The organism is Sphingopyxis sp. PET50, assembly GCF_025244705.1.
Classification (GTDB): Bacteria; Pseudomonadota; Alphaproteobacteria; order Sphingomonadales; family Sphingomonadaceae; genus Sphingopyxis.
Genome location: NZ_CP104207.1, coordinates 3,685,001 through 3,740,697, shown reverse-complemented (window position 1 = coordinate 3,740,697; position 55,697 = coordinate 3,685,001). Strand labels below are relative to the sequence as shown.

The window sequence follows — 55,697 nt, the reverse complement described above, 5'->3', positions numbered from 1 at the left end:
CCGCCTTTGCCGAGGAAACGCGCGCCTATGCCGCCGGACTTGCCGCGCGCGGAGTCAAGGCCGGCGAGTTCGTCCTGCTCCACACCGACAATTGCCCCGAATTCCTCTTCATCTGGTTTGCCTGCTCGCGGCTCGGCGCGGTGGTCGTCACCACCAACACCCATTCGACCGAAGACGAACTTGCCTATTTCGCTGCGCGCAGCGGCGCGGTCGCGGCGATCACCCAACCACAATATCTGCCGCTGTTCGCTGCGCTCGACCATCCCTTCCGCTGGATCGCCTGCTCGGCGACGGATTCGGGCCGCACCCCCGCGTCGGTGCCGGGCGACGGCGTCGTCCCGCTCGCCGACCTGCGCGGCGACCCGGCCGCGCTTCCCGCCCGCGCGGCCGCCGAACCGCTCGCGCCGAACAGCATCCAATTCACCTCGGGCACCACCTCGCGGCCGAAGGGGGTCGTCTGGACGCAAGCGAACGCGCTGTGGGCGGCGCGCACGATGGCCTCGGTCCTCGAACTCAGCAAAGACGATCGCACGATCGTCCATTTCCCGCTCTTTCACACCAACGCGCTCGCCTATTCGATGCTCTCGACGATGTGGGCGGGCGCGTCCGCGGTGCTGACGCCGCGCTTTTCGGCGCGCCGTTTCTGGGATCTGTCGGTGCGGCACGGCTGCACTTGGGCCAGCATGTCGCCCTTCCCGCTCCGCGCGCTGCTGCCGCTCGACGATCCGCCGCAGCATCGGTACCGCGTCTGGGCCTTCGCCGGAGACATCGGCATCGCGCAGACGCGCTGGGGCATCCGGACCACCGGCTGGTACGGGATGACCGAGACGGTATCGGCCTGCATCACCAGCGAACAGGGCTTTGCCTAGCCCCGAAGGCGCGATGGGCCGGCTGCGTCCCGAATATCAGGTTTCAATCCGCCGCGACGACGGCAGCGAGGCGGGGCCCGGCGAGATCGGGCGGCTGTTCGTCCGGGGCATTCCGGGCCTCTCGCTCTTTTACGAATATCTCCACGACCCCGATGCCACCGCCGAAGCCTTCGATGCCGACGGCTGGTTCGACACCGGCGACGAGATCAGCATGGCGCCCGGCGGCGAGCTGTTCTTCGCCGGCCGCGCCAAAGACATGCTGAAGGTCGGCGGCGAGAATGTCGCCGCGCTCGAGATCGAAACCGTGATCGCAGCAGTGCCGGGAGTGGTCGAATGCGCCGTCGTCGGCAAGCCCGACCCGATGCGCGACGAGGTTCCCGTCGCCTTCGTCGTCGCCGCCGCGCCGGAACGCGAACTCGAGGCCACCATCATCGAAATCTGCGAGTCCAAATTGTCGGCCTTCAAGCGCCCGCGTGAAGTACGCTTCATCGACGCGATGCCGACCGGCCTGCTCGGCAAGATATTGAAGCGCGATTTGCGCGACATGTTGACCAATGCCAAGTGAGGCGCGATCCTGCCGAGCGGCAATGAGCAACGGGAGCGGCGGGACAGGGCATGGCCGAAAGGCAGAAACGCAAGACGACACGACGCCGCAGGCTGAAGCCCGCCTCAGAGCTTCCGGAAGTGATGCAGGGGCCGCGTTCGGAAACCCGGCAGCGGATGCTCACCGCCACGCTCACCTATCTTCGCGCGAACGGGATCGCCGACCTCTCGCTGCGCCAGCTTGCCGAGCAACTTGGTACCAGCCACCGGCTGCTCAGCTATCATTTCGGAACCAAGGAAGGGCTGCTCGTCGCGGTGGTCGAGGAAATCGAGCGCGATAACCGGCGGTGGGCGCAGTCGCTCTCCGAACGCAAAATGTCGCCTATGGAGGTGTTCCGCCTGAGCTGGGAGCGAACATGCGATCCGGCGCTCGACGGTGCGTTGCGGCTGTTCGTCGAAGTGTACGGCCACGCACTCCAAGGCCGAGCCGCACACCGCCCCGCTCCTCGATACGCTGGTCGGCGACTGGATGACGACGATCTCCGCGCGCTTCGAACAAATGGGCATGACGCCCGATGGCGCGCGGGTGCATGGCCGACTGTACATCGCGACGCTGCGCGGGCTGATGCTCGATCTGCTGACGACGCGCGATCTGGCGACGACGACTGCCGCGTGGCAGCATTATATATCGCAATATGAAGACCTGCCCGGCGCGCACGACAGCGAACCCGCCACGACGCCGTCCTGAAAGCTCCGAAAGAAACGGTACGCGGACCGTGTCCGCGTACCCTACCCCCTTTTGTCAGAAGTCGACGCGCGCCTCGACGCCCCACATCCGCGGTGGCCCATAAGAATAGGTCGATGCGAAGCTGGGTCCGTTCAGCAGGTTCGCACTCGCGATCGGATAGGTCTTGTCCGTAAGGTTGGTCACGAACAGCCCCAGGCTGAAGTTCGACTGCATGATATGGTTCCAGTCGAGCCGGAAGTTGATCAGCGCACGCCCGGAAACGACCGATGTCGGCACAGCCAGGTCGTTCGCGGGGTTGCCGTTCAGCGTGTTGGTCACGCCAAAGGCGGTCTTGCTCTGATACGACAGGTTGGTGCGCGCCGAAATCTCGCCGATCCGGTCGGGAACCGGCGCGTGCAGCGTGAGGTCGACGTTGAACTGATGTTTCGGCGTCAGCGGAAACATGCTGTCCGACAAGTCGCCATAGAGCGGCTCGGTATAGGTGCCATATTCGGCGTCGATATAGCTGTACGCGAAACCCAGATCGACGATATCGGCAGGCGACACGCGGAACTGGAAATCGAAGCCTTTGACCTTCGCCGACGCGGCATTACGCGTTTCGGTGGAGACGACCGCTCCCGGCAGCACCACGTTGCGCTGGATATTGGTATAATCGTCATAGAAGGCGTCGAAATTGGCCATGACCCGGACGCCGCCGATCAGTCCGCTATATTTGATCCCCGCTTCATAATCGTCGACATATTCGGGCTTGAACAGCAAGCCGCCCGTCGAGGTCGTGTTGACCCCGCCCGCCTTGTAGCCGCGGCGATAGGTTGCATAGAAATTGAGATCGTCGGTCGCCTTGTACACCGCGCTGACGTTCCATGTCGTGGCGTTGAAGGTCGCTTCGCCTGACGCGACAGTAGTCGTGATGGGGGTACCCGTGACCTTGTCGACGATCGCGGTCGAATTGCCACCCGAACGATCATCATGCGTCCGGCGAATGCCCAGTGTCAGTTCCAACGCGTCGGCGATTGTGTAGGACGCCTCGGCATAGAAGGCACGACTCTTCGAGCGGGCGTACACATCATAGCTGATCGCATGATAGACACCCTGTTGCGGCAACGGGCCGAAGGCGCCCGTCGGATAAGGCCAGAAGGTCGTGAAGTCGAACTGCACATAGGGCGGCGTCTTGCGATCTTCGTAATAGAAGCCCGCTGTCGCCTCGAACGGCCCCTTCTGATATTGCAGTTGCGCTTCTTCGGTGATCTGGCGCGTGCCGAAAACCGGATTGAAGGTGTTCGCGATCGGTAGCGGCGATCCGTCGAAATCGAAGGTCTGACCATCGTCATATTTGCGGTAGCTGAAGATGTTTTTCAGCGTCAGGCTGTCGGTCGCGCCGATCGTCGTCGTGTTGATGACGCCCGTCGATTTCGAATAATGCAGCGCGCCGCCGTCAACATTGATCCGCCGCGGCCCCCGCGCGAGCTGATCGGCCACTGCCGCCGCCCCCTCCACCGAGAAATCGATAGTTCCCGGAGGCGCCAGCGCGGGGTTGAACGGGCTCGCGATCGCCGGATCGGTGTTGATATAGACGATCTGGTTATCGCTGCCGCGTTCCTTCACCCGCGAATATTGGAAGATCGTATAATTCTCGAAACCCTCGACGGGGTTTATCATCAGGCTGCCGCGGACCGAGAATTTATTCTCGTTCACCACGTCGCGCCCGTCAAAGATGTTGATCGCATAGCCATCGCGCGACAGATATTGGCCGCTGAGGCGGACCTGGACGCCTTTGGCGGCTCAAGCCCGGTCACCGCGAACTCGACGTCGCGCCGCTTATAGTCGCCGAGGCGGCCGACCAGATAGCCGCCCCATTCGTCCTCGGGCGCTGCGGGAGTCAGCAGCACCGCACCGCCGGTGGTGTTGCGGCCGAACAGCGTGCCCTGCGGTCCCTTGAGCACCGCGACGTTCGACAGGTCATAGATCGCCGTCCCGAAATCGGGAACGTCGGCGAAATAGGTCGCGACGCCCGGAGCGCTCCCACCGAAGGCCTGTCCTTGACCGCGCTGCGAGAAGATGAGTTCGCCGCGGCGCCCCGCCTGGTAGCTGGTGGTGAGGCCGGGCGCGACGGACGGCAGGTCAGCGATAGTTCGCACCCCGCGTTCGTTCAGATCCTTTTGTCCGACGACGGTGATCGACATTGGCACATCTTGTTCCGCCTCGTCGCGCCGGCGCGCCGTAACGATAATTTCCTGATCGGAGGCAGTATGCGCACTCGCCGCAGCATCGTCTGGATCGGTTTGCGCATAAGCCGGGGTGGCTATCAACAAGACAGGAGACAGCGCAATACTGGCGACCGCACCTCCCAGACGGCAGATATTGAAGCGTTTCAATTCTCCCACGCGACGCGTAGGGCGCGCCTGCACCTTTTGCATACATCCCTCCTCCAACACGTCCCGTTTTCCGGGTACGTTCAGCGCTCTTGCTTCTCCGGCGGACCAGAGGCCGAACACCAGCTTCACCATACAAGAGGAGAAGACAGCCCCCCCATTCGTTCAGCAGGCCCACTATTCTTAAAGATCATGTCTGAGCCGACCTATTCGCATTTCGCGAGGACCGGCGATAGGCGATTGTCGACATCAAATTTTACTATCCTTCTCGCCCGTAACGGCGGCTTTCAGACGCCATTTTATTTTTGGGGCCTATATACCTAGCTAGCCGCGCTCCCGGCGCCTCCCTTGCCACCTGACTCAAAAGGGTCCATATAGGGAACGGAGAAAGATATGCCCGCTGACTATGATCGCGCCAAAAGGGCCGCTCGCGACCTGTTGGCGAAATACAAAATCACGAAAGCCCCCATCGACCCTGAGGCCATCGCTCAGGCGGAGGGCATCGACGTTGTTTACGCCACGTTTAACGGCCAGATTGGCGATCAGGTCGCCGGATATTCCGAGCCGATGAACGGCCGTATCGTGATTAATCGCGATCTACATACCAACCGAAAGACATACACGATTGCCCATGAGCTTGGGCACCACATGCTGCATAAGGATTATCTGGACGACGAAGGCGCTTATCAGGTTTTCCCACGCATGCAGTCTTATGACGGGACACCCAAGCCGCCGGAAGAGCAGGAGGCAGACGCCTTCGCTGCTGCGCTGTTGGTGCCGCTTGATTTGCTGAGAAAATACGTCGATTTTGCCAGCCCATCTGAACTTTCCCGTATGTTCCTGGTGTCGAGGGAAGTCATTTTGAATCGGATGAAGTGGCTGTAAATTGAACGCGCCGACCCGAACTCAGGCACAGGGCGCAATTATCGACGGCGTCACCGAAGACGACGAGAAAAAGGACGTCGACTTCCTCGCCGCTGAGCGGGTTCGGGTCGAGATTGATGGGCGAAAGCAGTTTTTCACCCTGCAAAAGGGCTGGTCCACGTCGATTATCGTGTGGATCAGCGTTTTGATAGCTTTCAATGCGCTGCTAACGGTTCTCGTTGGCGCGGGCGTCCTTAGTTTCGAGACGGCACCTTGGTTCGTCACAGCGGTGACGGTGGAGACGTTTTTGCAGGTCGTCGGTTTGGGATATGTCGCTGCCCGCTATCTGTTCTCGAACGATCAAAATCCGAGCCGCTAGCCCTCAATCGCTTTTGGCTGATACAAACTGCCAATCTGCTTCGCCTGTTCCTGACCGCCCAACAGGTGCGCCTTCGTCAGGATGTACCGAGGGAAGCGGGTGGTCAGATATTCATGCCGGAACCAGCGCCGAAATTCGGCGAGCGCTTCGTTGGGGTATGCCTTGGCGGGTTGCGGATTACTGGCGGATTGCGGGTAGTAAGAAGGGTAGTTGTGCTGATATTCGATCCGCGCTCCGAAAGTCGCTTCAAGGCCGTGGGCCTTCCAATGATCGCTCCAGCAACGCCCTACGCTAATGTCCGGAATCGTCTTGTCGTTGACCGGCAAATCAGCGTTGATCAGGTCAACGATCATGCCGCTGACCTCATTGAAGATAATGAAATACCCATCTGGGGCCGCGCCATGAACAAGGGAGATGCGGTCATGGTGATATTTCCACCGGTCAGGCGGGGTATAGCCAAGCGCCTCATAGATGAAGCTTTGCAGGCCAAACCGCGCAAGGTTGCGAAAATTGGCTAGTGCCGTGGGGTTTGTCCGCTGAGCCTCAAATGCAAAATACTCGATGATGGCCATGCAAACCACGTCGGGGTACGCATAATGAGGCGAGCCGTCCTTGTGGATTTCGATAAACATCTGCGGCTCGTCGTACCCCTTGGACGCAAGGTATTCCCTGAACCACACGATGCGTTTTGAGGAAAAAACGCCAGATTTCTGCGAGTCTTGCCACTCTTGGGTCAACTCTTGGATAGTCGATCGGGCCGCTCCCGACATTTCCGCGAGACCTCTCTGCGTGAGATAGGGAATCCCGTTTTCGAGAACCCCCATCTCCACGCCAGCCACTACGCGCTCAATCTCAACGCCAAGGTCGAGAACGCCTTGTCGGGGGGTGGCCGGAGTTAGAGCCGTTCCTGCACTCATCCTATTGTTATCCTTAGAAAAAGGGGTGGCCGGAGTTATCATAGCCTTTGCGACTGCATCAAAGTCGGCGTCGATGGGCTCAATAATCTTCTTGTCGTCAGGCATGGATGAGACCTTTGTAGGTGAGGCGCTTGCCGATCATGCGGCCAATGGTCTGGTCGATGAAGCCCATGGTGCCAGCTTCGCGCGTATTTTGGCGGAAGGCAAACTCGTTGACGTAGCGGTGAAGGTGCTTCTGACTCATGAAGTGATAGATGCCATAATGGCCGCGCTTTAAGAGCGCCCAGAAGCTTTCGATGCCGTTGGTATGAATGCAGTAGTGACGGACATATTCGCCAGCCGAGTGATTGACGGTGTGGTGAATGTAGCCCTTGCCGGTGAGGCCACGGTAGGCCGAAAACTCGTCAGTTACGACGCTGGCGCCTTCCGGCACATTGGCTTGCACATAGCTGGTGAGGGTTTTGCCGGTGGTGTCGGCGACGGGGGTAGCGCGGACTTGGGCGTTCTCGTCGCGGATGCCGACAACGGCGGTCTTACCGACGCCGCCACGGCCAAGGTGAAGGCGCTTCGCAGCGTGCTTGTTCTTCTCCTTGCCGCCGATGAAGGTTTCATCGACCTGCACATGATCGCCCATGTCGTCGTCCGATTTGGCAAGCCAAGTTTCGCGGATGCGCTGCGCGAGAAACCATGCCGATTTCTGGGTAATGCCAAGCTCGCGCGCCATCTGGGTCGAAGGGATGCCCTTGCGCGCGGTGGTCATCATGTAGATCGCCATGAGCCACTTGTGTAGCGGCAGACGGCTTTCGGCGAGAACGGTGCCGGTGCGGACGCTGAAATGCTGACGGCAGTCGCGGCAGCGGTAGGGCATGGGCTTGTGGTTCTTGACCTCAGCGACCGACAGGCTGCCGCAATGGGGACACGACACCTCACCGGCCCAGCGGTTTTGCTCGAAATAGCGGCGAGCGGCGTTCTCATCAGGGAAGCGCTGAAAGAACTGGTAGAGGCTGACGGTTTCGGGCTTGTTGGTCATGAAACCTAACTAGCCATATTTGACGATCCCGTCAAGCGAATTTTGGCTAGCTAAGTATATAGGCCCCAAACTTTATTGCTCTGGCGTGGGAATTCACGGCGACTCCCACATGCTCATGATGGACCTTCATTCCGGTCAGGTCGCTGGAATGGCTCTGAATTGGCTGACGCGGAAAGCTCACGCATCCGACCAAGTCGGATAACCGCAGCAAATATGGGCACCGCTATCGGGCGTCACACGATATTAAAGCGTATAGCGGAGATGACGCGCGAAGCAGCCAGTTGGGACGCGCGCCGACTGTAGGTGATTTTGTGACGTTGCACGTTGTTGTTCATTGTCGTTCATCGTGATCTATTGAGCAGCTGATCATGCGCGGATGCAGCCAAGTACCGGAAAACTCTACCCAATAGACCGCGACAGAACGGCCTCTTGATCAGCGGGTCCTAGGTTCGAGCCCTAGAAAAGTGCGTCCACCATTTTCCCTTGTCTTTTCCATATCTGATGGATGGCGATGCGACCGATCGAGCCCGCGCGCCTTGCTCCCGAACGCGTCGCGGTGTCGATCGTTAGCGGGTGACGAGGGCCCGCAGTTCGGGCGGCGGGTTCTTGCCCGCGCGCGCCAGGCCATCGAGCGTCGCCAGCGCCATCGCGCGATAGGCGGGGAGCAGACCGGGGCAATCGCGCGCCAGCGCGGCAAGATGCCTGGCGATCATGTCCCCATCGCCGCGCAGCAACGGACCCGACAGCGCATCGAATCCGCGCGCCAGACTGTTTTCGAGCGCGGCGCGGACGAGCGGCGCGAGCAGGGCTCCGGGCTTATCGGCGCCCGCGGCGCGGAGCGCATCCGACGCGCCGCTGAGCAGCGTCACCAGGTGATTGGCGGCGTGCGACAGCGCGGCGTGATAGAGGGCGCGATGCCCTTCGGCGATTTCGACCGCCACGCCCCCGAGCAGCCCGACGAGCGTGCGCGCCTCCGCCAGCGCTTCGGCGTCGGGCGCGGTGATCGCGAAATAGGCGCTAGGCCATGCGCTCCACCTCCTGCGCGGCCTCGCCGGTGAAGGTCATCGCCGGATGGACCGCCGCCGTCGGCACGCCGCGCTCGTGCAAGGGCGCCAATATGGCCGCGCCGCTGCCGCCGCCGACATGACAGACAAAGGGCTCGGTCCCCGGCACGAGGGCATCGGCAAGACCGGCGACGACCGGCACCAGCGCGTCGTCGGCGACCGCGATGACGATCAGGTCGCAGCGGGCGGCCAGTTCGGCGCAGTTTCCGGCCACCGCGCCGCCGGCCATCGCAGCCGCCTCGCGCGCGTGATCGGGGGAGCGGCCCCACACCAGCACGGGTTTCGCCGAACGCGGCGCCAGCGCGAGCGCCATGGCGCGCGCGACGCGCCCCGTCCCGGCGATGCCGGCGCGGTGATAACGGACCGTCATCAGGTCGCGAGCTTGGGCAGCCCGTCCATGATCGCGGTCAGCGCCAGCGCATTTTCGCGCTCCATCGCGCTATGCCCGGCGTTGGTGATGACATAGGTCGCGGGTTCGGCCCCCGCGCCGCGCAACGCCGCGACCAGCCGCGACGCCTGCGTCAGCGGACAGACCTGATCGAAGCGGCCGTGGACGATATGCACCGGGATGGTCGCGAGGATATCGGCGTTGCCGAGCAGGTGCCCCGGTTCGATGAACAGGTTGTTCGCGAAATAATGCGCCTCGATCTGCGCGAAGCAGAGCGCGAAATCGGCGTCGCCGAACTTGCCGGTCTTTGCCGATTCGGGGATCATGTTCGAGATCACCCCTTCCCACAAGGACCAGGTCAGCGCGGCGTGGAGCTGCTTTTCGCGCTCGGCCTCGGTCGCCGGGACCATGTCGAAGATGCGCTTGTACGACGCCATGACGTCGCCGCGCTCCTCGGGCGTCAGCACCGCGAGCAGTTCGGCCCACTCGTCGGGATAGGCGATATAGGCGCCGGGCGCGGTCAGCGCATAGGGCGCCTCGTGGAAGGTCGCGGCATTGCCCTGATAGAGATAGTCGAGATCTTCGGCGGCGCCGAGGAAGATGCCGCGCAGGATCAGGCTCGCGCAATTTTCCGGATGCTCGATCGCATAGGCCATGGCGAGCGTGCTGCCCCAGCTTCCCCCGAAGACATGCATCGGCCCGGCAATGCTCAGCGCATCGCGCAATTTCTCGATGTCGCCGATCAGGTCGGCGGTGGTGTTGTTGCGCAGCGCGACGGCGGGGCCCGCCGAGGCGACCGTCGGCTCGCTCTGGCCGCAGCCGCGCTGGTCGAACAGGATCACGCGGTAGCGTGCGGGATCGAAAAAGCGCGCCATGTCGGGGGCGCAGGCGCCGCCGGGGCCGCCGTGGAGGAACATCACCGGCTCGCCGTCCCGATTGCCATATTCCTCCCAATGGATGCGGTGGCCCGCGTCGGGATCGACGTCGAGCAGGCCGGTGCCGAGCGGCGTGGCGGCGGGATAGACCCAGGCGTCGCCGATCTTGCTGCTCGTTTCGAGGCGCGAGAAATCCATCATCCTTCTCCCCCGATGCCGAGCAGTTCGACGGTGAAAAGCAGGGTCGCGCCCCCGGGGATCGGGCCCCTGCCGTCCGCGCCATAGGCCAGATAATAGGGAATGGCGAACTCGACCTTGTCGCCGACCGCCATATATTGGACGCCCTCGGTCCAGCCCTTGATGACGCGGTTCAGCGGAAAGGCCATGCGGCTCGCCGCGCGCAACCGAACTGTCGAATTCGGAGCCGTCGACGAAGGTGCCGACATAATGGACGGTGACGCGATCGGCCGGCCCCGGACGCGGCCCCGCGCCGGTGCCCGCGACGCGGCGCCAGCGCAGGCCGCTGGCCATCGCATTCCACCCCGTCTGCGCATTGCGTTCAGCCAGCGCGGACATCTGGCGGTTGAGCCAGGCGGTGCTCACCTGCTGCGCCGGGGGCTCGTCCTGCGCGGCCGCGGGGACTGCGAGATATGCTGCAGCGGCAAGGAACAGGGTGCGTGGCAGGCTCATCGCGATCTCCGGTTGTGAAAGACCGGGGCATAGCCGCGTGCGGGCGCGGCGCAATCCCTGTTGGGACCGATGCGAGGGGCAAAGGGCGGTTAGGGGTTGGATTGCAGTGATTCCCCTCCCTTTCAGGGAGGGGTTAGGGGTGGGTAGCGAGCGCAGCGAGCAAGAAGGAAGAGCGCCGCCTTCGGCGGCCACCCACCCCCAGCCCCTCCCTTGCAGGGAGGGGAGAGCGAAGGTCCGAAACCACCCGACACGCGCCCCAAACAAATCGGGGCGGCCCTGTGTCAGGTGCCGCCCCAGTCAGTGGATCCGTCGGGGAGAGGGAGAGGACGGATCGGAGATTGGTGTCGTCAGGCTATTGTCAGTTGGCGGCCGCCATCTGCGCGTCGCCCTGGACTTCGGCAACGCCGGCCAGCTTGAGCGCGGCGCGGAACTGCTTGGCGGCGGCGCGTTCGTTGCCGGCTTCGCACAGCTTCTTGCCGGTCGAGACGAAGCGCTTGGCATTCGCCTGCTTGCCGGCGTCGGCGCCGTTGGCGGCGGTCGAAGCCTGCTCGGCGAGGCCGGCGCAGCGATAGTCGCTGCCCGACTGGGCATAGGCAGGCGAGGTGGTGGCGACGAGGCCGGTGAAGGCGAGCGCCGACGCGGCGACGATCGCGAAAGCCGAGGGGAAGCGGCGGAAGTTGGAGAGCTGAGTGGCCATGGGAGAGGTTCCTTTCGTTTCGTTGTGCAACCTTTTTAGGCGCGGTTGCGCAAATAGATAATCCTCTATAATCTGCAAGTGCCTTGAAGCAGGATTTAACAATCCCCCATGGGGTCCTCGACGGGATCGAGGCTTTTCTCCGCGTCGCGGAGCGTCGTAGCTTTTCCGCCGCGGCATCCGACCTCGGCGTCTCGCCCTCGGCGATCAGCCAGACGATCAAGAGCCTCGAGGCCCGGGTCGGATCGCCGCTGTTCATGCGCACGACGCGCAGCGTCGGGCTCACCCAGGCGGGCGAGATGTTCCTCGAACGCGCGGCGCCCGCCTATGCCGGGCTCGCCGATGCCTATGAAGCCGCGCGCAATCTCGGCAACCGGCCTGCCGGGCGGCTGCGGATCAACCTGATGCGCGGCGCGGTGCAGCCGATGTTCGAACCGATCATCGCCGGCTTTTGCGACACCTATCCCGAAATCGAGCTGGAGATTTTCGCCGACGACGCGCTGTCGGACCTCAGCGCCGGGGGGTTCGACGCCGGGGTGCGGATGGGCGAGTCGCTCGACGCCGACGTGATCGCGGTCCGCCTGACCGGGCCGTTCCGCTTCGTCGTCGCGGGGACGCCGGCCTATTTCGCGAAATACGGCTAGGCCCGAAACGCCCGAGGACCTTCGGAACCATCGCTGCGTCCGCTTCCGGCTGGTCAGCGGCGCGCTGATGCCCTGGACCTTCGAGAAGGGAAACCGCGAATTCGACGTCGCGGTCACCGGGCCGGTGATCGTCAACGACTGGATCGCGGCGACGGTCGCGATGCGCAGCGGCATTGCGATGATCTTGACCGCCGAACCGGTCGCCAAGGCGATGGTCGAGACCGGCGAGGTCGAACTGGTGCTCACCGAATATGCGAGCTCCACCTCCGGGCTGTTCCTCTATTACCCCAGCCGCAAGCAGGTGATGCCGAAGCTGCGCGCCTTCATCGATTATGTCCGCGAATATCTTCCCGAAGACCTCACGGACTGACCCAGGCAAAGACGGGCTTCGATGCGGCGCAGAAACTATTCCCTTCACCGGCAAGAGAAAAATTGTTCTGGCGCATTTCCGGGAATCGCGGCAGCAGGTTGTCAACTAATGGGGTTGGGAAATTAGATGCACGAGATATTGGCGTTCGACCTGTCGGCGATCTGGCCGTTCATCCTGATCGGCTTCGCGGCGCAGCTGGTCGACGGCGCGCTCGGCATGGCGTTCGGCGTCATCTGCAACACCCTCCTCGTCGCGGTGATGGGGGTGCCGCCGGCGACCGCATCGGCGCGCATCCATGTCGTCGAGGTCTTCACCACCGCCGTGTCGGGGATCAGCCACCTGATCCACCGCAACATCGAATGGCCGCTGTTCTGGAAACTGCTGATTCCCGGCGTGACCGGCGGCGTGCTCGGTGCCTATGTGCTGACCTCGCTCCACGCCGATGTCGTGAAGCCGTTCGTGCTCGCCTATCTCGTCGCGATCGGCGTCTGGCTGCTCGTGCGCGGCCTTCTCTATCCGCCCAAGGTCCAGAAGCCGACGGTGGTCGCGCCGCTGGGCCTCGTCGGCGGCTTCCTCGATGCCGCGGGCGGCGGCGGCTGGGGGCCGGTGGTAACCTCGAACCTGCTCGTCCAGGGCGCGGAGCCGCGCAAGGTGGTGGGGACGGTGAACAGCGTCGAATTCTTCCTGACGCTGACGGTCTCGGCGACCTTCATCTACCAGTTGGGCTTCGCCGATATCGCTGGCGCGACGCTCGGCCTGCTGATCGGCGGCGTGCTCGCCGCGCCGCTGGGCGCGGTCATGGCGAAGCGTTTCTCGGTCAAGCTGATGCTGACGCTCGTCGGTGTGGTGCTGACCCTGACCAGCGCCTTTGGGCTGTACCGCGCGCTGCTGTAATCGAAGGGGTGGTTTCGGGCGTAGGCGAACGTTTATCTCCCCTCCCTCAGGCGGGAGGGGAGATCAGTGCGTGCCTGCAAAGTCCGCTGTCCCCCCAAACCAACGCCGCTCAATTTGCTTGGCTTGGTCTCGTCGATCTTCTCGACCCATTCGGGGTAGAAGCTCGGCTCGCGCGCCGACCAGCCGGGGGCGGTGGCGGCGGCTTCGCTGATCGACTGCAGCAGGATCTTGCGCTTGTCGGGGTGCAGGTGCGGCAGCGACGCCGCGGCGCAGAAGGCGCCTGGCAGCCACGGCCGCGCATGCGCGCCGAGCAGCCGTTCATAGAGAAAGCGGTACGAGGCGAAGCCGGGCAGCCGGTCCTGGCCCAGGTCGAAGGCCGACACCGCGACGAGCGGCGCCATGAAATGTTCGAGCGCGTCGAGTCCGCTGTCGTCGGGGATGTGCGCGCGGATTTCGGCGATGCGCTGATAGACCTTGGCCTGCACGCGGATCGCGGTTTCCTCGACCATGTCGCGCGACCAGCGCGCGATCGCGTCGTCGCGCTCCAGCCCGATGTCGAGCGAGCGGCGGATATACCGCTGCGTCGCCGCGGGGAAGCCCGCGAATTCCTTGATTTCCGCAATCGACAGATCGCCTGCTGCCGGTCCCGAACGCGTCGCCATGGTCATGCTCCCGCACGGCGCCCGGGGAGCCATCCCCCCGGAGGCCTGCATCTGACAGTCTGCCACCCAAATGGTTAGTGGCGGGTTAACCATGATGTCGGGAAGCATTCAGCCAATGCTGGGGCGTTGCGCCGCGCCGCGACCGGGCCTAATCAGCGTGCCTCGAAAACAAAAGACACGCAGGGACACCATGTCGCACGCACCACAGCCGGTCCTGTCGGCCACCGGCCTTTTCACCCCCGCCGAAAGCATCTCCAACGAAGAACTTGTCGCCAGTTTTAACCAGTATGTTGCACTGCACAATAGGGAAAATGCAGAAGCCATCGCAAAAGGCGACATTGCCGAACTCACTGAATCGAGTGTCGAATTCATCGAAAAGGCGAGCGGCATCGGATCGCGCTTCGTCGTCGACAAGGCGGGCATCCTCGACCCCCGCCATATGGCGCCGCGCATCGCGGCGCGCAGCAACGAAGAGATTTCGATCCTCGCCGAAATCGGCGTTGCCGCCGCGAAGGACGCGCTGACGCGCGCCGGACGCGACGCGGGCGAGGTCGACGCGGTGCTGTGCGCGGCCTCGAACATGCAGCGCCCCTACCCCGCGATGGCGGTCGAAATTCAGGACGCGCTGGGCATCGACGGCTTCGGTTTCGACATGAACGTCGCCTGTTCGTCGGCGACCTTCGGCATCCAGACCGCCGCCGACTATATCCGCGCCTAGCCATGCGAAAAGCGTGCTCGTCGTGAACCCCGAAATCTGTTCGGGCCATTTGAACTGGCGCGACCGCGACAGCCATTTCATCTTCGGCGACGTCGCCACCGCGATCCTCGTCGAGGACAAGGCCATCGCCCCCGCCGGGCATTGGGACATTCTCGGCACCAGGCTGAAGACGCAATTCTCGAACAATATCCGCAACAATTTCGGCTTCCTCAACCGCAGCCACGGCGGCATCGACCAGTCGGGGCCGAAGACCGACAAATTGTTCGTCCAGGAAGGCCGCAAGGTGTTCAAGGAAGTCGTGCCCTGGGTCGCGAAGCTGATCGTCGAACAGATGGAGTTGCTGGGCCTCGAGGGCGCCGACATGCGGCGCCTTTGGCTGCACCAGGCGAACACCAACATGAACCGGCTGATCGCCCAGCGCGTGCTGGGGCACGAGGCGAGCGAAGACGAAAGCCCGACCGTGCTCGACACCTATGGCAACACGTCGAGCGCGGGTTCGATCATCGCCTTCCACCTGAACCATGAGGATATGCAGGCGGGGGATACCGGACTGATCTGTTCCTTCGGCGCGGGCTATTCGGCGGGGACGGTGTTCGTCCGGAAAACCTGAGCGCCGCAAGAGCGTCATGCCATGGAGCGAGGGCGTGCTGATTTGTTGCACGCAAAGGCGCAAAGGCACAAAGAAGGTCAGAAGGACGAACTTGACTGGCGCGAAGCGCCCTTCATCCCTGGTGTCCTTTGATTGCGCCTTCGGCACGAGATCACGCAGCGGGGCTATCGACGCCTTTCTTCTTTGTGCCTTTGCGCCTTTGCGTGAAATATTTCCGGAATCGCGTCGGAGACCTCAGCCAGCGATCACGGCACGAAAGTCGTGAACAGATAGATCGCGAACAGCATCAGGTGGATCACCCCCTGCAGCACCGTGGTCCGTCCGTTCGCCAGCGTCTGCGATGCGACGATCAGCGACAGGAACAGTAGCACCGTCGACTTGGCGTCGAGGCCGAGGCTGATCGGCAGGTCGGTGACGATCGACAGGATCGCGACCGCCGGAATCGTCAGGCCGATCGTCGCCAGCGCCGAGCCGAGCGCGAGGTTCATGCTGGTCTGAAGCCGGTCGGCCTTGGCCGCGCGCACCGCCGCCAAACCTTCCGGCGCGAGGATCAGCGCCGCGATCAGCACACCGAGCACCGCGGGCGGCGCCCCCCAGTCGGCCAGCAACGCGCCCATCACCGGCGACAGCGCCTTGGCGAGCAGCACCACCGCGAACAGGCTGGCAAGCAGCAGCGCGCCCGAAATGGCCGTCCGCTTGGCGCTCGGCGGCGCGGCGTGCGCGTCGGGCTCGTCATGCTCCTCGCCATCGGGCAGGAAATAGTCGCGGTGGCGCACCGTCTGCACCAGCGCGAAGGTCGCATAGAGGATCAGCGACACCGCCGCGACGAAACCGAGTTGGGTCCCCGAATAAAAAGGCCCCGGCACGCTTGACGTGAAATTGGGCAGCACCAGCGTCACGATGGTGAGCACGGTCAGCGTCGCGAGCGCCGCGCCGATGCCGGTACGCTGGAACCGCTGTTCGTGGTGGCGCAGGCCGCCGACGAGCAGGCACAGGCCCATTAGCAGGTTGAGGATCACCATCACCGCCGCGAACACCGTGTCGCGCGCCAGCGTCTGCGCCTTTTCGGGTTCGGCCTGCATCAGGGTCAGGATCAGCCCGACCTCGATCACCGTCACCGCGAGCGCGAGGATCAGCGTGCCGAACGGCTCGCCGACGCGGTGCGCGATGACCTCGGCATGGTGGACCGCCGCGACCACCGCCCCGCCGAGGATGATCGCGACCAGCCAGGCATTGAGCGGCATCGCGAAGCTGGCGAGCGCGGCGGCGAAACCGAGGATCGGGAAGATGTCGTTGGTGCGGTCGGCGATGCGGAGCTTCGAGGTCATGAGAGGGCTATTGCAGCCCCGTCCCGCCATGGCCACCCCTGCGGCCGATTTAATGCGCCCGAACCGGCAATCCCGCCGCGGCGAGCCGCGCATGGGCGGCGGCGATCGTCGCCTCCCCGAAATGAAAGATGCTCGCCGCCAGCACCGCGCTGGCACCGCCCTCGATCACCCCGGCGACGAGATGGTCGAGATGGCCGACGCCGCCCGACGCGATCACCGGCACGCTCACCGCATCGGCGATTGCGCGGGTAAGGGCCAGGTCATAACCGTCCTTCGTCCCGTCACGGTCCATGCTGGTGACGAGCAATTCGCCCGCGCCAAGTCCCGCCAGCCGCACCGCATGTTCGAGCGCATCGACGCCGGTCGGCCGACGCCCGCCATGGGTGAAGATTTCCCACCGTCCGTCGGCAACCCGCCGCGCGTCGATGCTCCCGACCGCGCACTGGCTGCCGAAGCGGCCGGCGATGTCGGCGACGAGTTCGGGCCGCGCGACGGCGGCGCTGTTCACCGCGACCTTGTCCGCCCCCGCGAGCAGCAGCGCGCGCGCGTCCTCGGCGCTGCGCACCCCGCCGCCGACGGTCAGCGGCATGAAACAGACCGCGGCGGTGCGGCTGACCATGTCGAGCAAAGTGCCGCGCCCCTGGTGGCTCGCCGAAATGTCGAGGAAGCAGAGCTCGTCGGCGCCGGCGGCGTCATAGGCGCGCGCCGCCTCGACCGGGTCGCCCGCATCGCGCAGGTCGACGAAATTGACGCCCTTGACGACGCGCCCGTCGGCGACGTCGAGACAGGGGATGACGCGAACGCGAACGGTCATCTTCTCCCCTCCCGCTTGCGGGAAGGGTCGGGGGAGGGCCTGTTCCGGGAGCGCGCCATCGTTACATGCCCTCCCCTAACCCCTCCCGCAAGCGGGAGGGGAACTGCCCCGCCGCGATCGCCTCGGCCAGATCGAGGCGGCCGTCATAGAGCGCCCGCCCGGTGATCACCCCTTCGATCCCGTCGGCGACATGCGGGCGCAGCGCATGAATATCCTCGATCCCCGCAACCCCGCCGCTGGCGATCACCGGAATATCGACCGACCTGGCAAGCGCCACCGTCGCCTCGACATTACAGCCCTTGAGCAACCCGTCGCGCCCGACATCGGTGAACAGCAGCGCCGCGACGCCCGCATCCTCGAAACGCCGCGCCAGGTCCTCGACGCGGACGTCGGACACATCGGCCCAGCCCTCGGTCGCGACCATGCCGTCCCGCGCATCGACCCCGACGACGATCCGCCCCGGCAGGTCGCGCGCCGCCGATTTGACGAACGCGGGGTCCTTCAGCGCCGCCGTTCCGATGATGACCCGCTCGACGCCGAGCGCCAGCCAGCGATCGACACCGGCGCGGTCGCGAATGCCGCCGCCGACCTGCACCTTGCCCGGAAAGGCCGCGACGATGCTCTCGACCGCCGCGCCGTTGACGCTTTCCCCGGCAAAGGCACCGTCGAGATCGACAACATGCAGATGGCTCGCTCCCGCCTCGGCGAACAGCCGCGCCTGCGCCGCCGGATCGTCGCCATAGACGGTCGCGCGCGCCATATCGCCCTCGGCGAGCCGCACGACCTGCCCGCCTTTCAGGTCGATCGCCGGAAAGATGGTCAGGGTCATGGCGCGTTCCTGAAGCCCCTCCCCTTCAGGGGAGGGGTTGGGGTGGGGTCTGGCGAGGTAGAGCGAGGCCGCTGGACCCCACCCCCGGCCCCTCCCCCTGAAGGGGAGGGGGAGGAATCAAGGGCGCCACGACAAAAACCTTTCGAGCGTTGCGAGACCATAGGCCTGGCTCTTTTCGGGGTGGAACTGGACGCCGACGATATTGTCCCGCGCCACGACAGCGGTGAAGGTCCCGCCATGGCTGCTCGTCGCGGCGACATGCGCCGCGTCGGCGAAATGATAGCCGTGCAGATAATAGGCCTCGCCCGCCGCGATCACCGGATGCGCGAAAACGGGGACCACGTCGTTCCAGCCCATATGCGGAATGCGAAGCCCCGGCTGCGGATCGAAGGCGCGCACCGTGCCGCCGATCCAGCCGAGCCCCGCGTGCCGCCCATGCTCCTCGCCCGCGTCGGCGAGAAGCTGCATGCCGACGCAGATGCCGAGGAAGGGCGCGCCCTCGCCGCGCACGCGCCGCTCCATCGCCGCGACCAGCCCGTCGATCGCCGACAGCCCGTTCATGCACGCCGCGAACGCGCCAACGCCCGGCAGCACGATCCGGTCTGCCTTTGCGACGACATCGGGATCGGCGGTGACCGCGACATCCTCCGCACCCGCCGCAACGAGCGCATTATGCACCGAGCGAAGATTGCCCGCGCCATAGTCGATCAGGGCAATGGTCAAATCCCCCTCCCGCTTGCGGGAGGGGTTAGGGGAGGGCATGTCTGACGAATGGCAGTGGCCCGAAACAGCCCCTCCCCCGACCCCTCCCGCGAGCGGGAGGGGAGAATCATAGCACGCCCTTCGTGCTGGGAATCGCATCGCCCTTGCGCGGGTCGATCGCGACCGCCTGGCGCAATGCCCTGGCTAGCGCCTTATAGCTGCTCTCCGCAATATGATGGTTGTTCTCGCCGTACAGCGTCTCGAGGTGCAGCGTGATGCCCGCGGTCTGCGCGAAGCTCGCGAACCAGTGCGGGAACAGCTCGGTATCCATCTCGCCGAGCCGCGGCTGCGAAAAGCCCGATTTCCAGACGCAATAGGGACGCCCCGAAATGTCGATCACGCAGCGCGTCAGCGTCTCGTCCATCGGCGCATGCGCCTCGCCATAGCGCGCGATACCGCGCTTGTCGCCGAGCGCCTTCGCCACCGCCTCGCCCAGCGCGAGCGCCGAATCCTCGACCGTGTGATGCTGGTCGATATGCAGGTCGCCCTTCACCGCCATCGCAATGTCGATCAGCGAATGTCGCGACAATTGCTCGACCATATGGTCGAGGAAACCGATGCCGGTGGACACCGAATAATCGCCCGTCCCGTCGAGATTGACGGTGATCGCGATATCCGTTTCCTTGGTCGTGCGCTGGAAGGTGGCGGTTCGCATGGCGCACGCCATAGCACCCACTTTTCGCGTTGCAAGGCGACTCTCCCCCCTTGACCCGTCGCCGACTGCCGTTCATCCCCCTCGCCCATGACTGAAGACGTTCGCGACAGCCTGATTCCTTATGACGAGATCGTGCAGGACGCGCTGCGCGCCGTCGTCGGCCGCGTGCTGCGCCAGATCGAGGGGCACGACAGCCTGCCCGGCGAGCATCATTTCTACATCACCTTCAAGACGCAGGCGCCCGGGGTCGCGATTCCGGCGCATCTGATCGCCAAATTCCCCGACGAAATGACGATCGTGTTGCAGAACCGCTTCTGGGACCTGACGGTCGAGGAGGATCTGTTCAGCGTCGGCCTGTCGTTCAACCAGACGCCCTCGACGCTGGTGATCCCCTATGCGGCGATCACCGCCTTCGTCGATCCGTCGGTCGATTTCGGGCTGCAGTTCCAGGTCAGCGACGACGGTGCCGACCCCGAACCGCACGACGAAGCCGACAATGACCGCCCCGACGCGGGCAGCAGCGACGACGGATCGAACGTCGTCACCGTGGATTTCGGCAAGAAGAGATAAGGCCATGGCGCCGCCATGGCCTCCCAGCCGCTTCTGGCAATATTGGGCGCTCGCCGGCATGGTCGTGCTGACCGCCGCCTTCTGGTGGGGGGTCGAGGGCTATGCGATCGTCGAGAGCAGCGGTGTCCGGAACCAGATCACCGACGGGCTGCTGCGCTTCACCCTGCTGGTCCTGACCCCCGCGCTGGTCCTGCTGTGGCTCGCGGCGGCATGGTTGCGGCGGCGGATCGGCGAGACCGGCTATTGGCAGCTGCTCGGCCTCGCCGCGATGAGCTGGGCGAGCGCGGTGCTGGTGACGAGGATGATGATCGGATGACGGACACGCGCATCGAAAGCGACAGCATCGGCGAGATCGCGGTTCCGGCGGACGCCTATTGGGGCGCGCAGACCGAGCGCAGCCGCGCATAATTTCTCTTTCCCGGCGCACGAGCGGATGCCGATCCCGATCGTCCACGCGCTGGCGCGGGTCAAGCGCGCCGCCGCCGAGGTCAACCGCGCGCACGGGCTCGACGGCGGGCTCGCCGACGCGATCATCGCCGCCGCCGATCGCGTGATCGCGGGCGACTATGACGCGCAATTCCCGCTCGCCATCTGGCAGACGGGCAGCGGCACCCAGTCGAACATGAACGTCAACGAGGTGATCGCGGGAATCGCCAATGAGGCGCTCACCGGCCAGCGCGGCGGCAAGGCGCCGGTCCATCCCAACGACCATGTCAACCGGGGCCAGTCGTCGAACGACAGTTTCCCGACCGCGATCCATGTCGCGGTCGCGGTCGAGACGACGGCGCGGCTGCTCCCCGCGCTCGCGGCGCTGACCGGCGCGCTCGCTGCGAAGGCAGAAGCCTGGGGCGATATCGTCAAGATCGGCCGCACCCATTTGCAGGATGCGACCCCGCTGACGCTGGGGCAGGAATTTTCGGGCTATGTCGCGCAGCTGATCGCATGCCGCGCGCGGATCGAAGGCGCGCTGGCGCACAATATCAACAAGCTGGCGCAGGGCGGCACCGCGGTCGGCACCGGCCTCAACGCCCCCGCGGGCTTCGACGCCGCGATGGCCGCCGCGCTGTCGCGCGGCACCGGCATCGCCTTCGAACCCGCCCGCAACAAGTTCGAGGCGCTGGCCTCGAACGACGGGCTCGTCTTCTTCTCGGGCGCGCTGAACACGCTGGCGGTCGCGCTGACCAAGATCGCCAACGACATCCGCCTGCTCGGATCGGGCCCGCGCGCGGGGCTGGGCGAGCTCGACCTGCCCGCGAACGAGCCGGGAAGCTCGATCATGCCCGGCAAGGTCAACCCGACGCAGTGCGAGATGCTGACGATGGTCGCGGCGCAGGTCATCGGCAACCATCAGGCGGTGACCGTCGGCGGGCTGCAGGGCCACCTCGAACTCAATGTCTTCAAGCCGCTGATCGCCTCGAACGTGCTGCGCTCGATCGAATTGCTCGCCATCGGCATGGCGGGCTTCACCGACCATTGCGTCGCCGGGCTCGAACCCAATCGCGGGCGGATCGACGATTTGATGAACCGCTCGCTGATGCTCGTCACCGCGCTCGCGCCCGCGATCGGATACGACAAGGCGGCGAAGATCGCGAAACATGCGCATGAGACGGGATCGACCTTGCGCGAGGCGGCGCTCGATCTGGGTTATGTCGATGCCGCGACCTTCGACCGCGTCGTCGACCCGAGGACGATGCTCGGGCCGGAACCCGCGGGCCCTTCCGGGAATTGATGGGAGAGAAGGAGAGATGGGCATGATCGGCAGGATTGTTGGCGGCGTTCTCGGCAGCGCCATCGGAAAGCGGAAGGGCGGCCACCCCGTCGCCGGCGCGGTGATCGGTGCCGCGACCCTGTTCGCGGCGCGGCGCCTGTTCCCGCAGCGTTATGCCGCGATCGCGGCCTGGGGCGCGGCGGGTTACCTCACCAAGAAATGGGCCGACCGCGCCGCCGCGCGCCAGGCCGCCGAGGAAGCGCATGCGGCCGATCCGGCCCTCGCCAATGCCGGAGTGGTCGATCCCTATGCGGGCGTGTCGAACACGCCGCCGACCGACGGCGAGACGATGGGCGACGCGCTGCCGCCGCCGATCCCGGTTGACGATGCGGACCCGCGACCGGCGATTCACTGACACTCCTCGTCATTGCGAGGAGCCGAAGGCGACGCGGCAATCCCGAGTCCGCGTAAACCGTCCTGGATTGCTTCGCTCGGCTCGCAATGACGAGGCTTAGGAACTATCCTCCCGCCTGCCACTCCTTCACCGCCTCCACAGGCGAGACCAGCATCAGCACGTTGAGCGTCAGATTGTCGCGGATCGTCCACAGCGTGAACAGCTCGAAGACGATCGCCAGCGCCACCGTCGCCCACCATCGCATCCGGCTCGCGGCGAGGAAGCCCGCGATCATGAACAGGGTGTCGCTCACCGAATTGAGGATCGAATCGCCCGAATAGCCGAATGCCATCGTCACCTCGCGATAACGGTCGATGATCACGGGCGAATTTTCCAGGATTTCCCACGCCCCCTCGATCCCGATCGCGAGCGCCAGCGCGACCCACAGGGGCCAGTCCGGGATCAGCCAGCGCGACAGGCCGAAAAAGATAAAGCCATGGATGATATGGCTGAAACTGTACCAGTCCGAAATCTGCTGGCTGTTCTGGTTCGACTGCACGACACCGTGCCAGAGGCTGACGGTGCCGCACGGACAGATCGGCGGACGCCCCATCGCGAACAATATCGCGGCCAGCAGCGCGACGAGCGCCGCGGCGACCAGCCAGCCCTTGCGCGATAGTCCCGCCATATGCCTCCCCCTTGACCGCCGCGTGTCCCCGCGCAATTAGCGCCCATGGCTGATAGCGTCCACCTCAACCGCCGCGGCGTGTTGTTCGTCCTTTCCTCGCCCTCGGGCGCGGGCAAGACCACCATCTCGCGCATGATGCTCGAAGCCGACGGCGACATCGCGCTTTCGGTCTCGGCGACGACGCGCCCGCCGCGGCCCGGCGAAATCGACGGCGTCCATTATCATTTCGTCGATACCGAGACGTTCAAGCAGATGGCGGCCGACGGCGAATTCCTCGAATGGGCGCATGTCTTCGGCCACCGCTACGGCACTCCGCGCGCGCCGGTCGAGGCGTTGCTCGCGACGGGCAAGGACGTGCTCTTCGACATCGACTGGCAGGGCGCGCAGCAGCTCTATCAGGAGGCCGGACCCGACGTCGTGCGCGTCTTCGTGCTGCCGCCGACGATGGAGGAACTCGAACGCCGCCTGCGCAGCCGCAAGACCGACAGCGACGCGGTGATCGCCGCGCGCATGGAGCGCGCCGCGAACGAGATCAGCCACTGGGACGGCTATGACTATGTGCTGATCAACGACGCGGTCGAGGAATGCTATGGCGAGGTGATGGCGATCCTGCGCGCCGAGCGGCTGAAGCGCCGCCGCCAGATCGGCCTGATCGGCTTCGCGCGCGACCTGATCCGGTCGGTGCCGGATGCGGACAAGAAGCTTTAGAAAGTGGGTCGTCGCCCCCGCGAAGGCGGGGGCCGCCGTCGGCCTTGAACTTCGTCGCTGCGCAGACCTACAGCGGCCCCCGCCTTCGCGGGGGCGACGCTGTAAAGGCCGGTCGGTCACGCTGGTCTTGCCAGCTTCGCTTCGAGTTCCGCCACCATCTCCGCCCGCAGCGGTTTCGCCGCGCCGTCGGTGCGGCATACGACCACCGTGTCGCAGGTCGCGATGGCGCGGCCGTTCTGGAACATCGCCTGGACGATCGTCCAGCTCGACGTGCCGAGCCGGCCGATGCCCGTCGCGATTCGCACCGGGTCGGGGAAATTGCCCTCGGCGAGATAGTTGATCTCGACCGCCGCGACCATCGTGCGCTCGTTCGCCGGGCGTTCGGTCAGCGGGCGGACCTCGCGGTTCAGCAGCACGCGGCCGCTTTCGAACAGCGCGGCGAAGGCCACATTGTTGAGGTGGCCGTTGATGTCCATGTCCTGGAACCGCGTCTGCAAATCCAGCTGGACGGGGTAGCTGGCGGCATCGAGCCGCCAGCTCTCCGGTTTCGGCATGTCAGCGCGGCCCCATGCGGATGCCGCCGTCGAGGCGTACGTCCTCGCCGTTGAAATAGCCGTTCTCGATCATCGTCAGCGCGAGATGGGCATATTCGGCCGGGTTGCCGAGCCGCTTCGGGTTGAGCACCGAGGCGCCGAGCGCGTCGCGGACATTCTGCGGCGCGCCCGCGAGCAGCGGGGTGTCGAAGATGCCGGGCAGGATCGTGTTGACGCGGATATTCTCCGACGCGAGGTCGCGTGCCACGGGAAGCGTCATGCCGACGACGCCGCCCTTCGACGCCGAATAGGCCGCCTGCCCGATCTGGCCGTCCTCGGCGGCGACCGACGCGGTGTTGACGATCGCGCCGCGGTCGCCGTCTTCGGTCGGCTCGAGCGTCATCATGCCTGCCGCCGACTTGGCGATGCAGCGGAAGGTGCCGACGAGGTTGATCTGGATGATCCAGTTGAAGGCATCGAGCGGGAAATGCTTGATGCTGCCGTCTTCCTTGCTGCGGCTCGCGGTCTTGATCGCGTTGCCGGTGCCGGCGCAGTTTACGAGGATGCGTTCCTGCCCGATCGCGGCGCGCGCCTTGGCAAAGCCGGCGTCGACGCTCGCATCGTCGGTGACGTTCACTTCGCAGAAGACGCCGCCGATCTCTTCGGCAAGCGCCTTGCCCTTTTCTTCCTGCAAATCGAAGATCGCGACCTTGACGCCCTTCGATGCGAGCAGGCGCGCGGTCGCCGCGCCGAGGCCCGAGGCGCCGCCGGTGACGACGGCGGATACGGTGGAATCGAGTTTCATGTCATTCTCCTGGTCTAGAGCCCCTCCCCTTCAGGGGAGGGGTTGGGGTGGGGTCTGTCGGCGTGGCGCAAGGCCGCTGGACCCCACCCCGCTCGACTAAGGCCCGGCTACGCCAGCCCAAGTCTCACTGCCCCTCCCCTGAAGGGGAGGGGTTGTATTAAATCAAAGCCGCTCGACGATCGTGACGTTGGCCTGGCCGCCGCCTTCGCACATCGTCTGCAGGCCATATTTGCCGCCCGTCGCGTCGAGCACGCCGAGCAAGGTCGCCATCAGCTTCGCGCCGCTCGCGCCGAGCGGGTGGCCGAGCGCGATCGCGCCGCCATGGACGTTGAGCCGCGCATGGTCGGCGCCGAGATATTTGAGCCACGCGAGCGGTACCGGCGCGAACGCTTCGTTGACCTCATAGGCGTCGATGTCGCCGATGCTCAGCCCCGCCTTCTTCAGCGCCTTTTCGGTCGCGAACAGCGGCTCCTCGAGCATGATGACCGGGTCGCCGGCGGTCACCGACACATGGTGGATGCGCGCGCGCGGCGTCAGCCCATGGTCCTTCAGCGCCTGCTCCGACACGACGAGCACCGCGCTCGCCCCGTCGCAGATCTGGCTGGAAGTCGCGGCGGTGATCGTGCCGCCTTCCTGGAGCAGCTTGACGCCCGCGATGCTCTCCAGCGTCGCGTCGAAGCGGATGCCCTCGTCGACCTTGTGCCAGTCCTTGCCTTCGGGGGTCTCGATCTCGACCGGCACGATCTCGCGCCCGAACACGCCCGCCTCGGTCGCCGCCCTGGCGCGGCGGTGGCTTTCGAGCGCGAAGGCGTCGAGGTCGTCCTTGGTGAAGCCATGCTTCTTGACGATCATCTCGGCGCCCATGAACTGGCTGAACATGATGCCGGGATATTTCTCCTCGAGCCGGGGCGATTTATAGTTGCCGAGGCCCTCCTTCATGAACAAAGTCGCGACGCTGCCCATCGGCACGCGCGTCATGCTTTCGATGCCGCTCGCGAGGACGATATCCTGCGTGCCCGACATCACCGCCTGCGCGGCGAAGGTCACCGCCTGCTGCGACGAGCCGCACTGGCGGTCGATGGTGACGGCGGGGATCGAGTCGGGCAGCTTCGAGGCGAGCACCGCGTTGCGGCCGAGGTCCATCGTCTGCTGCCCGCCCTGGCTGACGCAGCCGGTGATGACGTCGTCGATCGCACTGGTGTCGAAATCGTTGCGGTCGGCGATCGCGTCGAAGACCGCGGCGCCGAGGTCGACGGGGTGGACGCCGGCGAAGCCGGCCGCCGCGGCGGCCCCCGGCGGTACGGACGGCATCGACGATATAAGCATGAGCCATGGGGAGGTTCCTTTCCTCTTCTTCCCTCTCCCCTTGCGGGAGAGGGATGTGGAGACTTGGCGGCTTCGCCGCCTAGTCGGAGCTGGGAGAGGGGGCGTTGGAGCGCCAGCCTTAGGCCCCCTCTCAAGACTTGCTAGGCGACAAGTCGCCAAGCCAAGTCTTTCTCTCCCGCAAAGGGAGAGAGAATTTCTCAGAGCTTCCGCCCGATCAGTTCCTTCATGATTTCGTTGGTGCCGCCGAAGATGCGCGTCACGCGCGCCGCGCGCCAGGCGCGGGCGATGGGATATTCGTTCATGTAACCCGAACCGCCGAACAGTTGCAGGCACTTGTCCATCACCTCCCATTGCAGGTCGGTGTGCCACAGCTTCGCCGCGGCGCCCTCCTCGGGGGTCAGTTCCTTCTTCATGTGGCGCGCCAGCGCCCAGTCGAGATGCGCCCAGCCGACCTGCAATTTGGCCTTGAGGTCGGCGAGGACGAAGCGGCTGTTCTGGAAATCGAGGATCGGCTTGCCGAACGCCTTGCGCTCGCGCGTATATTCGACGGTGTCGTCGAAGGCGCGCTGCGCCGAAGCCTGCGCGCTGACCGCGATCGACAGGCGTTCCTGCGGCAGCTCGCTCATCAGATAGATGAAGCCCTGCCCCTCTTCGCCGAGACAGTTGGTGATCGGCACGCGGACGTCGTTGAAGAAGAGTTCCGACGTGTCCGCCTCATCCTGTCCGATCTTGTCGAGGTTGCGGCCGCGCTGGAACCCTTCGCGGTCGGCCTCGACCAGCACGATCGACACGCCCTTCCACGCCGGCTGAATTTCGGTGTCGGTCTTGACGCAGACGAGGATCAGGTCGGCGTTCTGGCCGTTGGTGATGAAGGTCTTCGACCCGTTGATGACATAATGATTGCCATCCTTCTTCGCGGTCGTGCGCATCCCCTGAAGGTCGGAGCCGGTGCCCGGCTCGGTCATGGCGATCGCGGTGATCGTCTCGCCCGACACCATCCTGGGCAGCCAGTGCTTCTTCTGCTCCTCGCTGCCATATTTCACGATATAGGAGGTGACGATGTCCGACTGGAGCGAGAAGCCAGTGGTCGCGCGGCCGTAGTAGGCGCTTTCCTCGTCGACGATCGCATTATAGCCGAAGTCGAGCCCGAGCCCGCCATATTCCTCGGGCACCGTCGGGCACAGCATGCCGAGTTCGCCCGCCTTGGGCCAGATCGACTTGGGAACGATCTTGTCCTCGGCCCATTGCGCGGCGTTCGGTGCGACTTCCTTTTCGAGGAACTGACGCACCGTCGCGCGAAACGCCTCATGATCCTCGGTATAGGCCGAGCGCGACAGGTTATCGAGCGACATGATCTTCCTTTCCCTTGGCGCAGCCGAACGCAGGCGGGGAGTCGGCCGCTTCTTTCGCCCGCACCTGACCTTACGTTTACGTGCACGTCAAGTGGAAAGACGCTACGGCAGGAAAGTTCCTCCTCGTCGCCCCCGCATAGGCGGGGGCCGCAATCGGCCTTTTCCTTCGCCGCCGCGGAGACCACCAACGGCCCCCGCCTACGCGGGGGCGACGGCACGACGAATAGCTTTGCAGCCCTGTGCAGCGGCTGCGGCACGCGCTAAACCGCCCTCATGGTCGAACTCCTCCTCGATGCCGGCGCGTTGCTCGGCGAATCGCCGCGCTGGCACGCCGGCGAAGCTCGCCTCTATTGGGTCGATATCGACGCGCACCAGATCCACCGGCTCGACCCCGCCACGGGCGGCCATGAAGCGATGCAACTCGATCAGCCCGTCGGCTGCGTCGCCCCGCGCGCGGGCGGCGGACTCGTCGCGGCGCTCGGCGACGGCTGCGCGCTGATCGACGCATGGGGCGCCGCGCCGCGCCCCTTCGGCCCCGCCGCGCTCGCCGGCCTGCCGCACCAGCGCTTCAACGACGGCTGCGTCGATGCCGCCGGGCGGCTGTGGGTCGGCAGCCTGACCGCCGACAAGCCGAAGCGCGACGCCACCCTCTATCGGCTCGATCCCGACGGCAACCTGACCACCATATTCGGAGGACTGATGACCAGCAACGGCGCGGCGTTCAGCCCCGACGGCCGCATCTTCTATCATGCCGACACCCCGACGCACCGCATCCACGCCTATGCCGCCGATCCCGCGACGGGCACGCTCGGCGAGGGCCGGCTGTTCCACGAGTTCACCGAAGGCAACGGCCGCCCCGACGGCGCCGCGGTCGATGCCGAGGGCTGTTACTGGTCGGCGCTGTGGGACGGCTGGCGCGTCGTGCGGCTGTCGCCGGCAGGCGAATTGCTGCAGACCGTCGACCTGCCGGTGCAGCGCCCGACGATGATCGCCTTCGGCGGCGCCGACCTCCGCACCGCCTTCGTCACCAGCGCGGGCAAGAACCTCTCCGACGGCGAGCGCGAGGCGCAGCCGCACGCGGGCGGCGTCTTCACCTTCCGTGTGGATGTGCCCGGACTGGTCCAGCCGATGTTCGCGGGCTGAGCCATCCTCCCGAACTTGCACATCGCCGTCACATGGGGTTAAGACGCCCGCCGACATGGTTTCGTCCGAAACCTTTTCCACCGGGAGATTCGAAACATGCCGCGCAGCGCGCCTCACTTTGCCCGCCGTCTGTCGACTCTGCTGGCATCCACCGCCATGCTCGTGGGTATGAGCCAGATGACCGTTACCGCCGCCGAACCCGCCGCCCAGCCGGCCGCCACGGCGCCCGCCGACGGCAATCCGCTGCTCGCGCCCTGGACCGGGCCCTATGAAGGGGTGCCGCCGTGGGACAAGCTCGACCCCGAACTCTTCCCCGATGCCTTCCAGAAGGCGATGGACGAGACGAAGGCCGAGGTGCAGGCGGTGATCGACAATCCCGAACCCGCGACCTTCGAGAACACCCATGTCCCGATGATGCTCGCGGGCGACACCGCCGACCGGCTGTTCGCGCTGTGGGGCGTGCAGTCGTCGAACAAGTCGAACGACCGCGTCGAGGACATCGACGCCGAGTGGAGCCCCAAAATCTCCACCTTCTATACCGAGCTGTTCCTCGATCCCAGGCTCTTCGCCCGCTACAAGGCGGTGTACGACAAGCGCCACGACAGCGGCCTCGACGCCCAGCAGATCCGCATCGTCGAGCGCAGCTATGACGAGATGGTGCGCGACGGCGCCAACCTCTCGCCCGCCGACAAGGCGAAGCTGGTCGACCTCAACGCCAGGCTCGAAGGCCTGTTCTCGACCTTCTCGTCGAAGCTGCTCGGCGACGAGAAGCTCTACACTTTCGTCACCGACAAGGCCGAGCTCGCCGGGCTCGAACCCGGCTTCGTCGCCTCGCTCGCCTCGGCGGCCGAAGCGCAGGGCAAGCCCGGCCAGTGGGCGATCAAGAACACCCGCTCGTCGGCGCAGCCGGTGCTGCAGAACGCCACCAACCGCGCGCTGCGCGAAAAGGTCTGGCGGGCCTTCGTCAATCGCGGCGACAATGGCGACGCCAACGACACCAATGCGACGATCGCCGAGATTTTGAAACTGCGCCAGCAGCGCGCCGAATTGCTCGGTTTCCCCAATCACGCCGCCTATCGCATGGCCGACACCATGGCGAAGACTCCCGAAAATGCGGATGCGCTGATGATGAAGGTGTGGCCCGCCGCGGTCGCCCGCGTGCACGAGGAGGTCGCCGACATGCAGGCGATCGCCGACGCCGAGGCGAAGGCCGGCAAGGGTCCGAAGATCAGCATCGAGCCGTGGGACTATCGCTATTATGCCGAGAAGGTCCGCAAGGCGAAGTACGACCTCGACGAGAGCGAGGTGAAACCCTATCTCCAGCTCGACAAGCTGCGCGACGCGATGTTCTGGTCGGCGGGCCAGCTCTACGACCTCGGTTTCCGCGAGATCAGCGGCACGATCCCGGTCTTCGATCCCAAGGTCAAGACGTTCGAGGTCTACAACCTCAAGACGAACGCGAATGTCGGCGTCCTCTACCTCGACAATTTCGCGCGCGACGGCAAACGCTCGGGCGCGTGGATGACCACCTATCGCAGCCAGCAGACGCTCGGCGGCGACCGCAATGTCCTCGCGTCGAACAACAATAATTTCACCGAGGGCGCGAAGGGCGAACCGACGCTGGTCAGCCTCGACGACGCGACGACCCTGTTCCACGAATTCGGCCACGGCATCCATTATCTGCTGCAGCACATCCACTACCCCGCGCTCGCCGGGGTGCCGCGCGACTTCGTCGAATATCCGAGCCAGGTGAACGAGAATTGGCTGATGACGCCCGAGGTGCTGTCGAAATATGCGACGCACTACCAGACGGGCGAACCGATGCCGCAGGCGCTGGTCGACAAGATCCTCGCATCGAACAAGTTCAACCAGGGGTTCGAGACGGTCGAATATCTGGCGAGCGCGATCGTCGACATGAAGATCCACGACCGCCAGACCCCGCCGGCCGACATCGACAAGTTCGAGCGCGAGACGCTGGCCGAAATCGGCATGCCGAAGGAAATCGTCATGCGGCACCGCCTGCCGCAGTTCGGCCATCTGTTCAGCAGCGACGCCTATTCGGCGGGCTATTATTCCTACCTCTGGTCGGAAACGATGGACGCCGACACCTGGGCGGCCTTCACCGAAGCCGGCGGCCCCTGGGATCGCACGGTGGCCGACAGGTTCCGCACCATATTGCTGATGACCGGCAACGAAACCGACCGCGCCGAAGCGTACCGCGCCTTCCGCGGTCGCGATCCCGATGTGAAGGCGCTGCTCGCGAAACGCGGCTTTCCGGTCGAATAGGGCGATGCTAGCAGCAAACCCATCGAAAGGGGGGAATCGATGGTTTTGCGTATTTTCATGGCGATCGCCGCTGCGGCGGCGGTGACCGCGTCATCGGCCGCGGCCGAACCGGCGAAAGCCGAAGGCGACGCATTCGAAATATTGAACGTCGCGCTGGAACTCGGCTCGGCGTGCAAGAGCTACCGCGGTTTCGAATATCATTATCTGAACGAGGCCGCTGGAATCGCGCTCGAGAAATCGGCGACGATGGACGCCTACGGCGCGGCGCGCAAGGCCGCCGAGGAGCGCGGCGCCGATACGCTGAACATGGGCATGGCCGCGCAGCGCGCCCTGTACGATCATGGCGCCCGCCATCGCGAAAAGGCGGCGCAGCTCGGATGCGAAGGCGGACAGAATTACATCGACACCGGCCGCGTCGAGGCGTTCAAGCGGATGGGCGGTCTCATCGCGCTGATCGTCGCCTATCGCAGCGGCGGCGAAGGCGCGTTGCCGCTGCCGCCGCTCACCGCCGACGAAGGTGGCCTTCTCCAGGCTTTCCGCGCCGCCGCCGCCGAGCTGTTCGGCGACCAGATGCCGCAGTTCGAGGCCATGATCCCGGCGCTGGCGCAACAGCGCCTGTCGCGCTATCCCGGCAACGCCGATCTGGCGCTCGCGCGTTTCATCGAGGAGCAATCGACCGCTTTCGCGATCCTGCACCATGAAACGCTGGTCAACAATGCGGGCTGGACGCCGCGCGGCGCGGCGCTCGCCGACGGGTCGCCCTTCGGCTATTCGTCGATCCGCGTGTCGAAGGACGGCATGGCCGAGCTGTCGCTGATCGCCGCTCCCATCGAAGTGGCGGTGAACAGCGATGCCTGGGGCAAACCCGTCACCGGCTTCCTCGCGATTGGCCGCCGCGCCGACGGAAGCGTCGTCGCCGGCCTCGCGGGCGGCACCATCGCCGGGGCTCCGGCGAGCCTGGTCGTGAAGGCGCAGTCGCAGGGCGATGTGCTGCGGTCGGTGACCGGAACGCGCGTCATGGCGGATTGCCCCTATGCGCGCTGCTTCGCCTTCCCGCGCGACCGGCTGGCCGGCCTCGTTCCGGGCGCTTCGGGCGAACCCGTCCGCTTCTATGCCGCGGCGGACAGCCGCGCGGCGGCGAGCCCGACCAGGACCGACGGGCAGACCGTCCCGGCCGACCGGATGCGCGGCCTTCTCCAGCCCCGCTGACGCGACGCGAAAGGAAAGGGCGAAGGGTCTTTCGGACCTCGTTGTTTGCCGGAAACCGATGGCGGGTTGCGGGCGGTTACGGGCGTTCGTTCTCCCCTCCCTGCAAGGGAGGGGCTGGGGGTGGGTGGCCGCCGAAGGCGGCGCTCTTCCTTCTTGCTCGCTGCGCTCGCTACCCACCCCTAACCCCTCCCCAAAAGGGAGGGGGATGACTGCTATCCACCCCAAAGCCCCCCCACACACACCCGCGCAATTCCCATTGACGCTGCTCCGAAACGATATAAATATGATATCATCTTTATATCGAGTGATTCGGAGGGAAACATGGTCGAAACGGGAACGCCCGCACTGAACCGCAGCCGCGAGGGGCGCGCGAGCACGCAAAGCGGTTATCTGATGCTGCTCATCTGGTTGCTGCTGCTCGGCGTCGCGATCTGGGCGGGAGCGACGAATATCGGCGGCCCCGAGGTCGCGTGGAAATGGGCGGTCGTCGTCGTCTCGGCGGTCGCCGGCACGCTGATCCTCTGCGGCTTCTACCTCATCAACCCCAATGAGGCGGCGGCGATCCAGCTGTTCGGCGCCTATAAAGGCACCGACCGCGAGGAGGGGCTGCGCTGGGTGCTGCCCTGGTACACGCGCAAGAAGATCGCGGTGCGCGCCAACAACGTCATTTCGGACAAGATCAAGGTCAACGATCTGCGCGGCAACCCGATCGAGATGGCGGCGCAGGTCGTGTGGCGCGTCACCGACACCGCGCAGGCGCTGTTCGACGTCGACGATTACAAGGAATTCGTCATGGCGCAGATCGAGGCCGCGGTGCGCGCGATCGGCTCGCGCTACCCCTATGACGATATCGAGCATCAGGAAATCACGCTGCGCGGCAACCATGACGAGGTCGGGGTCGAACTCCGCAAGGCGCTGATCGAGCGGCTCGACGTCGCCGGGATCACCGTCGACGAATGCGGCCTCACCCACCTCGCCTATGCGCAGGAGATCGCCGGCGCGATGCTCCGCCGTCAGCAGGCCGAAGCCGTCATCGCGGCGCGCAAGAAGCTGGTCGAGGGCGCGGTGACGATGGTCGAGATGGCGCTGCAGCACCTGTCGGAGAAGAATGTCGTGGAACTCGACGACGAGCGCAAGGCGGCGATGGTGTCGAACCTGATGGTCGTCCTGTGCGGCGAACGCGACACCCAGCCCGTCGTCAACACGGGCTCGCTCTACTGAGCCCCGTCCGCCGAGACGAACGATGCCGACGCCCGCCAAGAAAGCCTTCGCCCTCCGCCTCGACCCCGCGCTCTATGCGGCGGTCGAGCGGATGGCGGCGGCCGAACTGCGCAGCGCCAACGCCGAGATCGAGGTGCTGCTGCGCGAGGCGCTGGCGCGGCGCGGCGTGACGGTCAAACCCCCGGTGCCCGCGAAGCGCGGACGCCCGCCGAAGGAAGAGGCAGAATGATGCGGAAAACCATGATCCCGCTGGCCGCCGCCGCGCTGGCGCTGTCCGGGCAGAGCGCGCTGGCCGCGCCGCGCCCGATCGAGATGGCGGTGCGCGGACCCGACGGACCGCTCGCCGGAACGCTGCTGCTCGCCGGGCCGGCCGACGCGCCGGTCGTGCTGATCCTGCCCGGATCGGGCCCGACCGACCGCGACGGCAACAGCCCCGCCGACCTCAACGCCGCTAGCTATCGCCTGCTCGCCGAGGCGCTGGCCGAGCGCGGCGTGTCGAGCGCGCGGATCGACAAGCGCGGCGTCGGCGGCAGCAAGGAGGCCGCCGCCAACCCGAACAAGGTCACCACCGACGATTATGCCGCCGACACCGCGCAATGGGTGAAGGCGCTCAGGGACAAGAGCGGACGCGACTGCGTCTGGCTCGCGGGGCACAGCGAGGGCGGACTGATCGCACTGACCGCGGCCGCCGATCCCGGCGTCTGCGGCCTCGTGCTGATCGCGACGCCGGGCCAGCCGCTCGACGTGCTGATGCGCGAACAGCTCGCCGCCAACCCCGCCAATGCGCCGCTGCTCGCCGACGCCGGTCGCGCGATCGACGCGCTGAAGGCGGGCCGGCATGTCGATGTCGCCGCCATGCATCCGGCGCTGGCGCAGGGGCTCTTCAACCCCGCGATCCAGGATTATCTGATCGACCTGTTCGCGCGCGACCCCGCCGCGCTGATCGCCGGGGTCGGCAAGCCGGTGCTGATCGTCGGCGGCCTCGCCGACCTCCAGGTCACCCGCGCCGATGCCGAGGCGCTCGCGGCGGCGCAGCCCCGGGCGAAGCTTCTGCTGATCGAGGGCATGGCGCACCCGCTGAAACAGGTCGCGGGCGACGACCGCGCGGCCAATTTGGCGACCTATGGCGACCCCGGCCTGCCGATCGACGCGACGCTGGCCGATGCCGTCGCCGCCTTCATCCTGTCCCCGCGCGACTGAAAGGATCCCGCATGCTGCATCTTTTCCTCGACGACCGCCCCTGGTTCCGGCCCAAGAGCCGCGGCTACGGCACCGGCCTGCCGATCGCGTGGCAGGGCTGGCTGATGCTGGCGCTGCACATCGCGCTGATCACCGGTATCGCGGTGCTGCTGCGCGAGCGGCCAATGCTGATGACGATCTTCGTGATCCTCGCCGGCCTCGCCCCGCTGCCCCTCTATCGGGCAAGGACCGAAGGCGGCTGGCGCTGGCGGTAGGCGCCGCGGCTCAGGGCAGCGCCGCGGGAGGAAGGCGCTCCACCATCACCCGAGATCCCGCGAGCGTGAAATGGGTCGTGTCGAAATGGAAAGGCTGGCCGTCGGGCGCCAACACCGGGCATTTCCCCCGCGGGCATTCGAGGTCGAGCATCGACACATAGACGGCACCCGTTCCGGCGACGGCGCGGGCCAGTGCCCGGTCCAACGGCTTTCGCGCCGGATCGCCGGTGCGTGCCACCATCGCGGGGTCGTTGTTGGCCATCGCCCGCGCGATCACGCGGGGTAAATCCTCCTCGTAGCGCATGACGGGACCGAGCACCGTCACCCCGATGCCCCTGGCGCGCAAGGCCTCGACCATCGCCCGGACCCCGGGCAGCTCGTCGGACCGCCAATGCGCCGCGAGGACGACATGGTCGACCCCGCCGGCCGCGACCGGCCCTTCGACCGCCAGCCGCATGATGCGCGTGCAGCGCGGCTCGCCCGCATAGGGCAGGATCGGGCGGCATCCCGAGGCGGTCGCCTGGAGCAGATGCCCGCGCGAACCGATGCGTTCGCGCAGCGCCTGCGATAGCTGCGCCGCATGGCTGTCGCCCAGCAACAGGACGTTCGGGCGCCCCGCAACCGGCGACAGGCAGCGTTCGGCGCGGAACACGGGCGATTCGACCGTGACATGGCACCGGCCGACCCCGAACTGTTCGCGCAGCATCGCCGACCGGGGATAGGCGGCCGTCTCGACGATCGGCGCCAGACGCGGATCGAGCGGCCGCAGCGCGGGCGCGAAATGCGCGGCTACGGCGGCGATAACGGCGACGCCGACAGCCGCGGCGGCGCCCGCCGCGACCACGCGCGGCGCCGGCCCGGCCCGGTATCGCCGCAGGAAGGGCTGCTCGACCCAGCGCCACGAGGCGATCGCCAGCGCGAACGACAGGCCGATCGTGGCCGCCATCTCCCACGGCGCCAGCACGACGCCGCGCTGGTAGCGCCAGAAGCTCATCACCGGCCAATGCCAGAGATAGAGCGAATAGCTGATGTCGCCGACGAAGCGCATCGGGGCGAAGGACAGGAGGCGCGCGGTCGGACCGCGATCGCCATAGGCGATCAGGAGCGCGGTGCCGAGCGCAGGCGGGTAGCGCCCAGGGTACCGGAAAGGCCATGTCGCTGGTGACGAACAGCAGCCCCGCCGCGACCAGTATCAGCCCGCTTGCCGCGAGTGCGGCGCGCGTCCGGAGGGCCTCGAACGCCGGAAAGGCGCCAACCGCGACGAGCCCGCCGAGCGCCAGTTCCCACGCGCGGCTGGGCAGCATGTAGAAGGCGAAGCTCTCCTTGCCCGGAACGAGCAGCCATCCGATCAGGAAGGAAACCGCGAGCACCAGCCACAACGCCGTCTTGAACCAGATCGCGGGCAGGCGGCGCAGCAGAAGCAGGAAGAGCGGATAGAGGATGTAGAATTGTTCCTCGACCCCGAGCGACCATGTATGCAGCAGCGGTTCGAGCTCGGCGCGGGTTCCGAAATAGGAAACATTGCGCCAGAACCAGATGTTCGACGCCGACAGCGACGTGGCGGCCGCACTCCACCCCCAGCGCCTCCAGATCGTCGGGAAACATCAGCCAGACACCGGCCGCGAGGGTCACGAGCAGCATGAGGAGCAGCGCGGGCAGGATGCGCGCCACGCGCTGAGCGATAGAAGCCCGTCAGCGAAAAGCGGCCATCATCCATCTCTCGTATGATGATCGAGGTGATCAGATAGCCCGAAATGACGAAAAAAATATCGACCCCGACGAAACCGCCGGGCAGCGCGGACAAGCCGAGCATGCAACAGGAGGATCGGCAATACGGCGACGGCCCGCAGCCCGGCGACATCCGTCCGATATTGCAAACGCCGTTCCTTCACGCCTTGCCCGATGCCGGTCCTGCTACCGGTGGCCCGGCGGCTTGGCAAGCGAAGCGCGCATCCCGTCCTTGCCCCAACATCCGTGTCTTTCCGCGACCTCCGCCTTGCCCCCGAATCGCTTGATGGTTAAGGGCGGTCCATGACTGACGCGCCTTCCCCCGTCCGCATCGCCCCTTCGATCCTCAGCGCCGATTTCGCGCGGCTGGGCGAGGAAGTGCGCGCGATCGAGGCGGCGGGCGCCGACTGGGTGCATATCGACGTGATGGACGGCCATTATGTGCCGAACCTGACGATCGGCCCCGCCGTCGTGAAGGCGCTGCGCCCGCATTCGGCGCTGCCCTTCGACGTCCATCTGATGATCTCGCCGGTCGATCCTTTCCTCGACGCCTTCGCGGCGGTCGGCGCCGACATCATCACCGTCCATCCCGAGGCCGGCCCGCACATCCACCGCACCGTCCAGCACATCAAGTCGCTCGGCAAGCAGGCGGGCGTATCGCTGAACCCCGGCACCCCGGCGAAGATGCTCGACTATCTGATCGACGACATCGACCTGGTGCTCATCATGAGCGTCAACCCGGGCTTCGGCGGCCAGAGCTTCATTTCGAGCCAGCTCCGCAAGATCGAGGCGGTCAGGAAGATGATCGAGAAATCGGGCCGCGACATAAGGCTCGAGGTCGACGGCGGCATCGACGCCGCCACCGCGCCGCTCGCCATCGCCGCCGGCGCCGACGTCCTCGTCGCCGGCACCGCGACCTTCAGGGGCGGGCCCGACGCCTATGCCGGCAATATCCAAAGCCTGCGCGGCGCCTGATCGTTGGAGGTGCGTGCCGTGACCGCAGCGCCCGACGCCCCCGACAGCGGCACCGACATCGACGACACGATCGAGCCCGGCAAGCGCCTGATCCGCCTGCCCGCCGAAAAGGGGCTGTCGCTGGGCGACCGCATCGCCAACCACATCACCCGCCTGACCTGGCGCACCCCGCTCCACGCCTTCCGCCTCAAGGGCCGCTTTCCGCTGAAGCTGCTCGGCGTGCCGACCGATCCGGTCCCCGGCGACACGCGCGCGGGCACGGCGATCCGCGCTCAGCCATTTCCTGCATCGCGGGCTCCGGCAGCCGATCGCCGAACTCGATTTCGCGAACCTCGCCGTCGCGCCCGCCTTTGCCGACTATCTCCACAGCTTCGCCTGGCTGCGCGATCTCGCCGCGACCGGCAGCCGCGCCGACGGCGCCCCGATCGCCGAGGCGATGGTCCGGAACTGGCTGGCCGCGCATGGCGAGACGGTCAGCGAGCCCGCGTGGCGCGCCGACAACAGCGGCTGGCGCATCCTCTATTGGGCCTTCCACGCGCCGCTGATCCTGTCGTCGAGCGACCTCGTCTATCGCTCGGCGGTGCTCAATCATCTCGCGCGCGCCGCGCGCCACCTCGACCGCGTCGCCGACAAGACGCGCCCCGGCATCGGCCAGCTCGTCGCCTGGACCGGCATCGTCGCCGCCTCGCTGCTGATGCCCGGCGGCGAGCCGCGGCAGGTGTTCGGCGAGGCCGGGCTGCGCAAGGTGCTCGAAACCAGCTTCTACGCCGACGGCGGCAATATCGCGCGCTCGCCGCAGGCGCAGCTCGACGCGATCATGGCGCTGGCGATGCTGGCGCGCACCTATGACATGCGCCGCATCGAGGTGCCGCCCTTCCTCCAGGAAATATTGGCGCGTTCGGTCCCCGCGCTGCTGGGACTCGTCCACGCCGACGGCGGCATGGGGAGCTGGCAGGGCAGCGCCGCGACCGCGCCCGAGGCGATCCAGGCGATCGTGGCGGCCAGCGGCGTGCGCACCCGCCCGCTCAAACAGGCGCGCGACTGGGGGTATCAGCGGCTGGTCGCGGGCAAGGTCGTGCTCCTCGCCGATGCCGCCCCGCCGCCGGTCGCGCGGGTGACCGAGGCCGGTTGCGCCTCGACCCTCGCCTTCGAGCTCAGCGACGGCGCCGACCGCATCATCGTCAATTGCGGCGGCGCGGCGCTGACCGGCGCGACGATCCCCGAGGATCTGGCGCGCGGGCTGCGCACCACCGCCGCCCATTCGACTTTGGTCCTCGCCGACAGCAATTCGACCGCGATCCTGGCGAGCGGCGCGCTCGGCAAGGGCGTGACCGAGGTCGAGCTCGACCGGCACGAGACGCCGCAGGGCAGCCGGCTGGAAATGAGCCACGACGGCTATGCCCGCCGCCACGGGCTGATCCACCGCCGCCTCTTGATCCTGTCGCCCAACGGCCGCGAACTGAGGGGCGAGGACCAATTGCTCCCCGCCCCGCGCAGTCGCCGCAAGGGCGACAAGAGTTTCGTGCTGCGCTTCCACCTCGGCCCGTCGCTGCAGGCCAGCCTGACCGCGGACAAATTGGGCGCCTTGCTGCGCATAAACGGCGGCCCCTTGTGGCAATTCCGCACGAGCGAAGGCGCGCTCGACGTGGAGGAAAGCCTGTGGGTCGACGGCGACGGCCGCCCGCATCCGACCGAGCAGCTCGTCGTCACCGCCACCGCCCCCGCGGGCGGCGCCAGCATCGGCTGGATCTTCAAGCATATCGGCTGAGCGCCGCCACGTGGCGGGCAAATTTTCCATCGCAGCGGCTTTATCGCGCAATCGCGGGCGCCTTGCCGGCACCGCTTTCCTTTTGTTTCACTGGTGTGACAGCCGCGTAACACGGCGGTCATAGAGCACTGTCACTGGCCCCCTCGAATCGTCCGCAGCCAACAGGCGCGGACGATCTCTTCCGCACTCTCCAGGGGGATCCCATGCACAAGCTTCGTACCGTTCGTTCGCGCATCCTGCTCGGCACCTTCCTTTCGCTCGCCGCCGCGATTCCGGGCACCGCCTTCGCGGGAGACCTGACCGGCATCGTCACCGACGCGAGCGACACGCGCGCGCTGCAGAGCGCGCAGCTGCGCCTCGTCGAGCTGAACCGCATCGCCGAATCGGACCGCGACGGCAGCTTCCGCTTCGCCGACGTCCCCCCGGGCACCTACACGCTCGAAGCCCGCTACGTCGGTGCCGAGCCGAGCGTCCAGACCGTCACCGTCCCCGACAGCGGCAACGCGACCGTCAGCGTCGTGCTGGGCACCGACGGCACCATCCTGGTCCTCGGCCAGTCGGCGAACATGACCAGCGCCTTGTCGCGCCAGAAGGCCGCCGACGGCGTCGAAAGCGTGCTGACCCGCGACTCGGTCGGCCAGTTCCCCGACCAGAATGTCGCCGAATCGCTGCGCCGCCTGCCCGGCGTCAACATCCTCAACGACCAGGGCGAGGGCCGCTTCGTCTCGGTCCGCGGCCTCGACCCCGAACTCAATGCGACCTCGGTCAACGGCGTGCGCCTGCCCGCCCCCGAAAGCGACGTGCGCTCGATCGCGCTCGACGTGATTTCGAGCGACAGCATCGAATCGATCGAGGTCAAGAAGTCGCTGACCCCCGACATGGATGGCGACACGATCGGCGCGTCGATCGAGATCAACACGACCAGCGCCTTCGAGCGCCGCAAGAATCTGCTCACCGCGAAGATCGAGGGCAGCTACAACAAATATTCGGACAAGCTGACGCCGAAGGGCAGCATCGATTTCGCGCAGCGCCTCGGCGACAATGTCGGCGTGTCGGGGGGCCTCTCCTATTATCAGCGCAAGTTCGAGACCGACAATGTCGAGGCCGACGGCTGGGACGAGGATGACGGCATCGTCTTCCCCGAAGAGGTCAATTACCGCGACTATGACGTCGAGCGGAAACGCCTCAGCGCCAACCTCAACTTCGACTTCCGCGTCGGCAGCTCGACCAAGCTCTATGCCCGCGGCATCTACAGCCAGTTCGACGACCAGGAATATCGCCGCGAGACGAGCTTCAAGCTCGAGGATGCGGGCGAGATTTCGGGCAGCGGCACCAATGTCGAATTCAGCGACGAGGACGGCGAACTGCAGGTCCAGCGCTCGCTGAAGGACCGCTTCGAACGCCAGCGCATCCGCAGCATCGTGCTCGGCGGCGAAACCAACAGCGACGGCTGGCGCATCCAATATTCGGGCAGCTACGCCAAATCGTCGGAACGCGAGAACGGCTCGATCGACCCCGCCAATTTCGAAAAGAGCTTCGAGGACGACGGGCTGACGATCGGCCTCGATACCTCCAATCCCCGCGTGCCGCTCTACACGGTCGGCGGCGCTGCCGGCGCGGTCGCCGATTTCTTCGATCCGGGCGAATATGAGCTCGACAGCATCCAGGTCACCGCGCTGTCGGATTCGCGCGACGAGGAATGGGGCGCCAAGCTCGACATCGGCCGCGAATTCGCGATGGACAATGGCAGCTTCACGATCCAGGCGGGCGCCAAGGGCCGCTGGCGCGAAAAGCAATATAATCTCAATACCGAATATTGGGAGATGGACGACCTGACGATGGCCGATTTCGTCGGCGACCAGACCTATCGCCTCACCGACATTTCGCCGGTGCTCGGCAAGACGCTGGTGCGCAAATATTTCGAGGCCAACCGCGGCGATTTCGAACTCAACGAATTCGACTCGCTGTTCGACTCGACGGTCGAGGATTATTCGGTGACCGAGGATGTCGTGGCGGGCTATCTGCTCGGCCGCTGGGACAGTTCGACGCTGCGCGTCATCGGCGGCGTTCGCTACGAGCATACCAAGAACGACATCCGCGCCAACACCGTCACGACGGTGGAGGAGGACGGTACGCTGCCCGACGGCTCCACTGCCGACGAGGACACGATCATCATCACCCCCAACCAGTTCAAGCGCAGCTACGACGACTGGCTGCCCAGCCTGACGCTGCGCTGGGAACCGCAGAACAGCCTGGTCCTGCGCGCCGCCGCCTACAAGAGCCTCGTGCGTCCGAAGCTGTCGAAGCTCGCGCCGCGCTTCGCCATCGAACAGAATGACGACGACGAGCGCGAAGGCGAATTCGGCAACCCCTATCTCAAGCCGTACAAGGCGTGGAATTTCGACGCGAGCGTCGAATATTATCTGCCCGGCAACGGCGCGGTGTCGGCGGGCTTCTTCTACAAGGATGTGAAGAACTTCATCGTCGATACCAATGTCGAGGATCCGGGCAGCTACAACGGCATCGCCTTCGACGAAGCGACGATCCCCATCAACGGCAAGAGCGCCGAAGTCTGGGGCCTTGAGCTCAGCTACCAGCAGGCGCTGCGCTTCCTGCCCTCGCCGTTCGACGGGCTGCTGGTGCAGGCGAACTATACCTATACCGACGCGACCGGCACGGTGCCGATCGACGGCGACGTCACCGACCTGCGCAAGATCGCGCTGCCGGCGGCCGCCAAGCACACCTTCAACGCCGCGCTCGGTTATGAAAAAGGCCCCGTCTCGCTCCGCCTCGCGGGCACCTATCGCTCGAAATATCTCGACGAGCTGGGCGACGATGCCGACGAAGACCGCATCATCGACAATCATTTCCAGCTCGACCTGTCGGCCAAATATGACGTGACCAAGCAGGTCCAGGTCTTCTACGAGTGGGTGAACATCAACAACGCCAAATATTATGCCTACAACAATGTCGGCGCGCGCCGGAACCTGCTGCAGTTCGAGCAGTATAAGTGGACGATGAAGTTCGGCGCGCGGGTGAAGTTCTGATGATACGCCGCCTGCTTGCCCTGCTGCCCCTGCTCCCGCTCGCCGCTTGCGCGGCGGGCGGGGAAAAGCCCGTCATCACCGGCCTGCCCCCCGTATCGGTGACCGCGACCGGCGAAACCGCGCCGGTCGGCACCGGCAAGGCCGACGCCGCCGACGATCCGGCGATCTGGGTCGATCCCGCCAACCCCAATCGCGCGCTCATCATCGCGACCGACAAGAAGGCGGGCATCCACGTCTATGACCTCGCGGGCAGGGACATCGCCTTCATCGAGGGCGGCCTCGTCAACAATGTCGACGTCGCGGGCAACATCGTCGCCGCGAGCGACCGCAACGACGGCGTCAACGCGCACATCGCGGTCTTCCGCCTCGACCCCGACAAGCCATCGCTCACCGCGCTCGGCCGCGCCGCGGCGGGGACGGGCGAGGCCTATGGCTTCTGCCTCAAAAAGACCGCGCCGGGCGCGCCGCTGACCGCCGCGCTGATCATCAAGGACGGCACGGTCCGCGTCGGCACGCTGACGATCGACGGCGCCGCTCCCGGCTTCGCGGTGCAGTGGGAGCACAAGATTCCCACCCAGTCCGAAGGCTGCGTCTTCGACGGCGACACGCTGTACGTCGGCGAGGAGGATGCGGGCATCTGGCGGCTGACCCGGAACGGCGCCGGCGCCGATGCGGCGCTGGTCGCCCCGGTCGACAACCAGCGCCTCGTCGCCGACGTCGAGGGCCTCGCGACGATCGACCACAAGGGCCAGCGCTACCTGCTCGCATCGAGCCAGGGCGACAATGCCTATGCGGTGTTCCGCCTGCCGGGGATCGACTATGTCGGCCGCTTCGCCGTGACCGCGGGCAGGTTCGGCGCGACGAGCGAGACCGACGGGATCGAGGCGGTCGCCGGCAATTTCGGCCCCGATTACCCCGACGGCCTCTTCCTGGCGCAGGACGGCGACAACGCGCCACGCGCGCAGAATTTCAAGCTCGTCCGCTGGGACCGGATCGCGGCGGCGCTGGGCTTGTAAGAGATTCGCGCAGAGGCGCAGAGATCGCATAGAAACGGTTCACGCGGAGACGCGGAGAGGGTTGAAAATCTCCGTTCGTGCTGAGCTTGTCGAAGGCTCTCCTGAGCGCCTGCAAGGCAGTCGAAGGGGGCCGCTCTTCTTCATCGTCGAAAGAAAGAACGGCCCTTCGACAAGCTCAGGGCGAACGGTTCAAAAGTTTTCTCTTCTTCTCGGCGTCCTCTGCGATCTCTGCGCGAATATTCTTCTTCTCCGCGTGAACCTTTCAAACGGTTGCTCAAACGCCCTCACGCGCCTAGGGCGTCCGCGTCTTTCCCATCCTGCAAAGGCCGCCCTTCCCATGACCGATCTCGTCCCCGTCCGCCGCGCCCTGCTGTCCGTCAGCGACAAGGCGGGGCTCGCCGAGCTTGCCGCCGCGCTCGTCCGCCACGGGGTCGAGCTGGTCTCGACCGGCGGCACCGCCAGGGCGCTGCGCGAGGCGGGGCATGACGTGCTCGACGTCGCCGACCTCACCGGCTTTCCCGAGATGATGGACGGCCGCGTCAAGACGCTCCACCCCACCGTCCACGGCGGCATCCTCGCGGTGCGCGACGACGCCGCGCATGTCGCGGCGATGGACGCGCACGGCATCGGCGCGATCGACCTCGTCGTCGTCAACCTCTACCCCTTCCTCCAGACCGTGATGTCGGGCGCCAGCCGCGACACGATCATCGAGAATATCGACATCGGGGGACCCGCGATGGTGCGCTCGTCGGCCAAGAACCACGCCTTCGTCGGCATCGTCACCGAGCCGGAAGACTATGCCGCGGTGATCGAGGAGATGGACGCCAACGGCGGCGCGACCACCCTCGCCTTGCGCAAGCGCCTCGCCGCGACCGCCTTTGCGCACACCGCGACCTATGACGGCATGATCGCGCAATGGTTCGCCTTCGCCGATCAGGGCCAATTCTTCCCCGACACGCTGCCGCTGACCGCCAGGCTCTCGGCCGAACTGCGCTATGGCGAGAATCCGCACCAGAAAGCCGCGCTCTACCTGCCCGTCGGCCCCGCAGGCCGCGGCATCGCGCAAGCCGAACAGGTGCAGGGCAAGGAGCTCAGCTACAATAATATCAATGACGCCGACGCCGCGCTCGAGCTGGTCGCCGAGTTCCGCGAGGCCGATCCGACCTGCGTCATCGTCAAGCACGCCAACCCGTGCGGCGTCGCGACCGCCGCGACGCTGACCGAGGCCTATGACGCGGCCTTGAAATGCGACGATGTGTCAGCCTTCGGCGGCATCATCGCGGTCAACCGTCCGCTCGACGGCGCGACCGCCGAGGCGATCAGCGGCATTTTCACCGAGGTCGTCTGCGCCCCCGACGCCGACGCCGACGCCCGCGCGGTGTTCGCGAAGAAGAAGAATCTCCGCCTGCTGCTGACCGGCGAACTGCCCGATCCCGCGCGCGGCGGCATCATGATGAAGACGATCATCGGCGGCTGGCTCGCGCAGAGCCGCGACAATGGCCGCATCACCCGCGCCGACCTGAAAATCGTCACCGATCGCGCCCCGACCGAGGACGAACTGACCGACGCGCTCTTCGCCTGGACGATCGCCAAGCATGTGAAGTCGAACGCAATCGTCTATGCCAAGGGCGGCTCGACCGCGGGCATCGGCGCGGGGCAGATGAACCGCCGCGACAGCGCGCGCATCGCCGCGGTCAAGGCCCGCGAAGCCGCCGACAGCCACGGCTGGGCGCAGCCGCGCACCGTCGGCAGCGCGGTCGCCAGCGACGCCTTCTTCCCCTTCGCCGACGGCCTGCTCGCCGCGGTCGAGGCGGGCGCGACCTGCGTCATCCAGCCCGGCGGCTCGATCCGCGACGACGAGGTGATCGCGGCGGCGAACGAAGCGGGGCTGGCGATGGTGTTTACGAGCATGCGGCATTTCCGGCACTGATCGAAACACACCCTCCCCTTCAGGGGAGGGCAGCGAGACTTGGGAGCTTTGCTCCCTAGTCGCAGCGGGTGGGGGCCATCGGCCTTGCGCAAGGCCGATGGCCCCCACCCCAACCCAGTGTCAGGTAAACCGTCCCCCGGACGGTTTAGGTCATGCCGGGGGCATGACCGACCTGACACTCCTGAAGGGGAGGGACTTTATTTCGCCCGACACCACCGCCATAGGAAGGTCGAGGTCATCCTGACCCAATCACAAGGACCAGCATGACCGCCATCCCCCGCAACAAGTCCATGATCCAGCGCATGTACAACTGGACCATGGAGAAATCGGCGCACCCGCACGCCGAATATTGGCTGGCGCTGGTCTCCTTCGTCGAGGCGAGCTTCTTCCCGATCCCGCCGCACCCGCTGCTTGGGCTGATGTGCCTCGCCGATCCGAAGAAAGCCGTCCGCTACGCCCTGATCTGCACCGCCGCCTCGGTCGCGGGCGGAATGCTCGGCTACGGCATCGGCTATTTTCTCTATGAAAGCGTCGGGCTGTGGCTGCTCGGCGTGCTCGGCCTCACCGACGCCTTTCCGCCCGCCGCCTGCTATCTCCGCCAGTTCGGGACCGAGATCATCCTGATCAAGGGCGCGACGCCGATCCCGTTCAAGCTGCTGACGATCACCGCGGGCTTCATCCAGATGAATTTCGGCGAGTTCCTGCTCGCCAGCCTCGCCAGCCGCGCCTTTTCCTTCATGCTCGTCGGCATCCTGTTCCGGCTGTTCGGCGCGCCGATCAAGGCGTTCATCGACAAATATCTGGTGTGGGTCGCGGGGGGCTTCCTGGTCGCGGTGGTCGCCGGGTTCCTGGCGGTCGGCGCGCTGTCGGGCGACGGCGAGGCGAAGGCCGCCGACACATGCAGCGGCGCGACGCTGGAGAGCATCGGGCTGGACCGGAAGTAGCTATTCCACCCTCACCCTTCCCACCGGCTTTGCCGGCGGGCCCCTTCCCTCTCCCATCGGGAGAGGGAGGGAGGCGCGAAGCGCCGGAAGGGTGAGGGCGACAGGCTCACCTACTCGTTCGCCGCGGTGTGCAGCCAGTCCGCATGCCGCGGCGCCTTCTTCGTTCGGCTCCACTCGTCGAGCATCAGCGGCGCGACGCGGCGCAGCTCGGCATATTGTTCGTCGGTGCCGATATCGCAGGCCAATTCCACCCGATGCCCGTTGGGGTCGAAGAAATAGATCGACTTGAAGATGCCGTGATGCGTCGGCCCCAGCACGTCGACGCCGTTCGCCTCCAGATGCGCCTTCGCCGCGACCAGCTCGTCATAGCTGCCGACCCTGAACGCCAGGTGCTGGACCCACGTCGGCGTATTCTCGTCACGCCCCATGCCGGGCTGGTTGGGCAGCTCGAAAAAGGCGAGGATATTGCCGTTCCCCGCGTCGAGGAAGACGTGCATGTACGGGTCGTACTCGCCGGTCGAGGGCACATGATCCTCGGCAAAGGCGGTGGTATAGGTCATGCCGAGCATCTTCTCATACCACTCGACCGTCTCCTTCGCATCCTTGCAGCGATAGGCAGCGTGGTGGACGCCGCCGAGTTTGATCGGGCTCGTCATTCGGCCGGTTCCGTTTCGACATTGAGCGCGCCGCGGCGGATCTGGTCCATCTCCATCGACTTGAACAGCGCGGTGAAATTGCCTTCGCCGAAGCCCTCGTCCTTCTTGCGCTGGATGAATTCGAAGAAGACCGGGCCGATCACCGTCTGCCCGAAGATCTGGAGCAGCAGCCGCGGGTCGCCGTCCTCGGTCGATCCGTCGAGCAGGATGCCGCGCGACCGCAGCGCCTCGACCGGCTCGCCATGGCCGGGCAGCCGCTCGTCGAGCATCTCGTAATAGGTGTCGGGCGGCGACGGGGCGAAGGGATTGCCGAGCGCCTTGAGCTTGTCCCACGCCGCGTAGAGATCGTCGCAGGCAAAGGCGATATGCTGGATGCCCTCGCCATTATAGGCGCGCAGATATTCCTCTATCTGCCCCTTGCCGCCCGCGCCTTCCTCGTTGAGCGGGATGCGGATCTTGCCGTCGGGGGCGGTCATCGCCTTCGAGGTCAGGCCGGTATATTCGCCCTTGATGTCGAAATAGCGGATCTCGCGAAAACCCGCGATGCGCTCGTAGAAGGCCGCCCAATGCGCCATGCGCCCGCCATAGACATTGTGCGTGAGGTGATCGATCAGCTGCATGCCCGCGCCGACCGGATGGCGATCGACGCCCTCCTCATAGACGAAGTCGATGTCGTAGATGCTGAGGTCGTCGCCATAGCGGTCGATCAGATAGATGATCGACCCCCCGATGCCGCGGATCGCGGGCAGGCGCAGCTCCATCGGCCCCGGCGTGACCTCGACCGGCTCGGCGCCACGCGCGACCGCCTCCGCATAGGCTTTCGCGGCGTCGCGCACGCGCCAGCCCATGCCGCAGGCCGAGGGGCCGTGCTCGGCGGCGAAATAGGCCGCGGGCGAGCGCGGCTCGTAATTGGCGATCAGGTTGATCCCGCCCTGGCGCCACAATTGCACGTCCTTCGAGCGGTGGCGCGCGATCAGGGTGAAGCCCATGCGTTCGAACACGGGTTCGAGAATGCCCTTTTCCGGCGCCGAAAATTCGACGAACTCGAAGCCGTCGAGGCCCAGCGGATTGTCGAACAGGTCGGCCATGATCTTCTTCCCGATTTGGTTTCAATTGAAACTATTATCGCGATGCGCGGCGCCCGAGTCAAGCGCCCGGACTCGGCGGCGGGCGCCAGGCTATCACGGCTTGGCCCTGTGGCTCAAATCACTGCGGCGACAGGCCGCGCGTCCATGATAGGATGATCGAAGCAAAAGGGGGCGAACGATGCCGCAAAACTCATCGCTGCGTTTCTGGCTCGCGCTCGGCTGGATGGCGCTCGTCATCGGCTGGGCCTGGTGGGAATACAGCCATTACAGCGGTCTCTACCGCTGGCTGGCCGAATGGCAGATCGAAAAATGGGGCGGTTACGAAAAGATGTGGACCGCCGCGATTCCCGCCTTCATCCTGATGATTCCGGCCTTCCGGGTGCTGCGCGAGCGCGAATTGCTGAACCAGGCCTCGCTGATCGCGGGCGACGATCCGGTGCCGATCCTGCGCCGCGTGCGCACCGGCATGCTGATCTGCGGCGTCGTCCTGACGCTCGTCGCGGGCGGCGCCTGGCTTTATTCGCAGCAATTGCCCGACCGGTCGGACCCGCCGGTCACCGTCGATCTCGCCGCGCTCGGCGACGCCGCGCCGCCGGCCGGATCGGCGATCTTCGCGCACGCCGTCCCCGACACCGGCCGCGCGCTGCAGATGGAGGAGGCCTTCCGCTCGCGCTCGGCCGATATCGACCATCAGACCATCTATGTGCCGGTGCTGGCCGAGGGCGCGGCCCAGGACGCCCCGGTGCGCTTCTTCATCGACCGCGCCAGCTATGCCTTCACCGACAGCCAGGAAGCGCCGCGCGTCAACGCCTTCCTCGCCGACCATATGCAGGGGGTGCTGGTCGAGAACGGCCTGCCCGCCGACGTCGTCGCGGCGTTCGAAAAACAGGGGCTGCCGATCGCCTCGCCCCATTATCTGATGACCACCAACTCGGTCGGCGGGCGGCAGAATTATTACATCACCGCCGCGCTCGCGGGCTTCGGCGCCTTCATCCTGTTCCTGCTGTCGGCGGTGCAGAGCGTGTCGATCGCGCGGGCGCGAAAGCGGCAACAGGGTTAGGCGGCCGCGCTCTCGATCGCCTCCAGCGCCTCGAGCCACACCGTCTCGGCCTGCTCGAGCTCGGCGGCCAGCTTGCCGCGGCGGCGGCTGAGTTCGCCCATCGCGAGTTTCGCCAGCGCCGGATCGGCCCCGGCGGGGTCGAACATCGCGCGGTCGATCGCCGAAATCTGCGCCGTCAGCTTCGCGGTCTGCGCCTCCAGCTGCTGCGCCGATTTGCGCAGCGCCGCCTGCGCCTCGCGCGCCTTGGCCGCCTCCTGCCGTGCGAGCTTGGCGTCCCTGGGCCTGCCGGGCGCCGCCTTCGCCTCGTCGTTCGCCGCCTTGCCCAGGATGAAGGCGACATAATCGTCCATGCTGCCGTCGAAATCGCGCGCGGTGCCATTGTCGACGAGCACCAGCCGGTCGGCGGTGAGTTCGAGCATGTGGCGGTCGTGACTGACGAGGATCACCGCGCCGTCGAAGCCGTTCAAGGCCTGCACCAGCGCCTCGCGCGCATCGACGTCGAGGTGGTTGGTCGGTTCGTCGAGGATCAGCAGGTGCGGCGCCTCGCGCGTGATCAGCGCCAGCGCCAGCCGCGCGCGCTCGCCGCCCGACAATTTGCCGACCTCGGTGGTCGCCTTGTTGCCCGAAAAGCCGAAACGCCCCAATTGCGCGCGCACCGCGCCGGGCGTCTTGCCCGCCATCACGCGCGTCATATGCCCTAGCGGCGTGTCGGCGCCGTCGAGTTCCTCGACCTGATATTGGGTGAAATAGCCGACGCGCATCTTGCCCGTCGCCGCCATCGCGCCGTCCATCGGCGTCAGCTGCGCCGCGAGCAGCCGCGCGAGCGTCGTCTTGCCGTTGCCGTTGCGGCCGAGCAGCGCGATGCGGTCGTCGGGGTCGATACGCAGGTTGAGCCGCGACAGGACCGGCTGGCCCGGCGCGTAACCGACGCTGGCGAGGTCGAGCGTGATCAGCGGCGGCCGCAGTTCGTCGGGGCTCGGGAAATCGAACGCCAGGCTCGGATCCTCGGCGAGCGCCGCGATCGGCTGCATCTTCGCGAGCTGCTTGGCGCGCGACTGCGCCTGCTTCGCGGTCGAGGCGCGCGCGCTGTTGCGCGCGACATAGTCCTGCAGCTTGGCGCGCTGCGCGTCCTGCGCCGCCTTCGCCGCCGCCAGCTGCGCCGCGCGCTCGGCGCGCTGGCGCTCGAAATCGTCGTAACCGCCCGGATAGAGCGTCACCTTGCCGCCCTCGAGATGCAATATATGGTCGACGACATTGTTGAGCAGGTCGCGCTCGTGGCTGATCACGACGAGCTGGCCGGGATAGGATTTGAGGAAGCTTTCGAGCCACATCGTCGCCTCGAGGTCGAGGTGGTTCGACGGTTCGTCGAGCAGCAGCAGGTCGGGGTTCGAGAACAGCAGCGCCGCGAGCGCGACGCGCATCTTCCACCCGCCCGAGAAGCTGTCGAGCGGCTGGCCCTGCATGGCCTCGTCGAAGCCGAGCCCGATCAGGATGCGCGCCGCGCGCGCCGGTGCGGTATAGGCGTCGATCGCGATCAGCCGCTCGTGGATATCGCCCAGCCGGTCGGGATCGGTCACCGTCTCCGACGCCGCGAGCAGCTCGGCGCGCTCGGTGTCCGCGGTGAGCACCGTCTCGAACGGCGTCGCGCTGCCGCTCGGCGCGTCCTGCGCGATATAGCCGATGCGCGTCCGGCGCGGCATCTCGATGCCGCCCTCGTCGGCCTCGAGGCTGCCGATCATCACCTTCATCAGCGTCGACTTGCCCGCGCCGTTGCGCCCGATCAGCCCCGTCCGGCTCCTGCCGGGCAGGCTCGCGGTCGCGCGGTCGAGGATGGTGCGCCCGCCCAGGCGCACGGTAAGGCCATTGATCGTCAACATGGCGGCGCGCCTAGCATGTTCGGTGCGCAGGCCCAAGCGGCGGGTTGGCGGCGGATACGCCCGCGGTTAGAGGCGAGGCATGAACGCAAGGGATCCGCTGCATGTGATCGTGGTCGGCGCCGGGGTGGTCGGCATGGCGACCGCGCTGGTGCTGTCGGATCGCGGCCACCGGGTGACGGTGATCGACGCCGCCGGCGAGCCGGGATGCGGCTGCAGCTTCGCCAATGGCGCGCAGCTCAGCTATGCCTATACCGATGCGCTGGCGAGTCCCGCGACGCTCGCGGCCTTCCCGCGCCTGTGGCTCGCGCGCGACCCCGCTTTCCGCTTTCATCCCGGCCTCGACCGCGATTTCCTGCGCTGGAGCCTCGCCTTCCTGCGCAGCGGCAGCGCTCGGCCGTTTCCGCCGCAACACGCTCGCGGGGCTGGCGCTGGCGCTCGAATCGCGGCGGGCGCTTCACGCGCTGGTCGCACGGCATCGCCTCGACTTCGGGCACCGGGCGCCGGGCAAGATCATTCTCTACCGCTCGGCGAAGAGTTTCGCCGCGGCACGCGCCATCGCCGCCGACAAGATCGCGGGCGGAGCGGATTTGCGCTTCGTCGACGCTGACGGCGCGGTCGCCGTCGAGCCGGCGCTGGCCGCGATCGCGCCGCATATCGCCGGCGCGGTCCACGCGCCGGGAGAGGAGGTCGGCGACCCCTTTCGCTTCTGCCAAGGCGCGGCGGCGGCGCTGGCCGCGGCGGGCGGCGACATCTGCTGCCGCACCGCGATCACGCGGATCGAGGCCGATGGGACGCGCCCCGCCGTCGTCTCCGGCGACGGCGCGCGCCTCGCCGCCGACCGCATCATCTTGTGCGCCGGCGTCGCTTCGGCCGGCCTCGCCCGCACCATCGGGGTCCGCCTGCCGATCCTGCCGATGAAGGGCTATTCGATCACCGCGCCGCCGGGCCCCGCCGCGCCGACGGTCAGTGTCACCGACGCCGCGAACCGCGTCGTCTTCGCCCGTCTCGCGGGGCGGATGCGCATCGCGGGGCTTGCCGACCTCGGCCAGCGCGACCCCGCCGTCGATCCCGCCCGGCTCGCGGCGCTGATCGCCGGCGCGCGCGCCGCGCTGCCGGACGCGGCCGACTATGGGGCCGCCGGTCCGGGCTGGGCCGGCCTGCGCCCGATGACCCCCGATTCGCTCCCGATCACGTGCCCGATCGCGCCGGGGGTGATCGCCAACACCGGCCATGGCGCGCTCGGCTGGACCTATGCGGCGGGGTCGGCGGAGCGTGTCGCGGCGCTCGTCGCAGCATGCTAGAAGAGGGTCATGACCGGCATCGCGCCCTTCCACATCGCCTTTCCCGTCGACGATCTCGACGCTGCGCGCCATTTCTACGGCACTATTCTCGGTTGCCCCGAGGGGCGCAGCGATACCGGCTGGATCGACTTCAACCTCTATGGCCACCAGATCGTCGCGCACCGCGTCGATCGCGGGCGCGAAACCGTCGCGGGGCATAATCCGGTCGACGGCCATGACGTGCCGGTGCCGCATTTCGGCGTCGTGCTGCCGCCCGCCGAATGGCGCGCGCTCGCCGTACGGCTGCGGGAGCACTGCGTCGCCTTCGTCATCGAACCGCACACGCGCTTCGCGGGCCAGCCCGGCGAGCAATCGACGATGTTCTTCCACGATCCGGCGGGAAACGCCCTTGAATTCAAGGCGTTCGCCGACCTCGGCCAGCTCTTCGCCCGATAGCGCGGCTCAGCGATAGGGCGGACGGTGCAGCCCCTTCGGGCTCCGCGTGAAGATTTCCGCGCCCGTTTCGGTGATCCCGATCGAATGTTCGAACTGCGCCGACAGCGACCGGTCGCGCGTCACCGCGGTCCAGTCGTCGTCGAGGATCTTCACCCCCGGCTTGCCGATGTTGATCATCGGCTCGATCGTGAAGATCATGCCGGGGCGCAGCTCGGGTCCGGTGCCGGGGCGCCCATAATGATGCACATCGGGCTCGTCGTGATAGACGAGGCCGACGCCGTGCCCGACGAAATCGCGCACCACCGAATAGCGGTGCTTTTCGGCATGGCGCTGGATCGCATGGCCGATATCGCCGAGCCGGCCTCCCGGCACCGCCGCCTCGATGCCGAGCATCAGGCATTCATAGGTCACGTCGACGAGCCGCTTCGCCTTCAGCGGCACCTCGCCGACAAGGAACATCCGGCTGGTGTCGCCGTGCCAGCCATCGACCACCGCGGTCAGGTCGATGTTCAGAATATCGCCTTCGCTCAGTATCTTCGTGCCGGGTATGCCGTGGCACACGACATGGTTCACCGAGATGCAACTCGCGTGCCGATAGCCGTTGTAGCCGATGTTGATCGGCACCGCGCCCGCCGCGACGATCGCCTCGCGCGCGAAATCGTCCAGCTCGCCGGTACTGACCCCGGCCTTGACCAGCGGCACCAGCGCATCGAGCGTCTCGGCCGCGACCCGCCCGGCGCGGCGCATTCCGTCGAACGCATCGGGTCCGTGCAGCTTGATCGCGCCGGTGCGCGTGCGCGGCGTGGCGGGGGTGACATCGACATAGAGGTTCATGGGAGAGAGATAGGTCCTTTGCGCCGGGTTTTCCAGCGATGCGGCACACGACCGCCTGCGCCGAACGCAAAAAGCCCGCCAAAAGGCGGGCACTGGGATTTGTATTGGTTGCGGGAGTAGGATTTGAACCTACGACCTTCAGGTTATGAGCCTGACGAGCTACCGGGCTGCTCCATCCCGCGCCACCAATGTACGATGCGCGCCGCGCACCGCTAAACAGCAAAAGGCCGAGCATCGCTGCCGGCCTCTGACTTTGTGAATGGGTTTCCGTTTCGACCTTACGCCGGCTGCAATGCCTGGCGACGTCCTACTCTTCCAACGCTTAAGCGGTAGTACCATCGGCGCTGTCAGGTTTCACGGCCGAGTTCGAGATGGGATCGGGTGGGTCACTGACGCCATGGTCACCAAGCAATGAAGCCGGCGTAGGGTCAAAAGGGTTTCAATCGATGTCCGTGCAATACTGTCTGATCAATCATCCGCATCCACGGACAATCCTGACAGGACTGTCGTTGATGGCGGGACTCTTAAGTGCGAATAGAGCAATTAGTATCGGTTAGCTCCACGCGTTACCGCGCTTCTACATCCGATCTATCAACGTGGTGGTCTTCCACGGCTCTGTGAAATCTTATCTTGAGGGAGGCTTCCCGCTTAGATGCTTTCAGCGGTTATCCCGTCCATACATAGCTACCCTGCTGCGCGGCTGGCGCCACGACAGGTACACCAGAGGTATGTTCAACCCGGTCCTCTCGTACTAGGGTCAACTCCTCTCAAATTTCGACGCCCACGGCAGATAGGGACCAAACTGTCTCACGACGTTCTGAACCCAGCTCACGTACCACTTTAATTGGCGAACAGCCAAACCCTTGGGACCTGCTCCAGCCCCAGGATGTGATGAGCCGACATCGAGGTGCCAAACGATTCCGTCGATATGAGCTCTTGGGAATCATCAGCCTGTTATCCCCGGCGTACCTTTTATCCGTTGAGCGATGGCCCTTCCACTCGGGACCACCGGATCACTATGACCGACTTTCGTCTCTGCTCGACTCGTCAGTCTCGCAGTCAGGCAGGCTTATGCCATTGCACTCTAACAGACGGTTTCCAACCGTCCTGAGCCTACCATCGCGCGCCTCCGTTACTCTTTAGGAGGCGACCGCCCCAGTCAAACTACCCGCCACAGAGGGTCCCTGATCCAGTTTCATGGATCGAGGTTAGACATCAGAAAACAACAGGGTGGTATTTCACCTATGGCTCCACGACAGCTGGCGCCGTCGCTTCAAAGCCTCCCACCTATGCTACACAGTTCTTTCCTAATGCCACTCTGAAGCTGCAGTAAAGGTGCACGGGGTCTTTCCGTCTAACCGCGGGTACTCCGCATCTTCACGGAGAATTCAATTTCGCTGAGCATCTCCTGGAGACAGTGGGGAAGTCGTTACGCCATTCGTGCAGGTCGGAACTTACCCGACAAGGAATTTCGCTACCTTAGGACCGTTATAGTTACGGCCGCCGTTTACCTGGGCTTCATTTCGGAGCTTGCACCCCTCCACTTAACCTTCAGGCACCGGGCAGGCGTCAGGCCCTATACGTCGTCTTGAAGCCGACTTAGCAGAGCCCTGTGTTTTTGCTAAACAGTCGCTACCCCCTGGCCTGTGCCCCCTCAAACCGGTTGCCCGGAATGAGGGCCTCCTTCTTCCGAAGGTACGGAGGCAATTTGCCGAGTTCCTTCAGGAGACTTCTCTCAAGCGCCTTGGTATACTCTACCATCCCACCTGTGTCGGTTTAGGGTACGGTCTATAATGGAGGGGCTATTTCCTGGAACCTCTTCAAAGCCTGACCAATCCAATAAGGTCAGACAATATACGAGATCCGTCACACACCTCCAGGCCCACGAATATTAACGTGGTTCCCATCGACTACCCCCTTCG

52 protein-coding genes, 1 tRNA gene, 2 rRNA genes and 6 pseudogenes (2 of these 61 running past the window's edge) are annotated in these 55,697 nt (G+C 65.9%); 32 read left to right on the top strand and 29 right to left on the bottom strand.

The genetic code is table 11. The annotated features are described in order from the left end of the window. The 4 genes and pseudogenes from N0A20_RS19620 to N0A20_RS19605 all read left to right on the top strand — a co-directional run. Positions 1-869: the 3' portion of an AMP-binding protein gene (locus tag N0A20_RS19620; RefSeq protein WP_260581925.1), read on the top strand. The gene continues 154 nt to the left of window position 1, outside the view; the window shows 869 of its 1,023 coding nt (coding positions 155-1,023); the start codon falls outside the window, past its left edge; it ends in the stop codon at positions 867-869. Beyond that, positions 862-1,434, top strand: coding sequence for an AMP-binding enzyme (locus N0A20_RS19615; RefSeq protein ID WP_260581924.1), 573 nt, complete (start codon positions 862-864; stop codon positions 1,432-1,434). The genes N0A20_RS19620 and N0A20_RS19615 overlap by 8 nt, the downstream gene beginning before the upstream one ends. 50 nt (positions 1,435-1,484) lie before the next feature. Then, positions 1,485-1,670, top strand: a pseudogene (locus N0A20_RS20905) (hypothetical protein); the annotation flags it as partial. A gap of 271 nt (positions 1,671-1,941) precedes the next feature. Then, on the top strand, positions 1,942-2,160 hold the full coding sequence (locus N0A20_RS19605; RefSeq protein WP_260581922.1) for a hypothetical protein: 219 nt from the start codon (positions 1,942-1,944) through the stop codon (positions 2,158-2,160). 54 nt (positions 2,161-2,214) lie between these two features. Here N0A20_RS19605 and N0A20_RS19600 read toward each other — a convergent pair whose 3' ends face one another. Both N0A20_RS19600 and N0A20_RS19595 read right to left on the bottom strand, forming a co-directional pair. Beyond that, positions 2,215-3,855 carry a TonB-dependent receptor gene (locus N0A20_RS19600; RefSeq protein ID WP_260581921.1) on the bottom strand — a complete coding sequence of 547 codons (1,641 nt, stop codon included), beginning with the start codon at positions 3,853-3,855 and terminating at the stop codon, positions 2,215-2,217. Continuing rightward, positions 3,852-4,577 carry a TonB-dependent receptor plug domain-containing protein gene (locus N0A20_RS19595; protein WP_260581920.1) on the bottom strand — a complete coding sequence of 242 codons (726 nt, stop codon included), beginning with the start codon at positions 4,575-4,577 and terminating at the stop codon, positions 3,852-3,854. Before N0A20_RS19595 ends, N0A20_RS19600 begins: the two co-directional genes overlap by 4 nt. A 348-nt stretch (positions 4,578-4,925) precedes the next feature. On the opposite strand from N0A20_RS19595, the gene N0A20_RS19590 reads away from it, so the two are divergent. Together N0A20_RS19590 and N0A20_RS19585 are read left to right on the top strand one after the other, a co-directional pair. Beyond that, positions 4,926-5,417: an ImmA/IrrE family metallo-endopeptidase gene (locus tag N0A20_RS19590; RefSeq protein ID WP_260581218.1), complete on the top strand. Its 492-nt coding sequence runs from the start codon at positions 4,926-4,928 to the stop codon at positions 5,415-5,417. A gap of 1 nt (position 5,418) precedes the next feature. Then, entirely contained in the window at positions 5,419-5,775 is a 357-nt protein-coding gene (locus N0A20_RS19585) for a hypothetical protein (RefSeq protein WP_260581919.1), read from the top strand. Here N0A20_RS19585 and N0A20_RS19580 read toward each other — a convergent pair. From N0A20_RS19580 to N0A20_RS19555, 8 genes and pseudogenes are all read right to left on the bottom strand, one after another. After that, positions 5,772-6,797 carry a hypothetical protein gene (locus N0A20_RS19580; protein WP_260581917.1) on the bottom strand — a complete coding sequence of 342 codons (1,026 nt, stop codon included), beginning with the start codon at positions 6,795-6,797 and terminating at the stop codon, positions 5,772-5,774. The genes N0A20_RS19585 and N0A20_RS19580 overlap by 4 nt on opposite strands. Next, complete coding sequence (locus tag N0A20_RS19575) at positions 6,790-7,722, bottom strand: IS1595 family transposase (RefSeq protein WP_260581916.1); 933 nt, start codon at positions 7,720-7,722, stop codon at positions 6,790-6,792. The genes N0A20_RS19580 and N0A20_RS19575 overlap by 8 nt, the downstream gene beginning before the upstream one ends. Before the next feature lie 566 nt (positions 7,723-8,288). Then, entirely contained in the window at positions 8,289-8,675 is a 387-nt protein-coding gene (locus N0A20_RS20355; protein ID WP_312846659.1) for a DUF2520 domain-containing protein, read from the bottom strand. 64 nt (positions 8,676-8,739) lie between these two features. Then, the gene (locus N0A20_RS20350; RefSeq protein ID WP_312846578.1) at positions 8,740-9,156 is read right to left on the bottom strand and encodes an NAD(P)-binding domain-containing protein; all 417 of its coding nucleotides are present in this window, start codon (positions 9,154-9,156) and stop codon (positions 8,740-8,742) included. Next, on the bottom strand, positions 9,156-10,247 hold the full coding sequence (pip, locus tag N0A20_RS19565) for a prolyl aminopeptidase (protein ID WP_260581915.1): 1,092 nt from the start codon (positions 10,245-10,247) through the stop codon (positions 9,156-9,158). The genes N0A20_RS20350 and pip overlap by 1 nt, the downstream gene beginning before the upstream one ends. Then, positions 10,247-10,435, bottom strand: a complete 189-nt coding sequence (locus N0A20_RS19560; RefSeq protein ID WP_260581913.1) for an FKBP-type peptidyl-prolyl cis-trans isomerase — start codon at positions 10,433-10,435, stop codon at positions 10,247-10,249. Before N0A20_RS19560 ends, pip begins: the two co-directional genes overlap by 1 nt. Positions 10,436-10,484: 49 nt before the next feature. Beyond that, a pseudogene (locus tag N0A20_RS20900) lies at positions 10,485-10,580 on the bottom strand (FKBP-type peptidyl-prolyl cis-trans isomerase); the annotation flags it as partial. Between the two features lie 517 nt (positions 10,581-11,097). Then, a complete protein-coding gene (locus tag N0A20_RS19555; RefSeq protein WP_260581912.1) occupies positions 11,098-11,436 on the bottom strand; it encodes a hypothetical protein in 339 nt (112 codons plus the stop codon). 83 nt (positions 11,437-11,519) lie between these two features. On the opposite strand from N0A20_RS19555, the gene N0A20_RS19550 reads away from it, so the two are divergent. The 3 genes from N0A20_RS19550 to N0A20_RS19540 all read left to right on the top strand — a co-directional run bounded on the left by N0A20_RS19550 (position 11,520) and on the right by N0A20_RS19540 (position 13,341). Continuing rightward, complete coding sequence (locus N0A20_RS19550) at positions 11,520-12,077, top strand: LysR family transcriptional regulator (RefSeq protein WP_260581911.1); 558 nt, start codon at positions 11,520-11,522, stop codon at positions 12,075-12,077. Next, positions 12,058-12,447, top strand: coding sequence for a LysR substrate-binding domain-containing protein (locus tag N0A20_RS19545; RefSeq protein WP_312846658.1), 390 nt, complete (start codon positions 12,058-12,060; stop codon positions 12,445-12,447). The genes N0A20_RS19550 and N0A20_RS19545 overlap by 20 nt, the downstream gene beginning before the upstream one ends. Before the next feature lie 126 nt (positions 12,448-12,573). After that, positions 12,574-13,341, top strand: coding sequence for a sulfite exporter TauE/SafE family protein (locus N0A20_RS19540; RefSeq protein ID WP_260581910.1), 768 nt, complete (start codon positions 12,574-12,576; stop codon positions 13,339-13,341). A 32-nt stretch (positions 13,342-13,373) separates the two neighbouring features. On the opposite strand, the gene N0A20_RS19535 is transcribed toward N0A20_RS19540, so the two are convergent. Continuing rightward, a complete protein-coding gene (locus tag N0A20_RS19535) occupies positions 13,374-14,003 on the bottom strand; it encodes a hypothetical protein (RefSeq protein ID WP_260581909.1) in 630 nt (209 codons plus the stop codon). A gap of 190 nt (positions 14,004-14,193) precedes the next feature. On the opposite strand from N0A20_RS19535, the pseudogene N0A20_RS19530 reads away from it, so the two are divergent. Further along, positions 14,194-15,331, top strand: a pseudogene (locus N0A20_RS19530) (beta-ketoacyl-ACP synthase III). Positions 15,332-15,576: 245 nt separating this feature from the next. On the opposite strand, the gene N0A20_RS19525 reads toward N0A20_RS19530, so the two are convergent. The 5 genes from N0A20_RS19525 to hisB all read right to left on the bottom strand — a co-directional run bounded on the left by N0A20_RS19525 (position 15,577) and on the right by hisB (position 19,719). Continuing rightward, positions 15,577-16,659 carry a calcium:proton antiporter gene (locus tag N0A20_RS19525; RefSeq protein ID WP_260581908.1) on the bottom strand — a complete coding sequence of 361 codons (1,083 nt, stop codon included), beginning with the start codon at positions 16,657-16,659 and terminating at the stop codon, positions 15,577-15,579. A 49-nt stretch (positions 16,660-16,708) separates the two neighbouring features. Continuing rightward, a complete protein-coding gene (hisF, locus tag N0A20_RS19520) occupies positions 16,709-17,473 on the bottom strand; it encodes an imidazole glycerol phosphate synthase subunit HisF (protein ID WP_260581907.1) in 765 nt (254 codons plus the stop codon). Positions 17,474-17,534: 61 nt separating this feature from the next. Then, the gene (gene hisA, locus N0A20_RS19515; protein ID WP_260581906.1) at positions 17,535-18,302 is read right to left on the bottom strand and encodes a 1-(5-phosphoribosyl)-5-[(5-phosphoribosylamino)methylideneamino]imidazole-4-carboxamide isomerase; all 768 of its coding nucleotides are present in this window, start codon (positions 18,300-18,302) and stop codon (positions 17,535-17,537) included. A gap of 117 nt (positions 18,303-18,419) precedes the next feature. After that, on the bottom strand, positions 18,420-19,025 hold the full coding sequence (gene hisH / locus N0A20_RS19510; protein ID WP_260581905.1) for an imidazole glycerol phosphate synthase subunit HisH: 606 nt from the start codon (positions 19,023-19,025) through the stop codon (positions 18,420-18,422). Between the two features lie 106 nt (positions 19,026-19,131). Beyond that, positions 19,132-19,719, bottom strand: coding sequence for an imidazoleglycerol-phosphate dehydratase HisB (gene hisB / locus N0A20_RS19505; RefSeq protein ID WP_260581904.1), 588 nt, complete (start codon positions 19,717-19,719; stop codon positions 19,132-19,134). An 87-nt stretch (positions 19,720-19,806) separates the two neighbouring features. Here hisB and N0A20_RS19500 point away from each other — a divergent pair, with 87 nt between their 5' ends. From N0A20_RS19500 to N0A20_RS19485, 4 genes and pseudogenes are all read left to right on the top strand, one after another. Continuing rightward, positions 19,807-20,289 carry an SspB family protein gene (locus N0A20_RS19500; RefSeq protein ID WP_260581903.1) on the top strand — a complete coding sequence of 161 codons (483 nt, stop codon included), beginning with the start codon at positions 19,807-19,809 and terminating at the stop codon, positions 20,287-20,289. Positions 20,290-20,293: 4 nt separating this feature from the next. Next, on the top strand, positions 20,294-20,605 hold the full coding sequence (locus tag N0A20_RS19495; protein ID WP_260581902.1) for a hypothetical protein: 312 nt from the start codon (positions 20,294-20,296) through the stop codon (positions 20,603-20,605). Further along, positions 20,602-22,018 (top strand): annotated as a pseudogene (gene fumC / locus N0A20_RS19490) (class II fumarate hydratase). The gene N0A20_RS19495 and the pseudogene fumC overlap by 4 nt, the downstream one beginning before the upstream one ends. Positions 22,019-22,040: 22 nt before the next feature. Then, positions 22,041-22,412 (top strand): hypothetical protein, encoded by a 372-nt coding sequence (locus N0A20_RS19485; protein WP_260581901.1) that lies wholly within the window; start codon positions 22,041-22,043, stop codon positions 22,410-22,412. A 103-nt stretch (positions 22,413-22,515) separates the two neighbouring features. Here the strand turns inward: N0A20_RS19485 and N0A20_RS19480 are convergent, their stop codons facing one another. Continuing rightward, a complete protein-coding gene (locus N0A20_RS19480) occupies positions 22,516-23,079 on the bottom strand; it encodes a DUF2585 domain-containing protein (RefSeq protein WP_260581900.1) in 564 nt (187 codons plus the stop codon). A 45-nt stretch (positions 23,080-23,124) separates the two neighbouring features. On the opposite strand from N0A20_RS19480, the gene gmk reads away from it, so the two are divergent. Beyond that, positions 23,125-23,787, top strand: coding sequence for a guanylate kinase (gene gmk / locus N0A20_RS19475; RefSeq protein ID WP_260581899.1), 663 nt, complete (start codon positions 23,125-23,127; stop codon positions 23,785-23,787). Between the two features lie 116 nt (positions 23,788-23,903). Here gmk and N0A20_RS19470 read toward each other — a convergent pair whose 3' ends face one another. The 4 genes and pseudogenes from N0A20_RS19470 to N0A20_RS19455 all read right to left on the bottom strand — a co-directional run bounded on the left by N0A20_RS19470 (position 23,904) and on the right by N0A20_RS19455 (position 27,803). Beyond that, complete coding sequence (locus N0A20_RS19470; RefSeq protein ID WP_260581898.1) at positions 23,904-24,341, bottom strand: acyl-CoA thioesterase; 438 nt, start codon at positions 24,339-24,341, stop codon at positions 23,904-23,906. 1 nt (position 24,342) lies between these two features. Then, positions 24,343-25,125 (bottom strand): SDR family NAD(P)-dependent oxidoreductase, encoded by a 783-nt coding sequence (locus N0A20_RS19465; RefSeq protein WP_260581897.1) that lies wholly within the window; start codon positions 25,123-25,125, stop codon positions 24,343-24,345. Positions 25,126-25,287: 162 nt separating this feature from the next. Then, positions 25,288-26,458: pseudogene (locus tag N0A20_RS19460) on the bottom strand (acetyl-CoA C-acetyltransferase). Between the two features lie 190 nt (positions 26,459-26,648). Beyond that, positions 26,649-27,803 carry an acyl-CoA dehydrogenase family protein gene (locus N0A20_RS19455; RefSeq protein WP_260581896.1) on the bottom strand — a complete coding sequence of 385 codons (1,155 nt, stop codon included), beginning with the start codon at positions 27,801-27,803 and terminating at the stop codon, positions 26,649-26,651. Positions 27,804-28,076: 273 nt separating this feature from the next. On the opposite strand from N0A20_RS19455, the gene N0A20_RS19450 reads away from it, so the two are divergent. From N0A20_RS19450 to N0A20_RS19420, 7 genes are all read left to right on the top strand, one after another. Further along, positions 28,077-28,946, top strand: a complete 870-nt coding sequence (locus tag N0A20_RS19450; protein WP_260581895.1) for an SMP-30/gluconolactonase/LRE family protein — start codon at positions 28,077-28,079, stop codon at positions 28,944-28,946. A 96-nt stretch (positions 28,947-29,042) separates the two neighbouring features. Further along, complete coding sequence (locus N0A20_RS19445; RefSeq protein WP_409574702.1) at positions 29,043-31,232, top strand: M3 family metallopeptidase; 2,190 nt, start codon at positions 29,043-29,045, stop codon at positions 31,230-31,232. Positions 31,233-31,271: 39 nt separating this feature from the next. Further along, complete coding sequence (locus tag N0A20_RS19440; protein ID WP_260581893.1) at positions 31,272-32,441, top strand: hypothetical protein; 1,170 nt, start codon at positions 31,272-31,274, stop codon at positions 32,439-32,441. A gap of 321 nt (positions 32,442-32,762) precedes the next feature. Beyond that, positions 32,763-33,662: an SPFH domain-containing protein gene (locus N0A20_RS19435; RefSeq protein ID WP_260581892.1), complete on the top strand. Its 900-nt coding sequence runs from the start codon at positions 32,763-32,765 to the stop codon at positions 33,660-33,662. Positions 33,663-33,684: 22 nt separating this feature from the next. Beyond that, a complete protein-coding gene (locus N0A20_RS19430; RefSeq protein ID WP_260581891.1) occupies positions 33,685-33,891 on the top strand; it encodes a toxin-antitoxin system HicB family antitoxin in 207 nt (68 codons plus the stop codon). Continuing rightward, positions 33,888-34,862, top strand: coding sequence for an alpha/beta hydrolase (locus tag N0A20_RS19425; protein ID WP_260581890.1), 975 nt, complete (start codon positions 33,888-33,890; stop codon positions 34,860-34,862). The genes N0A20_RS19430 and N0A20_RS19425 overlap by 4 nt, the downstream gene beginning before the upstream one ends. Before the next feature lie 11 nt (positions 34,863-34,873). Continuing rightward, positions 34,874-35,116: a hypothetical protein gene (locus tag N0A20_RS19420; RefSeq protein ID WP_260581889.1), complete on the top strand. Its 243-nt coding sequence runs from the start codon at positions 34,874-34,876 to the stop codon at positions 35,114-35,116. A 10-nt stretch (positions 35,117-35,126) separates the two neighbouring features. Here N0A20_RS19420 and N0A20_RS19415 read toward each other — a convergent pair whose 3' ends face one another. Beyond that, complete coding sequence (locus N0A20_RS19415) at positions 35,127-36,215, bottom strand: acyltransferase family protein (RefSeq protein WP_409574805.1); 1,089 nt, start codon at positions 36,213-36,215, stop codon at positions 35,127-35,129. Between the two features lie 932 nt (positions 36,216-37,147). Between N0A20_RS19415 and rpe the strand changes: the two genes are divergently transcribed. From rpe to N0A20_RS19385, 6 genes and pseudogenes are all read left to right on the top strand, one after another. Further along, positions 37,148-37,819, top strand: coding sequence for a ribulose-phosphate 3-epimerase (gene rpe, locus N0A20_RS19410; protein WP_260581887.1), 672 nt, complete (start codon positions 37,148-37,150; stop codon positions 37,817-37,819). Positions 37,820-37,822: 3 nt separating this feature from the next. Further along, positions 37,823-39,587 (top strand): annotated as a pseudogene (locus N0A20_RS19405) (heparinase II/III family protein). Positions 39,588-39,790: 203 nt separating this feature from the next. Next, entirely contained in the window at positions 39,791-42,634 is a 2,844-nt protein-coding gene (locus N0A20_RS19400) for a TonB-dependent receptor (protein WP_260581886.1), read from the top strand. Continuing rightward, complete coding sequence (locus tag N0A20_RS19395; protein ID WP_260581885.1) at positions 42,634-43,650, top strand: phytase; 1,017 nt, start codon at positions 42,634-42,636, stop codon at positions 43,648-43,650. The genes N0A20_RS19400 and N0A20_RS19395 overlap by 1 nt, the downstream gene beginning before the upstream one ends. A gap of 337 nt (positions 43,651-43,987) precedes the next feature. Further along, positions 43,988-45,580, top strand: a complete 1,593-nt coding sequence (purH, locus tag N0A20_RS19390) for a bifunctional phosphoribosylaminoimidazolecarboxamide formyltransferase/IMP cyclohydrolase (RefSeq protein ID WP_260581884.1) — start codon at positions 43,988-43,990, stop codon at positions 45,578-45,580. Between the two features lie 290 nt (positions 45,581-45,870). Continuing rightward, positions 45,871-46,524: a YqaA family protein gene (locus N0A20_RS19385; protein WP_260583965.1), complete on the top strand. Its 654-nt coding sequence runs from the start codon at positions 45,871-45,873 to the stop codon at positions 46,522-46,524. A 110-nt stretch (positions 46,525-46,634) separates the two neighbouring features. On the opposite strand, the gene N0A20_RS19380 is transcribed toward N0A20_RS19385, so the two are convergent. After that, positions 46,635-47,180: a VOC family protein gene (locus tag N0A20_RS19380; protein ID WP_260581883.1), complete on the bottom strand. Its 546-nt coding sequence runs from the start codon at positions 47,178-47,180 to the stop codon at positions 46,635-46,637. Continuing rightward, positions 47,177-48,268 carry a 4-hydroxyphenylpyruvate dioxygenase gene (gene hppD, locus N0A20_RS19375; protein WP_260581882.1) on the bottom strand — a complete coding sequence of 364 codons (1,092 nt, stop codon included), beginning with the start codon at positions 48,266-48,268 and terminating at the stop codon, positions 47,177-47,179. The genes N0A20_RS19380 and hppD overlap by 4 nt, the downstream gene beginning before the upstream one ends. A 178-nt stretch (positions 48,269-48,446) precedes the next feature. On the opposite strand from hppD, the gene N0A20_RS19370 reads away from it, so the two are divergent. Next, positions 48,447-49,328, top strand: a complete 882-nt coding sequence (locus tag N0A20_RS19370; RefSeq protein WP_260581881.1) for a hypothetical protein — start codon at positions 48,447-48,449, stop codon at positions 49,326-49,328. On the opposite strand, the gene N0A20_RS19365 is transcribed toward N0A20_RS19370, so the two are convergent. Continuing rightward, a complete protein-coding gene (locus N0A20_RS19365; RefSeq protein ID WP_260581880.1) occupies positions 49,325-51,205 on the bottom strand; it encodes an ABC-F family ATP-binding cassette domain-containing protein in 1,881 nt (626 codons plus the stop codon). The genes N0A20_RS19370 and N0A20_RS19365 overlap by 4 nt on opposite strands. Before the next feature lie 79 nt (positions 51,206-51,284). Here N0A20_RS19365 and N0A20_RS20895 point away from each other — a divergent pair, with 79 nt between their 5' ends. Genes N0A20_RS20895 through N0A20_RS19350 form a run of 3 tightly spaced genes read left to right on the top strand, consistent with a single transcriptional unit; the run spans position 51,285 to position 52,941 of the window. After that, positions 51,285-51,812, top strand: a complete 528-nt coding sequence (locus tag N0A20_RS20895; RefSeq protein ID WP_409574701.1) for an FAD-dependent oxidoreductase — start codon at positions 51,285-51,287, stop codon at positions 51,810-51,812. Continuing rightward, on the top strand, positions 51,715-52,506 hold the full coding sequence (locus N0A20_RS19355) for an FAD-dependent oxidoreductase (protein WP_409574804.1): 792 nt from the start codon (positions 51,715-51,717) through the stop codon (positions 52,504-52,506). Before N0A20_RS20895 ends, N0A20_RS19355 begins: the two co-directional genes overlap by 98 nt. 9 nt (positions 52,507-52,515) lie before the next feature. Next, positions 52,516-52,941 (top strand): VOC family protein, encoded by a 426-nt coding sequence (locus N0A20_RS19350; RefSeq protein WP_260581878.1) that lies wholly within the window; start codon positions 52,516-52,518, stop codon positions 52,939-52,941. A gap of 6 nt (positions 52,942-52,947) precedes the next feature. Here N0A20_RS19350 and map read toward each other — a convergent pair whose 3' ends face one another. From map to N0A20_RS19330, 4 genes are all read right to left on the bottom strand, one after another. Further along, positions 52,948-53,775, bottom strand: coding sequence for a type I methionyl aminopeptidase (map, locus tag N0A20_RS19345; RefSeq protein WP_260581877.1), 828 nt, complete (start codon positions 53,773-53,775; stop codon positions 52,948-52,950). A 105-nt stretch (positions 53,776-53,880) separates the two neighbouring features. After that, positions 53,881-53,957 (bottom strand) — tRNA-Met (locus N0A20_RS19340). A 112-nt stretch (positions 53,958-54,069) separates the two neighbouring features. Continuing rightward, positions 54,070-54,184 (bottom strand): 5S ribosomal RNA (rrf, locus tag N0A20_RS19335). A 115-nt stretch (positions 54,185-54,299) separates the two neighbouring features. Continuing rightward, a 23S ribosomal RNA gene (locus tag N0A20_RS19330) occupies positions 54,300-55,697 on the bottom strand; it runs 1,396 nt beyond the window's last position.

What these genes read in the sequence shown, in the direction of transcription:
- N0A20_RS19595 (WP_260581920.1), bottom strand. Translation starts at nt 4,577, where the DNA reads ATGCAAAAGGTGCAGGCGCGCCCTACGCGTCGCGTGGGAGAATTGAAA.
- N0A20_RS19465 (WP_260581897.1), bottom strand. Translation starts at nt 25,125, where the DNA reads ATGAAACTCGATTCCACCGTATCCGCCGTCGTCACCGGCGGCGCCTCG.
- N0A20_RS20350 (WP_312846578.1), bottom strand. Translation starts at nt 9,156, where the DNA reads ATGACGGTCCGTTATCACCGCGCCGGCATCGCCGGGACGGGGCGCGTC.
- gmk (WP_260581899.1), top strand. Translation starts at nt 23,125, where the DNA reads ATGGCTGATAGCGTCCACCTCAACCGCCGCGGCGTGTTGTTCGTCCTT.
- N0A20_RS19455 (WP_260581896.1), bottom strand. Translation starts at nt 27,803, where the DNA reads ATGTCGCTCGATAACCTGTCGCGCTCGGCCTATACCGAGGATCATGAG.
- N0A20_RS19535 (WP_260581909.1), bottom strand. Translation starts at nt 14,003, where the DNA reads ATGGCGACGCGTTCGGGACCGGCAGCAGGCGATCTGTCGATTGCGGAA.
- N0A20_RS19485 (WP_260581901.1), top strand. Translation starts at nt 22,041, where the DNA reads ATGATCGGCAGGATTGTTGGCGGCGTTCTCGGCAGCGCCATCGGAAAG.
- N0A20_RS19425 (WP_260581890.1), top strand. Translation starts at nt 33,888, where the DNA reads ATGATGCGGAAAACCATGATCCCGCTGGCCGCCGCCGCGCTGGCGCTG.
- N0A20_RS19440 (WP_260581893.1), top strand. Translation starts at nt 31,272, where the DNA reads ATGGTTTTGCGTATTTTCATGGCGATCGCCGCTGCGGCGGCGGTGACC.
- hisA (WP_260581906.1), bottom strand. Translation starts at nt 18,302, where the DNA reads ATGACCCTGACCATCTTTCCGGCGATCGACCTGAAAGGCGGGCAGGTC.
- N0A20_RS19495 (WP_260581902.1), top strand. Translation starts at nt 20,294, where the DNA reads ATGGCGCCGCCATGGCCTCCCAGCCGCTTCTGGCAATATTGGGCGCTC.
- N0A20_RS19590 (WP_260581218.1), top strand. Translation starts at nt 4,926, where the DNA reads ATGCCCGCTGACTATGATCGCGCCAAAAGGGCCGCTCGCGACCTGTTG.
- N0A20_RS19605 (WP_260581922.1), top strand. Translation starts at nt 1,942, where the DNA reads ATGACGACGATCTCCGCGCGCTTCGAACAAATGGGCATGACGCCCGAT.
- map (WP_260581877.1), bottom strand. Translation starts at nt 53,775, where the DNA reads ATGAACCTCTATGTCGATGTCACCCCCGCCACGCCGCGCACGCGCACC.
- N0A20_RS20895 (WP_409574701.1), top strand. Translation starts at nt 51,285, where the DNA reads ATGAACGCAAGGGATCCGCTGCATGTGATCGTGGTCGGCGCCGGGGTG.
- N0A20_RS19580 (WP_260581917.1), bottom strand. Translation starts at nt 6,797, where the DNA reads ATGCCTGACGACAAGAAGATTATTGAGCCCATCGACGCCGACTTTGAT.
- N0A20_RS19560 (WP_260581913.1), bottom strand. Translation starts at nt 10,435, where the DNA reads ATGGCCTTTCCGCTGAACCGCGTCATCAAGGGCTGGACCGAGGGCGTC.
- N0A20_RS19480 (WP_260581900.1), bottom strand. Translation starts at nt 23,079, where the DNA reads ATGGCGGGACTATCGCGCAAGGGCTGGCTGGTCGCCGCGGCGCTCGTC.
- N0A20_RS19575 (WP_260581916.1), bottom strand. Translation starts at nt 7,722, where the DNA reads ATGACCAACAAGCCCGAAACCGTCAGCCTCTACCAGTTCTTTCAGCGC.
- pip (WP_260581915.1), bottom strand. Translation starts at nt 10,247, where the DNA reads ATGGATTTCTCGCGCCTCGAAACGAGCAGCAAGATCGGCGACGCCTGG.
- N0A20_RS19450 (WP_260581895.1), top strand. Translation starts at nt 28,077, where the DNA reads ATGGTCGAACTCCTCCTCGATGCCGGCGCGTTGCTCGGCGAATCGCCG.
- N0A20_RS19400 (WP_260581886.1), top strand. Translation starts at nt 39,791, where the DNA reads ATGCACAAGCTTCGTACCGTTCGTTCGCGCATCCTGCTCGGCACCTTC.
- N0A20_RS19500 (WP_260581903.1), top strand. Translation starts at nt 19,807, where the DNA reads ATGACTGAAGACGTTCGCGACAGCCTGATTCCTTATGACGAGATCGTG.
- N0A20_RS19555 (WP_260581912.1), bottom strand. Translation starts at nt 11,436, where the DNA reads ATGGCCACTCAGCTCTCCAACTTCCGCCGCTTCCCCTCGGCTTTCGCG.
- N0A20_RS19395 (WP_260581885.1), top strand. Translation starts at nt 42,634, where the DNA reads ATGATACGCCGCCTGCTTGCCCTGCTGCCCCTGCTCCCGCTCGCCGCT.
- N0A20_RS19435 (WP_260581892.1), top strand. Translation starts at nt 32,763, where the DNA reads ATGGTCGAAACGGGAACGCCCGCACTGAACCGCAGCCGCGAGGGGCGC.
- N0A20_RS19470 (WP_260581898.1), bottom strand. Translation starts at nt 24,341, where the DNA reads ATGCCGAAACCGGAGAGCTGGCGGCTCGATGCCGCCAGCTACCCCGTC.
- hisB (WP_260581904.1), bottom strand. Translation starts at nt 19,719, where the DNA reads ATGCGAACCGCCACCTTCCAGCGCACGACCAAGGAAACGGATATCGCG.
- purH (WP_260581884.1), top strand. Translation starts at nt 43,988, where the DNA reads ATGACCGATCTCGTCCCCGTCCGCCGCGCCCTGCTGTCCGTCAGCGAC.
- N0A20_RS19420 (WP_260581889.1), top strand. Translation starts at nt 34,874, where the DNA reads ATGCTGCATCTTTTCCTCGACGACCGCCCCTGGTTCCGGCCCAAGAGC.
- N0A20_RS19525 (WP_260581908.1), bottom strand. Translation starts at nt 16,659, where the DNA reads ATGACCTCGAAGCTCCGCATCGCCGACCGCACCAACGACATCTTCCCG.
- rpe (WP_260581887.1), top strand. Translation starts at nt 37,148, where the DNA reads ATGACTGACGCGCCTTCCCCCGTCCGCATCGCCCCTTCGATCCTCAGC.
- N0A20_RS19385 (WP_260583965.1), top strand. Translation starts at nt 45,871, where the DNA reads ATGATCCAGCGCATGTACAACTGGACCATGGAGAAATCGGCGCACCCG.
- N0A20_RS19430 (WP_260581891.1), top strand. Translation starts at nt 33,685, where the DNA reads ATGCCGACGCCCGCCAAGAAAGCCTTCGCCCTCCGCCTCGACCCCGCG.
- N0A20_RS19370 (WP_260581881.1), top strand. Translation starts at nt 48,447, where the DNA reads ATGCCGCAAAACTCATCGCTGCGTTTCTGGCTCGCGCTCGGCTGGATG.
- N0A20_RS19380 (WP_260581883.1), bottom strand. Translation starts at nt 47,180, where the DNA reads ATGACGAGCCCGATCAAACTCGGCGGCGTCCACCACGCTGCCTATCGC.
- hppD (WP_260581882.1), bottom strand. Translation starts at nt 48,268, where the DNA reads ATGGCCGACCTGTTCGACAATCCGCTGGGCCTCGACGGCTTCGAGTTC.
- N0A20_RS19365 (WP_260581880.1), bottom strand. Translation starts at nt 51,205, where the DNA reads ATGTTGACGATCAATGGCCTTACCGTGCGCCTGGGCGGGCGCACCATC.
- N0A20_RS19540 (WP_260581910.1), top strand. Translation starts at nt 12,574, where the DNA reads ATGCACGAGATATTGGCGTTCGACCTGTCGGCGATCTGGCCGTTCATC.
- N0A20_RS19350 (WP_260581878.1), top strand. Translation starts at nt 52,516, where the DNA reads ATGACCGGCATCGCGCCCTTCCACATCGCCTTTCCCGTCGACGATCTC.
- N0A20_RS19445 (WP_409574702.1), top strand. Translation starts at nt 29,043, where the DNA reads ATGCCGCGCAGCGCGCCTCACTTTGCCCGCCGTCTGTCGACTCTGCTG.
- hisF (WP_260581907.1), bottom strand. Translation starts at nt 17,473, where the DNA reads ATGACCGTTCGCGTTCGCGTCATCCCCTGTCTCGACGTCGCCGACGGG.